Origin of the sequence: Rubrivivax albus, from assembly GCF_004016515.1 — a bacterium.
GTDB lineage: Bacteria > Pseudomonadota > Gammaproteobacteria > Burkholderiales > Burkholderiaceae_C > Rubrivivax > Rubrivivax albus.
This window is the reverse complement of sequence record NZ_SACT01000009.1, coordinates 53,975-110,530: the sequence shown is the minus strand read 5'-3', so window position 1 is coordinate 110,530 and position 56,556 is coordinate 53,975. Positions and strand designations below refer to the sequence as shown.

Sequence of the window (56,556 nt, the reverse complement as noted above, 5' to 3'; positions counted from 1 at the left end):
GTGCTGCGACCTGCTGGTGATGGCCGAGGACGCGAAGATCGGCTACATGCCCACCCGCGTGTGGGGCTGCCCGACCACCGCCATGTGGACCTACCGCCTGGGCCCTGCCCGCGCCAAGCAGCTGATGTTCACCGGCGACCTGATCGACGGGTGCACCGCCGCGGACTGGGGCCTGGCCAATCTGGCGGTGCCGGCCGCCGACCTCGAGGCCGAGACTCTGAAGCTGGCCGCGCGCATCGCCGGCGTGCCGCGCTCGCACCTCGCCATGCACAAGCTGGTGGTCAACCAGGCCCTGCTGACCATGGGGCTGGAGCAGACGCAGATGTTCGCCACGCTGTTCGACGGGGTGACGCGCCACAACCCGGAAGGCCTCTGGTTCCGGCGCTTCGCCCAGGCCAGCGGCTTCAAGGCCGCGGTCGAGTGGCGCGACAGCGGCCGGCCTATCCCCGAAGGCGACGACGCACGGGCGCGGATTGCCGAACTGGAGGCGCAGCTGGGTCTGCGTCAGGCCTCCGGACCGGCGGGCAAAGGCTGAGGTCGGCCAGGTCGGCCACGCTGCCGATGACCAGCAACGCCGGGCTGACCAGTTCGTCGGCCTCGACCGTGGCGCACAGTGTGCCGAGCGTGCAGCGCCGGGCCGTCTGCCGAGGCGTGTGCGCCGCGCTGACCACGGCCGCCGGCGTGTCGACGGCCAGGCCACCCTCCGTCAAGGACTGGACCACGGCGTCGGCCCTCGCCACGCCCATGTAGACCACCAGGGTCAATCCGCTGCGCGCCAGCGCCGCCCAGTCCGGGCCGTTGCCGTCGTCCTTCAGGTGGCCGGTGACCAGGGCCACGCCCGGTGCGTGGCGACGGTCCGTGACCGGGATGCCCACCGCCGCTGGCCCGGCGATGCCGGCGGTCAGGCCGGAAACCACCTCGACCTCGAGGCCGGCCGCAAGCAGCGCATCGACCTCCTCGCCGCCGCGGCCGAAGACGAACGGGTCGCCGCCCTTGAGCCGAACGACGCGCTCGCCGCGCCTGGCCTCGGCGATCAGCAGCCGCTCGATGAAGGCCTGCGGCGTGGAGCGGCAGCCACCGCGCTTGCCCACCGGGATCACCCGCGCGCTGCGGCGCAGGTAGCGCAGCACGCCGGGATCGACGAGGTCGTCCACCAGCGCCACGGTGGCCCGGCGCAGGGCCTTGACGGCTTTCACGGTCAGCAGGTCCGGGTCGCCGGGGCCGGCGCCGATCAGGGTCACGGTGTGGAGCGTGACCGTCATGCCGCCTCCGCCTCAAGCGTGGGCGTTGGCGGCGTGCGCCGCACCAGGGCCTGCAGCGCCGGCACGCAGGACCCGCACTGCGTGCCGCAGCCCAGCGCCTGCTGCACCGTGGCCAGGCGGGCGGCCTCGTTGCCGTGGCAGGCCTGAAGCGCGTCGACGATGCGGTCCTCGCGCACGTCCAGGCAGTTGCAGACCTGTGGCGCGCGGGGTGCGGCCGTGGTCGGGGGTCGCGCGCTGCCGCTCAACACACCACGGGCCAGGCCGTCCGCCGGCACGCGGCCCTGCAGCAGCGGCAGCGCCCAGGTGGCAGCCCCGTCGTCACCCGCCAGCAGCAGCCCGGCCAGCGTGACCGGCGCACCGGCAGCCAGGCGCACGAGCCGCCGCTGACCGCGGCGCGGGTCGCTGTAGCGCAGCACCTCCGGCACATCGAGCCCGAGCAGGGACTCGACGCGCGCCAGCACCTCGTCGGCCACCGACGCGGACGCGGCGGCATGCAGCAGCACACCCACCGGCTCGCCGTGGCCCTCGCGCCCGAACAGCGTCGCCTGGGCATAGCCGAAGTCGGGCAGGTGCCGCGACAGCGCCGCGCGCGCCGCCACCGCGGCCTCGGCCGGCAGCCAGGCGGCGGCCGTGAGCCGCCAGGGCAGCTTCGCCGGCTCCACCCGCACCGCCACGTGCTTGAGTTCCGGCTGCTTGGACTGCGGGCAGCGCGCCGGGCTGGCCAGGGCGTTGACCCCGGTCAGCGGCCGGCCGTCGGCGGTCTGGCCACCGACGAACTCTTCGCCCCAGTGCATGGGCACGCTGGCCTGGGCTGGGCGCACGGTGGCGCTGGGCTGCACCGGCAGCACCGCCTCGCCGTGGCGCGAGCGCACGCGCACCAGGTCGCCGGCGCGCCAGCCGCGGCGGTCGAGTTCCTGCGGGTGCATGGCCAGCGCAGGTGCCGGCGCGTGGTCGTTCAGGCGGCCGAGCAGGCCGGTACGGCTCATGCCGTGCCACTGGTCGCGCAGCCGGCCGGTGGTCAGGGCCACCGGGAACCGGGCATCGCGCGGCTGGGCCACGTCCTGCCAGGCCGGTGCGGCAAAGCGGGCCCGGCCATCGGGTGTCGGAAACCGGCCGTCCCCGTACAGGCGTGCCAGGCCGTCGGCCGCCCCCGCGGGCAGCGGCCACTGGCGCGGTGCGGCGTCCAGCATCGCCCAGTTCAGCCCGCCGATGTCCAGGTCGCGGCCCACGGTCGTCGCCCGGTGTTCATGCCACACCTGTTCGGCGGACTCGAAGGCGAACAGGCTGGCGCCGTCGGCACGGCGCGGGTCCAGCCGTGCTTCCAGCCGGCGGCCGACGTCGCGGGCGATCTGCCAGTCCGGACGAGCCTCACCCGCCGGTGGCACGGCGGCGCGCACGCGCGAGATGCGGCGTTCGCTGTTGGTCACCGTGCCTTCCTTCTCGCCCCAGGTGGCCGCGGGCAGCAGCAGGTCGGCCCGGCGCGCGGTGGCCGTGTCGGCGAAGGCCTCCTGCACGATCACGAACTCGGCGCGCGCCAGCGCCCGGCGGACCATGGCCTGGTCGGGCAGGCTCTGCGCCGGGTTGGTGCAGGCGATCCAGAGCAGCTTCACCGCACCGTCGGCGGCGGCCTCGAACATCTCCACCGCGGTGCGGCCGGGCGCGGCAGGCACCGGCGGCACGCCCCACAGCGCCGCCAGTTCGGCACGGTCGGCGTCGCTGGCCAGGCTGCGGTGGCCGGGCAGCAGGTTGGCCATGGCCCCCACCTCGCGCCCGCCCATCGCGTTGGGCTGGCCGGTCAGGCTGAAGGGGGCGGCCCCGGGCTTGCCGATCTGGCCGGTGGCCAGGTGCAGGTTGATCAGCGCGGCGTTCTTGTCGGTGCCGTGACTGCTCTGGTTCAGGCCCTGGCAGTAAAGGCTCAGCGTGGGCGTGTTCGCACCGAACCAGCGCGCTGCCTGCACGACGTCGGCCTCGGGAAGGCCGCACAGCGCCGCCACGTGCTTGGGCGTGAACTCGCGCACGCGGTCACGCAGCGCGTCGAAGCCGGTGGTGTGGGCTGCGATGAAGGCGGCATCGGTCAGCCCCTCCCACAACAGCAGGTGCAGCAGGCCGTGGAACAGCGCCACGTCGGTGCCGGGCAGCAGCGGCAGGTGCAGGTCGGCGACGGCGGCGGTCTCGGTGCGGCGCGGGTCGGCGACGATCCACTTCTGCGCCGGGTTGGCGCGCTTGGCATCCTCCAGCCGGCGCATCATGATCGGGTGGGCCCAGGCGGTGTTGCTGCCGGCAATGAAGACGGTGTTCGCGTGCGCGAGATCGTCGTAGCAGGCCGGCGGCGCATCCGCGCCCAGGGTGGCCTTGTAGCCGGCCACGGCGCTGCTCATGCACAGGCGGGAGTTGCTGTCGATCTGGTTGCTGCCCAGCAGGCCGCGCACCAGCTTGTTGAAGACGAAGTAGTCCTCGGTGAGCAGCTGGCCCGAGACGTAGACGCCCACCGCGTCGGCGCCGTGGGCCTGCACCACGCCGGCGATGCGGTCGGCGGCCAGGTTCAGCGCCCCGTCCCAGGCCAGTGGCACCGGGTCGGCATCGCGTTGCAGGCGCTGCATCGGCTGCAGCAGCCGGGCCTGGCGGGTGATCTCGGGCGCGGCCGTCAGGTGCAGCGTGGCGCCCTTGCTGCACAGGCGCCCGAAGTTCGCCGGGTGCTCCGGGTCGCCGCGCACGCCGGTGATGCGTGCACCATCGCTCTCGATGACGACGCCGCAGCCGACGCCGCAGTAGGGGCAGGTGCTGCGGGTGTCCATGGCCTCAGGCCGTGACCGGATCGACGGCGCGCGTTGCCAGCTCGGCGGCGTCCAGGTGCACGACGCCCGCCTCCACCTTCACCGCAAAGCGCGCGGCGCAGCCCACGTCCGGCGCCCGCGCCTCGCCGCTGCCGAGCTCGATGGTCCAGTTGTGCAGCGGGCAGGCCACGCTGTGGCCGAACACGATGCCCTGCGATAGTGGCCCGCCCTTGTGCGGGCAACGGTCCAGCAGGGCAAAGACATGGTCGTCGTCGGCGCGGAACACGGCCACCTCGGCGCCGCGTTCGCGCGCCACGCGGCGGGCGCCGAGCACGGGGATCTCGTCGACGCGGCAGATCGCCATCCAGTCGGCCATCACGCGGCCTCCACGGGTTGCTGAGCAGACAGCGTGTCGAACTGCCGCAGGTCCACCTGTGCCTGGGCGTGCTCGAACCAGGGGTCGGGCTCACCGTCGAGGCTGAACTGCAGGCGCTCCCACAGCGCGCGGCGGCTGGCGGCGTCGTCCAGCACCGCCTTCTTGCAGTGGTCAAGCCCCACACGGGCCACGTAGTGGCAGGTGCGCTCCAGGTACCAGCCCTCCTCGCGGTAGAGCTGCAGGAAGGCGCCGCTGACCTCCAGCACCTCTTCGGCCGTCTTCACCTTGCAGAAGAACTGGGCGACCTCGGTCTTGATGCCGCCGTTGCCGGCCACGTAGATCTCCCAGCCGCTGTCCACGCCGATCACGCCCACGTCCTTGATGCCGGACTCGGCGCAGTTGCGCGGGCAGCCACTGACGGCCAGCTTGACCTTGTGCGGCGCGTACATGCGCCACAGTGCCCGCTCGAGGTCCTTGCCCATCTGAGTGCTGTCCTGGGTGCCGAAGCGGCACCACTCGCTGCCCACGCAGGTCTTCACCGTGCGCAGCGCCTTGGCGTAGGCATGGCCGCTGGGCATGCCGATGTCGCGCCAGACACCGGGCAGGTCTTCCTTCCTCACGCCCAGCAGGTCGATGCGCTGGCCACCGGTGACCTTGACCGTGGGGATCCTGTACTTGTCCACCGCGTCGGCGATGCGGCGCAGCTCATCGGCCGTGGTCTCGCCGCCCCACATGCGCGGGATCACGCTGTAGGTGCCGTCCTTCTGGATGTTGGCGTGGCTGCGTTCGTTGATGAAGCGGCTCTGCGGGTCGTCCTTCGCTTCCTTGGGCCAGGTGCTGATCAGGTAGTAGTTGATGGCCGGGCGACAGGTGGCGCAGCCGTTGGGTGTGCGCCAGGCCAGCGCGGCGTAGACCTCGGGGATGCTGGTCAGGTGCTGTTGGCGGATCGCGTCGCGCACGTCCTGGTGGCCGTGGTCGGTGCAGCCGCACAGGGCCTTCTTCGACGGTGCGGCGCTGTAGTCGCCGCCGGCGGTGAGCATGAGGATCTGCTCGACCAGCCCGGTGCAGCTGCCGCAGCTGCCGCTGGCCTTGGTGTGCCGGCGCACCTCGTCCAGCGTGAACAGGCCCTTGTCCTGGATGGCCTTGCAGATGGTGCCCTTGGTGACGCCGTTGCAGCCGCAGACCTCGTCGGCATCGGCCATGGCCGCGGCCTTGTTCTGGCCCTGGTGGCCGGTGTCGCCGAGGTTGCTCTCGCCGAACATCAGGTGGTCGCGGATGTCGGCGATCGAGCGCCCTTCGCGGATCAGCTTGAAATACCAGCTGCCGTCCACCGTGTCGCCGTAGAGGCAGGCGCCGACCAGCTTGTCGTCCTTCACCACCAGCTTCTTGTAGACGCCGCCGACGGGGTCGGACAGCAGGATCTGCTCGGTGCCCTCCCCGCCCATGAAGTTACCGGCCGAGAACAGGTCGATGCCGGTGACCTTGAGCTTGGTCGAGACCTGGCTGCCGGTGTAGCGGCCGATGCCCATCTGCGCCAGGTGGTTGGCGCAGACCTTGGCCTGCTCGAACAGCGGCGCCACCAGGCCATACGCCACCCCGCGGTGGGCGGCGCACTCGCCCACGGCGTAGATGCGCGGGTCGGTCACGGTCTGCAGCGTGTCGGTGACAACGATGCCGCGGTCGCAGTGCAGGCCGATGGTCTGCGCCAGCGCGGTGTTCGGGCGGATGCCGGCGGCCATGACGACCAGTTCGGCCGGGATCTCGGTGCCGTCCTTGAAGCGGACCGCCTTGACCCGGCCGTCCTCCCCGCCCAGCAGGCCCTCGGTCTGCGCGCCGATCATGAACTTCAGCCCGCGCTGCTCCAGCGACGCCTGCAGCAGCTTGCCTGCCGTCTCGTCCAGCTGGCGCTCCATCAGCCACGGCATGATGTGCACCACGGTGACGTCCATGCCACGCTTGGCCAGGCCGTTGGCCGCTTCCAGCCCGAGCAGGCCGCCACCGATGACCACAGCGTGCCGGTGCCTGACGGCCGCGTCGATCATCGCCTGCGTGTCGGCGATGTCGCGGTAGCCGATCACGCCGCCCAGGTCGGTGCCCGGAACGGGCAGGATGAAGGGGTTGGAGCCGGTGGCGATCAGCAGGCGGTCGTAGGGAAAGGCGTGGCCGGCGTCGGTGTGCACCACGCGGGCGCGTCGATCCACGCCGGTGACCCACTGACCGATGTGCAGCGCGATGCCGTGCTCCGCATACCACTCGCGCGGGTTCAGCACGATCTGGTCCAGCGTCTGCTCGCCGGCCAGCACCGGCGACAACAGGATGCGGTTGTAGTTGGGGTGCGGCTCGGCGCCGATGATGGTGATCTCGTAGAGGTCGGGCTGCAGCTTGAGCAGTTCCTCCACCGTGCGCACGCCGGCCATGCCGTTGCCGACGACGACCAGTTTCATCTTCTGCATGGCAGGGCTCTCAGTGCTGGTGTCCGCAGGACGCGAGGAAGCCGATCAGCTCCTCGCGCAGCTCGTAGTAGCGCGGGTGGGCGAGCAGCGCCTCGCGGCTGCGTGGGCGCTCCAGCGGCACGGCCATGACCTGGCCGATCTTCGCGCGCGGGCCGTTGGTCATCATCACCACGCGGTCGGCCAGCAGGATGGCCTCGTCCACGTCGTGCGTGACCATGATGGCGGTGACGCGGTTCTTCGCCCACACGTCCATCAGCACTTCCTGCAGCTCCCAGCGCGTCAGCGCATCCAGCATGCCGAAGGGCTCGTCCAGCAGCAGCAGCTTGGGCTGCAGCGCGAAGGCGCGCGCAATGCCCACGCGCTGCTTCATGCCGTTGGAGAGCTCGCTGGCCTTCTTGTGCATCGCGTCGGCCAGGCCCACGCGCTGCAGGTGGTGGGCCACGGCATCGCGCCGCTCGGCCGCGGGCACGTGCGGGAACACGCGCGCCACACCCAGCATCACGTTGTCGAAGGCGGTCAGCCAGGGCACGAGGCTGGGGCTCTGGAAGACCAGGCCACGGTCGGGGCCGGCGTCCCTGACCTCCCGGCCGCCGAGCACGATCACGCCCTCGGTCACGTCGGTCAGGCCGGCGATCATCGACAGCACCGTGCTCTTGCCGCAGCCGCTGTGGCCGATCAGCGAGACGAACTCGCCCTTGGCCATGCGCAGGTCGAAGCCGTCGACCACGGTCTGCGGGCCGGCCGGCGTGGGGTAGACCTTGATGACCCGGGAGAAGTCGACGAAGCGCTCATCGCCGATGCGCGCGGTGGCATCCGGCCGGGCCAGCGGCGACGGCTCGGGCGTCAACGCCTCGGCGTCGATGCGCTCGGCCAGCGCCGCGTGCTTCAGGCCCAGCAGGCGGGCCATCGACGGCGTCGCCTTGGGCACCGCCACGTCGGCCGGCGTCATGGATGGCAGGCTGATCACCTGCCCGCCTCCGGCGCCCTGACGGGCGTGCGCCATGTCCAGCAGCGTCTGCGTGACTTCCGCGCGCAGCGCCTGGAAGCGGCGATCGTGGTTCATCGCGCCGCGGTCACGCGGCCGCGGCAGGTCCACGGTGAAGGCCGGGGCAAGCGTGGCCCCGCGGCCACCGGGCTCCGGCAGCGTCAGCGGGATCACGCGGTCGGCCATCATCAGCGCCTCGTCCACGTCGTTGGTGATCAGCAGCACCGTCTTGCGGTTGGCCGGATCGGCGCCCCAGATGCGGGTGATCTCGTCCTGCAGCTGCGCGCGGGTCAGCGCGTCGAGCGCCGACAGCGGTTCGTCCAGCAGCAGCACGTCGGGGTCGGTGGCCAGCGCGCGCGCCACACTCACGCGCTGGCGCATGCCGCCGGAGAGCTGTGCCGGCTTCTTGTCGATCGCCGCCGACAGGCCGACCAGCTTGACGTAGTGCTTCACCTGCGCCGCGCGTTCGGCCGCCGACGCGCCGGCCATCACGCGGTCCACGGCCAGCGCCACGTTCTCGCCGACCGTCAGCCACGGCATCGGCGAGTAGCTCTGGAACACGATGCCGCGGTCCGGACCGGGCCCGGTGATCGGCCGCCCGGCCTTGAGCACCTCGCCCCGGTCGGCGGCGGCCAGGCCGGCCAGCAGGTTGACCAGCGTGGTCTTGCCGCTGCCGGAGAAGCCCACCACGGCGACGAACTCGCCGCGCGCGATGGACAGGTTCACGTCCTGCAGCACGGTGTGCGCCGCGTAGGACTTCCACGCACCGCGCAGTTCCAGCGCCGACGGCGCGGGCACGGCGGCCAGGGTCGGGCCGCTGTCGGCCCGGGGCTTGAGCACGGCACTCATCGCGGGGGCTCCCATCTCAGCGGCGCGAGGCCAGGGTCTGCAGGCCCTGCATCGCCCGGTCCAGCCCGAAGCCGATCAGGCCGATGGTGAACACCGCCACCATGATGCGGCCCAGCGAATCGCTGCTGCCGTTCTGGAACTCGTCCCAGACGAACTTGCCCAGGCCCGGGTTCTGAGCCAGCATCTCCGCGGCGATCAGCACCATCCAGCCCACGCCCAGGCTCAGGCGCATGCCGGTGAAGATGAAGGGCAGCGCCGAGGGCAGGATGATCTTGCGCACCCGCGTGGCCAGCGGCAGCTGCAGCACGCGGCCGACGTTGACCAGGTCCTTGTCGACGCTGGTCACGCCCACGGCGGTGTTGATCAGCGTCGGCCACAGTGAGCACAGCGTGACGGTGATGGCCGAGATCAGGAAACTCTTCTCGAACATCGGCGTGCCGGTGGTCACGTACAGGGCGCTGACCACCAGGGTGACGATCGGCAGCCACGCCAGCGGCGACACCGGCCGGAAGATCTGCACTAGCGGGTTGATGGCCGCCTGCACCAGCTTGGACGCGCCGGCCGCGATGCCCAGCGGCACCGCCACCACCGTGCCCAGCAGGAAGCCGGTGAACACGGTCAGCAGGCTGGTGACGATCTGGTCCAGGTAGGTGGCCTTGCCGGTGTACTTGAAGTTGCGCGGCTCGTAGCTCGGGTCCTCGGCCAGGCGCTCGGCGTTGCGCTTGTCCTGTCGCTCGTAGAACGCCACGGCACGGTCGCGCTCGTCCAGGTGCGCCTGCCACAGGCCCCAGGCCTGCTCGGCCACCTGCACCGGGCCCGGGATGGCGCCCAAGCTGGTCTGGATGCGCGGCGCCACGCCGGCCCACAGGGCCAGGAACAGCAGCACCGCCATCACCGGCACGCCCAGGCCCTGCCACAGCGCCTTCGGGTCCGCCCATTGCTTCAACACGGCTTGCATGGCGGGCTCCCCCTCAGACCTTGTCCGCGGCCTTCAGGCCGATCTTGAACTTGTTGAGGTAGTCATTGGGCTTGCGGCCGTCGTAGACCACGCCGTCGATGAACCCGTCCTGCACACCCTTGTAGCCGTCGGTCGTGGGGAAGTCGGTGGCCTTGGCCTTGCCTTCGGCGATCAGCGCCTGCGCTGCCTTCAGGTAGATCGCAGGCTGGTAGACCTTCTTCGCCGTGTCGTGGTACCAGGCGTCGGGCTTGCTCTCGCCGATCTGGCCCCAGCGGCGCATCTGCGTCAGGTACCAGATGGCGTCGCTGTAGAAGGGGTAGGTGGCGAAATTGCGGAAGAAGACGTTGAAGTCCGGCGCCGGCCGCTTGTCGCCCTTCTCGAACTCGAAGGTGCCGGTCATGCTGTTGGCGATCACGGCCTCGTCGGCACCCACGTAGGCCGGCCTGGAGAGGATCTTCACCGCCTCGATGCGGTTCTTCATGCTGGCGTCCAGCCACATGCACGCGCGGATCATGGCCTTGACCACGGCCACGTGCGTGTTGGGGTTGGCGTCGCTCCAGCCGCGGGTGACGCCGAAGACCTTCTCCGGGTTGTTCTTCCAGATCTGGTGGTCGGTGACCACCGGCACGCCGATGCCCTTGAACACGGCCTGCTGGTTCCAGGGCTCGCCCACGCAGTAGCCGTGGATGGTGCCGGCCTCCATCGTCGCGGGCATCTGCGGCGGCGGCGTCACGCTCAGCAGCACGTCGGCCTTCTGCGTACCGGTGACGTCGCTCTCGGTGTAGTAGCCGGGGTTCAGGCCGCCGGCGGCCAGCCAGTAGCGCAGCTCGTAGTTGTGCGTGCTGACCGGGAAGACCATGCCCATCTTGAAGGGCTTGCCCTGGCTCTTCCACACGTCCACCACCTTCTTCAGCGCGTCGGCCTTGATCGGGTGCACCGGCTTGCCACCTTCCATCGGCAGGTGCGGCTTCATCGCCGCCCACACGGCGTTGCTGACGGTGATGGCGTTGCCGTTGAGGTCCATGCTGAAGGCGGTGATCACGTCGGCCTTGGTGCCGAAACCGATGCTCGCGCCCAGCGGCTGGCCGGCCAGCATGTGCGCGCCATCGAGCTGGCCGTCGATCACGCGGTCGAGCAACACCTTCCAGTTGGCCTGTGCCTCCAGCGTGACGTTCAGGCCCTCGTCCTCGAAGTAGCCCTTCTCGTAGGCGATGACCAGCGGCGCGCAGTCGGTCAGCTTGATGAAGCCGAACTTGAGCTGCTCCTTCTCCGGGCGCGCCTTCTGGGCGCGGGCCAGGGGCCAGGCCGCGGTGCCGGCCAGCGCGGCGGCGCCCGCCAGCAGGCGACGGCGACGGGTGTCGGTGCGGGGGGTCTTCGAGGTCGAGGTCATGTCGCTCTCCTGCATCAAGAAAGGGGGGGTTCGGGGATCTCAGGCCGCTTCGATGGACTGCGGCTGGCGGATGGCAAAGCTGTCGGCATAGGCGCGCGGGTCGCGGCCGTCCCAGGTCAGGCCGTCGATCAGGCGGCTGCTGCGCAATTCGCCTTCGGGCAATGGCACGCCGACACCAGCCGCGGCATCCCGGTACAGCGCCACGCGCTGCACGCGGCGGGCGATGGCCTCGTATTCCGGGTGGTCAGCCAGCAGGCCCCAGCGCTTGTGCTGGGTCATGAACCATATGCCATCGGACAACCAGGGGTAGTTCACGGCGCCGTCGGCGTGGAAGCGCATCGGCAGCGGCTCACCTTCACCCAGCAGACTGCCGGCGATGGCGTCGCGCCGCGCCGCCAGCCAGGCGTCGCCCGCGAGGATCTCGGCGGCGGCCAGGCGGTTGGCCTCGCTGGCCTCGAGCCACCGGCTGGCCTCCAGCACGGCGCGCACGACGGCTACCGCGGTGTCCGGCTGGGCGTCGGCCCAGGCGGCACGGCCGGCCAGCACCTTGTCCGGGTGCTCCGGCCAGATCGCCGACGACGACAGCAGCGGCACCGACACGTCCTCCAGCAGGCCGATGCGGTTCCAGGGCGCGCCCACGGAGACGCCGTCGACCTGGCCGCTGCGCATGGCCTCCACCATCTGCGCCGGCGGCAGCACCACGCTGCGGATGTCGCGCATCGGGTGCACACCGGCCGAGGCCAGCGCGTAGTACAGCCACATCGCGTGCGTGCCGGTCGGAAAAGTCTGCGCGAAGACATGCGTGCGCGGCGCGGCGCGCAGGCGGGCGGCCAGCGTGTTCAGGTCGGCCACGCCCTGCCCGGTCAGGCGCCGGCTGAGGCTGATGCCCTGGCCATTGCGGTTGAGCGTCATCAGCACCGCCATCGACTCGCGCGGGCCGCCGATGCCCAGCTGCACGCCGAAGACCATGCCGTACAGGGCCTGGGCCAGGTCCAGCGCGCCGCCGAGCAGCTTGTCGCGCAGGCCGGCCCAGCTGGACTCGCGCGAGAGCAGCAGCTGCACGCCGTGCCGGCGGTCGAAGCCGAGCACCGAGGCCATCACCAGTGGCGCGCTGTCCACCAGCGGCATGAAGCCGACGCGGACGGGGCTCGGGGTCAGGGTCATGAAGGCTCCGCAGAACGGCCAAAAAAAGAAGGCGCCCGACCGCCGAACCCCATCGGGGGTCGACCGTCGGACGCCTTTGTCCGGTGCGGGTGACACGCCGTTGTGCTGCCCGCGCCGTATGCGTTGCACGACGCGTGCCAGGCCGGATTCCCGGGTTCAGCGGGGTTGTCGCACCTTCCCGCAGCGTGGATCGCCGGCCGCCGACCTCGGGCGCATCAGGATGGTGCGGCGCAACATCCTTGGCGGTGCACGGCAGGTCAGCCGGGCGGCGCCAGCAGGTCGGCCGCCGCGATCACCTGGTCGGCCACCTGCTCGAGCTTGCTGCCCCGGTCCATGGCCAGTTTGCGCAGCAGCTTGTAGGCCTCGTCCTCGCCGATGCCGCGTGTGCGCATCAGGATGCCCTTGGCGCGCTCCACCTGCTTGCGCGCGCCCAGCGCCGCCTGCGCTTCCAGCAGCTGGCGCCGCAGCAGTGCCTCCTGCTCGAAGCGGGCGATGGCCACGCGCAGCACCGGCGCGATGCGGCGCGCCTGCAGCCCGGCCACCACGTAGGCACTGACCCCGGCGGCCATCGCGCGGCGCATCGGGTCGTCGGCCTCGTCCTCGGCAAACACGACCACCGGCCGCGGCAATTGCGCCGACAGTGTGGCCAGGTGCTCCAGCGTGTCGCGGCTGGGGCTGTCTGCATCGACGATCACGACGTCGGGCCGCAGCCGGAGCACGGCGTCGTGCAGGGCCACGGCGGAATCGACCACCCCCACCACCACGTGCCCCTGTTGCGCCAGTTCGTCCTGGATCTGGCCGACACGGTGGGCGCCGTCGTCGACGAGCAGGACCCGCAGTGCGGCGGGCTCGGCGGAGTTGGGCAGGGTCACGGATGCTGCAGTGCAAAAAACATGCCCCTGCCCTGGCACCGAAGTGCCGGAGCCTGCCTGGTCCCGGTTCAGTCGTCGCTGTTCGGGTCCAGTTCCGGGAACAGCACGCTGGTGAAGCCCAGCTTCGTCAGGTCGGTCATGCGCGTGGGGTACAGCCGGCCGATCAGGTGGTCGCACTCGTGCTGCACCACGCGCGCATGGAAGCCCTCGGCTTCCCGCTCGATGCGCTGCCCGGTCACGTCAAACCCGGCGTAGCGGATGCGCGCATGGCGCGGCACGACGCCGCGCAGGCCGGGCACCGACAGGCAGCCTTCCCAACCGTCCTCCATCGCGGCGTCCAGTGGCGTGATCACCGGGTTCAGCAGCACCGTCTTGGGCACCGCCGGGGCGTCCGGGTAGCGCGCGTTGCGCTCGAAGCCGAAGATCACCAGCTGCAGGTCCACGCCGATCTGCGGCGCCGCCAGGCCGGCACCATTGGCCGCCGCCATGGTGTCGAACATGTCGGCCACCAGGGCATGCAGTCCGGCGGTGTCGAAGGTGGTGACGGGGGGCGCCACACGCAGCAGGCGCGGGTCACCCATCTTCAGGATCTCTCGAACGGCCATGGGCGGGTTTTCCTTTTCAATCAGAAGCTGAGCCAGACGGCGGCGATCGCCAGCGTGGCCAGGGTCACCGGCACGCCCGTGCGCGCGTGCCGCCACCAGTCGATGTGCACGCCCTGCCGGCGCGCCGCATCGACGACGATGATGTTGGCGATCGAACCGACGATCAGAAGGTTGCCCGCCAGCGTGCTCACGAGCGCCAGTGTCAGCCCGGCGGCATGCGGCGACTGGCCTTCGACCACCGGCAGCAGCAGCATCACCGCCGGCACGTTGGACACGAGGTTCGACAGCAGCAGCGTGACGCCGAACAGCGGGCCGGGCTCGCCCAGGTGCAGGCCCTGGGCCTGCAGCCAGGCCACCGTCTGCGCCGTGACACCGGTGTGGGCCAGCGCGTGGTTGACCACGAACAGGCCGATGAAGAGGACCAGCAGTTCCCAGTCGATCAGGCCCATGACCTGGCTGGAATGGAAACGCTGACTGAGTAGCAGCACGCCGGCGCCCAACAGCGCCGCCACGTCGCGCGGCCAGTCGGTGGCGAGGAACACCAGCACCAGCGCCGCCACCACGATCAGGCCCTTGGCCGTCTGCCAGCGGTCGAACGGGGGCGCTTCGTCATCGCCAGGCGCCGGCAGCGACCTTGGCACCGGCCGTGCCGACCGGTGCAGCATCACCCACAGCAGGCCAAGGCTGGCAGCCACCGGCCATGCCGTGTCACGCAGGAAGGCGGTGAAGTCGAGCGCCAGCACCTCGCCGATCAGCATGTTCTGCGGGTTGCCGATCAGCGTGGCGGCCGAACCGATATTGCTGGCGCAGGCCAGCGCCAGCAGGAAGGGCACCGGGTCGAGGCGGCGGCCCAGGCACGCATGCACCAGCACTGGCGCCATGGCCAGGCAGACGATGTCGTTGGAGAACACCGCCGACAGCGCACCGGCCGCCACGATCACCACCCCCAGCAGCATCGGCGGTGCCAGCGGCAGCGCGACGATGCGCCGGGTCAGCGCGGCGTAGAAGCCACCGAGTCGCATCTGCGCCGAAATGACCATGAAGCTGAACAGCAGCAGGATCGTCGGCAGGTGCACGCTGGCAGCCGCCTGCTCGAGGCTCAGTTCGCCGACGGCCACGATGGCGATGGCGCCCAGCAGGGCGACGCCGGTGCGGTCCAGCCGCAGCCTGGGCAGGCCGCCAAGCAGCATGCCCAGGTAGACCACGCCGAAGATGGCCACCACGGCCAGCGTCCGCGCGTCGGACGGGAGCAGCGGTGCAGCGGGCATGACCGCATTATCCCGGCGACCCCGGCACCGTCCGTCGCTGTGCGCGGCGTGTCGCACAGCCATACTCGCCCTGCTGTGAACACCACCATCCCGCCCCGCGCCGTCGTCCTGCTGCTCGTGCTCACCCTGGTCTGGGGCACGAACTGGCCACTCTTCCCGCTGGCGACGCGCGAGGTCTCGGTCTGGACCTTCCGCGCTGTGGCGGTGGCGGTGGCCGGTGCGGCGCTGCTGGCGGTGGCGGCGGCCCGCGGGCAGTCGCTGCGCATCCCGGCAGCACACTGGGGCACGGTGGTGGCGGCCACGCTGACCTACCTGGTGGTGTGGAACGTGGCCAGCACCTATGCGGCCATCTGGATCCCGTCGGGCCAGGCCGCGATCCTCGGCTTCACGATGCCGCTGTGGGCCGCGCTGCTGGGTTGGGCGGTGTTCGGCCAGCGGCTGCCGGCCCGGCTGCTGTGGGCGCTGGCCCTCGGTGCGGCGGCGGTCGGCCTGCTGATGTGGCGCGGCCTGAACGCCTACACGCAGGCGCCGGCCGGCTTTGCCCTCGGTCTGCTGGCCGGCGTGGGCTGGGCCGTGGGTACGCTGATCCTCAAGCGCCGGCCCGTGCCGGTGCCGGCCCTGGTGCTCACCGGCTGGCAGCTGCTGCTGGCCGCGCTGCCCATCGGAATCGGCGCCCTGCTGCTGGGTGACGGCCCCTGGTTCTGGCCCTCGGCGGGCAGCGTGGCCGTCATCGCCTGGATCGCGCTGGTGCCCATGGCGATCGGCAACGCGGCCTGGTTCTCCATCGTGGGCATGCTGCCGGCGCAGCTGGCGGGGCTGTCGTCCATTGGCGTGCCGATGGTGGCCATGGTGGCTGGCGCCCTCGTGCACGGTGAACCGCTGGGACCGCTGCAATGGGCTGCGATGGCCTCCAGCGCGGCAGCGCTGTGGCTTTGCTTCCGGCAGCGCTGACCGGCCGGTACCATCGCCCCTGAACCAGAAGACCCCGGGGGAGGCGCCGTCGCCATGAAGCTGCTGTTCAAGTTCAACCTGATCTACGCGCTGGTGATGGCCCTGGGCGTGGCCGTCAGCGGCTGGATCAGCCGCGGTTTCCTGCAGCAGCAGGCGGTGGACGAGGTGCTCAACAACGCCCGGCTGATGATGGAGCAGGCGCTGGCCGTGCGCGCCTACACCTCAGGCCAGATCACCCCGCTGCTGGCGCCGCACATGGAGTCGGAATTCCTGCCGCAGTCGGTGCCCAGCTTCTCGGCCACCGAAGTGCTGGGCAAGCTGCGCACCAACCACCCGGAGTTCGGCTACAAGGAAGCCACGCTCAACCCCACCAACCCGCGTGACCGGGCCAATGGCTGGGAGGTAGACATCGTGCAGGCCTTCCGCAACGAGGCCGAGTTGAAGGAGCACGTGGGCCAGCGTGACACGCCCACCGGCCGTTCGCTTTACGTGGCCCGGCCGCTGCGCATCAGCGACGCCGCCTGTCTGCGCTGCCACAGCAGTGTGGAGGCGGCGCCGCGCAGCATGGTGGCCAAGTACGGCCCGGCCAACGGCTTCGGCTGGCAGATGAACGAGGTGGTGGGCGCGCAGATCGTCTCGGTGCCGATGGACGTGCCGCTTCAGCGGGCCGACAACTCGTTCCGGCTCTTCGTCGGTTCGCTGATCGGCGTCTTCCTGGTGCTGGGCGTGGTGCTCAACCTGATGATCTGGTGGGTGGTCGTGCGTCCGGTCACGCGCCTGTCGGCCCTGGCCGACCGTGTCAGCCAAGGCGAGCTCGACGCACCTGAATTCACCACCGGCAGCCGCGACGAGATCGGCACCCTGGCCCAGTCCTTCTCGCGAATGCGCACCAGCGTCGTGCAGGCGATGAAGATGCTCGAAACCTGAACGGCCGAGCGCTGCCTCGCACGCCGCCTCCGATGGACCACCCCGAACGCCTCGGCAAGTACCGCATCACCGGCGTGCTCGGCGAGGGCGCGATGGGCGTGGTCTACCGCGGCTTCGACCCCGACATCCGGCGTCTGGTGGCGCTGAAGACCATCCGCCGCCAGCCGGGCGATGCCGGCGGCAGCGCCTTCGAGAGCGCCGCGCGCTTCCGCAACGAGGCCCAGGCCGCGGGGCGGCTGCAGCACCCGGGCATCGTCTCCGTCTACGACTTCGGCGACGACGGCCGTGTGGCCTACATCGCGATGGAGTTCGTCGACGGGCGCACGCTGGCGTATTTCCTGGGCTCGCGCCTGCGGCTGGGCGATGCCGACATCGCCAGCATCGCCGGCCAGGTGCTCGACGCCCTGGCCCACGCCCACGAGCACGGCGTCTGGCACCGCGACGTGAAGCCGTCGAACGTGATGATCACGCCGCAGGGCCGGGCCAAGATCGCCGACTTCGGCATCGCCCGCTTCGAGAATTCCGGCCTGACGATGGCGCAGACGGTGCTGGGCACCCCGATGTACATGGCGCCGGAACAGTTCACCGGCCGCGTCATCGACCACCGCGTGGACCTCTACGCCGCCGGCGTGCTGCTGTACCAGCTGGCTGCCGGCCGGCCGCCTTTCGTCGGCTCGCCCGAGGTGTTGAGCTACAAGGTGGTGCACGAGGTGCCGCCGCCGCCCTCCAGCCTGGAAGGCGCGCGCTCGGCACGCTTCGACGCCGTGCTGGCGCGCGCGCTGGCCAAGGACCCGGCGCAGCGCTTCATCAACGCGGCGGCTTTCCGCGACGCCCTGGCCGACGCACTGGGCCACGCGATCCCGGGCGCCGTGTCGCCCGGCGCGCTGCCGGCGCTGGGTGATGCCTACGCGCCCACCGAGCGCATCCCCACCGGTGTGCAGGCGGCGCCGCCCCCCACCGGTTCCGGCCTGACCGGCACCGGGCTGACCGGCGAACCGCCCACCCACTTCGAGCCGGAGCAGATTGCCGCGGTGGAAGCCGCGCTGGCGCGCCACGTGGGTCCGCTGGCCAAGGTGATGGTGCGCCGCACGGCGCGCCAGTGCCCGGACGTGCCGTCGCTGGTGGCGGCGCTGGCCGCGCAGATCACCAGCGCCGCGGCGCGCGAGGCCTTCCTGGGCAGCCCGGTGGCGCGCGGGCCGGGCACCGGTGGCAGCCTGGGCATGCGCGGCTCGACGGGATCGGCGGCTGGCGGCCAGCGCACCGGCAGCATCGGCACCGCGATGACGCCGCCCATCGGCCTGGGCACGCTGCCGGTCAGCGACGCCTGGCTGGCGCAGGCGCGCCAGCTGCTGGTGACCCATGTGGGGCCGATTGCCGGCGTCATGGTGAAGCGCGCCGCCGAGCGCACCCGCGACCGCACGGCACTGATCCGGGACTTCGCGGCCGCCGTGCCGGAGGCACAGCGCGCGGCGCTGGTGGCGGAACTGGAGAAGCTCGGCTAGGCCGTCAGGCGTTGGCGCCGGGGAACGGCCCGCCGGCCAGCAGTGCCTGCAGGCCCGCCTCGTCGATCACCGGCACGCCGAGTTCGCGCGCCTTGTCGAGCTTGCTGCCAGCCTCCGCGCCGGCGACCACGGCACTGGTCTTCTTCGACACCGAGCCGGCCACCTTGGCACCGGCCGCCTCCAGCAGCGCCTTGGCCTCGTCACGGCTGAGCGTGGGCAGGGTGCCAGTGAGCACGATGGTGCGGCCGGCCAGCGGCTTGGGCGTGGTGTCGGCCTCGCCATCGTGCTCGGCCCAGTGCACGCCGGCGGCCCGCAGCTGCTCGACGATCTCGCGGTGGTGGGGCTGCTCGAAGAACTGCCGCACGCTCTGCGCCACGATGGGCCCGACGTCGGGCACCTCGAGCAGCTGCTCGAGCGTGGCGTCCATGATCCGGTCCAGGGCCCCGAAGTGCCGTGCCAGGTCCTTGGCCGTGGTCTCGCCGACCTGGCGGATGCCCAGCGCATAGAGGAAGCGCGCCAGCGTCGTCGCCTTGCTCTTGGTCAGCGCCGCGACCAGGTTGGCCGCGCTCTTGTCGGCCATGCGCTCCAGCGCCGCCAGCTTGGCCACACCCAGCGTGTACAGCTCGGGCAGCGTGCGCACCAGGCCACCGTCGACCAGCTGGTCCACCAGTTTGTCGCCCAGGCCCTCGACGTCCATCGCCCGCCGGCCCGCGAAGTGCAGCAGGGCCTGCTTGCGCTGCGCGGCACAGAACAGGCCGCCGGTGCAGCGGTGGTCGATGCCGCCCTTCTCGCGCCGGACCGGGCTGCCGCACACGGGGCAGGCGCGCGGCATCCGGAAGTTGGGCACGTAGGCGAGCCGGGGCTGCGGTACGCGGCCCACCACCTCGGGGATCACGTCGCCGGCGCGACGCACGATCACCGTGTCGCCCACGCGCACGCCCTTGCGGCGCAGTTCGAACAGGTTGTGCAGCGTGGCGTTGCTGACCGTGGTGCCACCCACGAACACCGGCTGCAGCTTGGCCACCGGTGTGAGCTTGCCGGTGCGGCCGACCTGGATCTCGATGTCGCGCAGCAGCGTCATCTGCTCCTGCGCCGGGTACTTGTGCGCCACCGCCCAGCGCGGCTCGCGGGTGACGAAGCCCAGCCGCTTCTGCAGCGCGATGTCATCGACCTTGTAGACCACGCCGTCGATGTCGAATGGCAGCGCATCGCGCTTCGCCGCGATCTCGGCGTGGAAGGCCACCAGGCCTGCCGCCCCCTGCACCACCCGGCGGTCGGCACACACGGGCAGCCCGAACGCGGCGATGGCGTCCAGCGTGCCGCTGTGCGTGGCCGGTTGCGCCCAGCCGGTGGTCTCCCCCAGGCCGTAGGCGAAGAAGCTCAGCGTCTTGTCGGCCATCGCCCGCGGGTCGAGCTGACGGATGGCCCCGGCGGCGGTGTTGCGCGGGTTGATGAAGGTCTTGCCGCCCTTCTCGCGCTGGCGCTCGTTCAGCCGCTCGAAGTGGTCGCGGCGCATGTAGACCTCGCCGCGGATCTCGATCACCGGCGGCAGGCTGGCCTGTGCGCCCTGCAGACGCAGCGGGACCTGGCCGATGGTGCGCACGTTGTGGGTCACGTCCTCACCGGTCTCACCGTCGCCGCGGGTGGCGGCCTGCACCAGCACACCCTGCTCGTAGCGCAGGTTGACCGCCAGGCCGTCGAACTTCAGTTCGCAGGCATAGGCCAACGGGGGAGCGTCGGCCGCCACGCCGAGCTCGCGGCGCACCCGGGCGTCGAAGGCCTCTGCACCCGCCGCGGTGGTGTCGGTCTCGGTGCGGATCGACAGCATCGGCACCGCATGGCGCACCGGTGTCAGGCCATCGAGCACCTGGCCGAGCACGCGCTGCGTGGGCGAGTCGGCCGTCAGCAGGTCGGGGTGGGCCGCCTCGATCGCCTGCAGTTCCTGGAACAGCCGGTCGTACTCGGCGTCCGGGATCTCCGGGGCGTCGAGCACGTAGTAGCGGTGCGCGTGGTGGTGCAGCTGCGCGCGCAGTTCCGCCGCGCGGCGGGCCGGATCGGTGTCGGGTTCGGAGGCGGTGGAGACCATGGTCGGCCGGAAGTCTACGGCCGCACCATGCGGAAGCGGTCGAACACCACCCCCTGGTACGGCTCGGTCACCACCCGGTCAAGGCGGAAGCCCGCGCGCTCGAACACGGGCCGGGAGATGGGTGTGGCCCAAGCCTGGAACTGATCGCGGTTCGGCGTGCGCATCGCATGCGCCAGCAACGCGGTGCCGAGCCCCTGCCTTGTGGCGTCGGGCCGCACGTAGAGTGAGCGCACCTCGCCGTCGCCATCGGCCCCGCAGAAGCCCAAGGGGTCGGCCTCACCGGCCACCCAGGTGGTGGCGCCCAGGACGTAGTCGCGGAAGGCTGGCGTGTCGGCACCGAAGCTGACCCACGCCGCCACCTGCTGCGGCGTGTAGACCTGCGGCCCCAGCGTGCGCGCGCACTGCGCATACAACGCCGCCAGCCTCGGCACGTCCGCCGCGGTGGCGCGGCGAAAGACCGGGGCCACCATCAGCTGAACAGGCGCCGCGCGGCTGCGCTGCCCGCGGCCAGGTCCCGCGCCTCCAGCTGCGCGTAGAGCTGCTCCAGTTCCTTGCCGATGACGGCGAAGGCGTGCACGGTGATGGGTTCGCCGTAGTCGTCGACCACGGTGGCGGCCAGGTCGTCGGCCAGCTTGCGGGCGGCGTTGTGCCAGGCCGGAAACGGCTCCAGCGCCGGTGCCGTCTGTGGCACATCCAGGCTGAGCTGACATTCGCGGACCGCGGCGCGCTGCGGGTCGTCCTCCAGCGCTGCCTGTGGGTCGAAGGTCAGCGCCAGCATCGGCGGGTCGCCGTCGTACGGCGATGGCAGCACCATGCGCCCCGGGACAGCGCCGGAGACGAAGCCGTGCCGCGCCGCGCACTGCTGGATGAAGCCCACCGACCAAGCCACGGCATCGCTGCGCAGCGTCAGCGCCAGCTGGGCGTCTCGCGGGCTGGCGAAGGCATCGAGTTCGCGGGCACGGGCCACCACGTCGAGCATGTCGGGCACTTCGGGCATGGCGCCCACCGCATCGGCGAAGGCCTGCACCTTGTGCACGAACTCGGAGTACTCGATCTCGTTGAGCGGCCCGCTGCGGCTGGCCAGCTGCACACCAGCCTGCAGCTCGGCGTACCGGTGCCCGGGCAGCAGCGGCTGCCATTCACCCGTGGCCGCATCCAGGCCCTCGATGTAGAAGGGCTTGCTGCCTGCGCGACGCGTGGTGGGTGCGTGCTGCATCAGGAAGTCGCCGCTGACAGGGGATTCCAGCGTCATCGTCACCAGGGCGTCGATCAGTGCATCGAGCCGTGGCGCGCGGCGCACCAAGCTGCGGCTTTCGTGCAGCCCGGCCGGGATGGTGTCGGGCCCGGTGTCGCGCTCGGGCCCCTCGGCGCCGGCGGCTGGCAAGTCGATGCCGGGCTCGATACGCTCGTTGAGCGTCGGCGGGGTGGGCACGCCGGGCGGCGGGCCGCGCCGCCCCGGCCGCTCGCCCCGTGCCATCCACCAGCCCTGCAGCGCGATGGCGGACAGCACCACGGCCGCCAGGGCAAGCAGGGGCCAGGTGAGGTCCATGCGCGGCCCGGCTTCTACAGTTCCGCCATCGACACCGCGGACTCCATGTCCACGGCCACGATGCGGCTGACGCCCTGTTCCTGCATGGTCACGCCGATGAGCTGTTCGGCCATCTCCATGGCGATCTTGTTGTGGCTGATGAACAGGAACTGCGTGCCCCGGGACATCTCCGCCACCAGCTTCGAATAGCGTTCGGTGTTGGCGTCGTCCAGCGGCGCGTCCACTTCGTCGAGCAGGCAGAAAGGCGCCGGGTTGAGCTGGAAGATGGCGAACACCAGCGCGATGGCGGTCAGCGCCTTCTCGCCACCGGAGAGCAGGTGGATGGTGCTGTTCTTCTTGCCCGGCGGCTGCGCCATCACCTGCACCCCGGCGTCCAGGATCTCGTCGCCCGTCATCACCAGCTTGGCGTTGCCACCGCCGAACAGGCTGGGGAACATGCGGCCGAAGCCTTCGTTGACCTGGTCGAAGGTGGTCTGCAGCAGCTCGCGCGTTTCCAGGTCGATCTTGTGGATCGCGTCCTCCAGGGTCTGGATGGCGTCCTGCAGGTCGGCGTTCTGGGCGTCGAGGAAGGTCTTGCGCTCGCGCGAGGCCGTCAGCTCGTCCAGCGCCGCCAGGTTGACCGCACCCAGGGCATTGATCTCCCGCTGGATGCGGTCGATCTCGGTCTGCAGCCCCCAGAGCTTGACCTGGCCGTCCTCGATGCTCTGCGCCAGCGCGGCCATGTCGACCTCGGCGGCCGTGAGCTGTTCCAGGTACTGCGCGCCGCCCAGCTGCGCGGCCTGGTGCTCCAGCTGCAGCTTGCCGATCTTCTCGCGCAGCGGGTCCAGGCTGCGCTCGAACTGCAGGCGCTGCTCGTCGGCCTGGCGCAGCTTGGCGTTCAGGTCGTCGTAGGTGCTGCGCGCGGCCGCCAGCACCTGCTCGCGTTCGAGCTTCAGGGCCAGCGCCTCCTGCAGCCCGGCCTGGGCGGCGGCGTCGTCGAAGCCCGCCAGTTCCTGCGCCACCGCCTCACGGGTCTGCTCGGCCTGCGCGATCTGCTGCTGTGCGGTCTCGATGCCACGCTGCAGTTCGCCGCGCCGTGCCGACAGCTGCCGCGCCTGGAACTGCGACTCCTGCGCCTGCCGCTCCAGCGCACGCAGCTGCTCGCGGGCATCGGCCAGCTGGCGCTCGGCGGCGATGACGGCGTCTTCGAGCTCGGCATGGCGCTCCTGCGCCGTGCCCAGCTGGATGTCCAACTCCTCGAATCGGCCTTCGCCAGTGAGGCGCTTCTCCTGGATCTCCTCCAGCTGCGCATCGAGCTCGCCCAGCTCGTCGCCCAACTGGGCGCGGCGGCTGTTGGCGGCGTCGGCCTGCTGCGTCAGGCGCAGCAGCTCCACCTGCAGCTGGTGGGCGCGGGTCTGGGCCTCGGCGGCTTCGCGGCGCGCCGTGGCCAGGCGACCGGCGGCGTCGCTGTAGGCGGCCTCCAGGCGCACGGACGCGGCCTTGGCCTCGTCGGCGATCAGCGCCTGTGCGCGCTGCCGGCGGTCCAGGTTCTCGATCTCCTGGGCGCGGGCCAGCATGCCGGCCTGTTCGGAATCCGGGGCGTAGAAGGCCACCGCGAACTGCGACACGGCGTGACCGTCCTTCACGACGATGACCTCGCCGTGCGTGAGCTGATCGCGCTGCGCCAGCGCTTCGTCGAGGCTGCTGGCGGTGTAGACGCCTTCCAGCCAGTCGTTGAGCAGTGCCGAAAGACCGGCGTCGTTCAGCCGCAGCAGGTCCGACAGGCGCGGCAGCGTGCGGTGGGTGTTCTGGATGGCCGCGCTGGGCGCGCTGTAGAAGGCCAGCTTGGCCGGCGGGGCGTCGGCGGCGAAGGCGCGCACCATGTCGAGCTTGCCGACGGACAGGGCGTTGAGCCGCTCGCGCAGCGCACTTTCCAGCGCCGTTTCCCAGCCGGGTTCGATGTGCAGGCGTGTCCACAGGCCCTGCAGGCCGTCCAGCCCGTGCCGGGCCAGCCAGGGCTTGAGCTTGCCCTCGGTCTGCACCTTCTCCTGCAGTGCGCGCAGCGCCTCGAGCCGGGCGCTGATGTCGGCCAGCTGTCCCGCTTCGCGCTGCACCCCGCCGGCCGCCTCGCGGCGCTGTTCGTCGAGCTGGGGCAACTGCTCCTGCAGTTCCTGCAGTCGGGCGTCCGCGGTCTGGAAGACCTCGTCGGCCTCGGCGCTCTGCCCGGTCATGCTGTCCAGCCTGGCCGCGTCCGGCACCACCAGGGCCTGGCGTTCACCGGCCAGGCGTTCGCGCCGGGTCTGCAACGCCCGCGTCTGCTCGTCCAGACTGCGGCTCTCGGCCGCCAGCAGCTGGATCTGCTGCTGCACCTGGGTCACGCTGCCCCGCTGTTCGTTGGCCTTTCCCTGGGCCGCGCGCACGCGCTCCTCCGCCGCCGGCAGCTGCGCCGCCTGCTCCTCGGCCTGCGCCGCCTGCAGCTCGGCCTGCTCCTCGGCCTCGGCGATTTGCGCGGCGATGTCCTCCAGCTCGGCCTCGGCCGCGGCCCGGCGCTCGGCCCACTGCTCGCCCTGGGCGTCCAGCGCCGCGAGCCGCTGCTGGGCCCGCTCACGCCCTTCGACCACGTAGCGGATGCGCTCCTCCAGCCGGCTCACGTCCAGCTGCGCCTCGGCCAGCTCGCCCTGGCGCTGGTGCAGCGCGTCGCTGGCGGCGTAGTGGGCCTGGCGCACCGTCTCCAGGTCCGCTTCCACGTGGCGCAGCTCGGCCAGCCGGGCTTCCAGTGCGTTGGTGGCTTCGGCCACGGCCTGGGCCACCCGCTGTTCCTCGCCCGCGGCATCGCGGTGCTTCAGGAACCACAGCTGGTGCAGCTTCAGTGTGCCCTGTTCCTGCAGCGTGCGGTACTGCTGCGCCACCTCGGCCTGGCGCTCGAGCTTGTCGAGGTTGGCGTTGAGCTCGCGCAGGATGTCTTCCACCCGCGTGAGGTTCTCGCGCGTGTCCTTGAGCCGGTGCTCGGTCTCGCGGCGGCGCTCCTTGTACTTGGAGACGCCGGCGGCCTCCTCGAGGAAGAGGCGCAGCTCCTCGGGGCGGCTCTCGATGATGCGGCTGATCGTGCCCTGGCCGATGATCGCGTAGGCACGCGGGCCCAGGCCGGTGCCCAGGAAGACGTCCTGCACGTCGCGGCGGCGCACCGGCTGGTTGTTGATGTAGTAGCTGCTGGTGCCATCGCGCGTGAGCACACGCTTGACGGCGATCTCGGTGAACTGGTTCCAGGGTCCGCCGGCACGCGCGTCGCTGTTGTCGAACACCAGTTCCACGCTGGCACGCCCTGCCGGCTTGCGGTGGCCCGAGCCGTTGAAGATCACGTCCTGCATCGATTCGCCGCGCAGCTCGCTGGCCTTGCTCTCGCCCAGCACCCAGCGCACCGCGTCCATGATGTTGGACTTGCCGCAGCCGTTGGGGCCGACGACGCCCACGCGCTGCCCGGGCAGCTGGAAGGTGGTGGGCTCGGCGAAGGACTTGAAGCCGGAGAGCTTGATCTGGTTCAGGCGCATCGGCCGGTGCGGGGAGAGTGCCGCAAGTGCTTGTCGTGCAAGGAAAAAGCGCTCCGCAACGGAGCGCCGACGCGGCCGGATGATAGCATCGCGCCCCCCCGCCGCCCGTGCCTCGTCGGGCACCACGACACGCATTCTTACCATGCACAAGCCCTGCCATCGCCCTGCCCTCGAGACCCCGGTGCCGGCCTTGTCGGGCACGCTGCGCAGGTCCTTGTTCGGTCGCGGTGACATCTGCGCCTTGGCAGCCGCCAGGTGCCGCAGCGTCGTCGACGCGCTCACCCCCAAGGTCAACCTCCAAGGCGTCGAGGCTTGACCGCTCCCCTGGAGTCCCCGCGCACCCACTGGCCGGCCGTGACGGCCGTGATGGCCGGCGGGCTGGCCATCGCGCTGAACGTCGGCAAGGTGCCGGTGGCCCTGCCCACGCTGCGCAGCGAGCTCGACCTGAGCCTGGTGCAGGCCGGCTGGGTGGCCTCGATGCTGGTCTTCCTGGCCTTCCTGGGCGCCACCTTCACCGGCATGTGGGTGGGCCGGCTGGGCGCGCTGCGCATGGTCCTGGGCGGGCTGGTGATCTGTGCCGGGGCGTCGCTGATCGCACCGCTGGCGCCTGGTTGGTGGCCCTTGATCGGCTCGCGGCTGCTCGAAGGCCTGGGGTTCATGGTGGTGGCGGTGGCCAGCCCGGCGCTGGTCACGGCGGCCACGTCACCGGGCGACCGGCGCTTCGCCCTGGGGCTCTGGAGCACCTACATGCCGGCCGGCGCCAGCATGGCCATGCTCGCGTCCCCTTGGCTGCTGCCGCGGACCGGCTGGACCGGCCTGTGGTTCCTGGCCGCCGCCGGCCTGCTGCTGGCAGCCGCGGCTGTGGCGGGCCAGCGCCGGCACTATGCTGCAGCGGCCCCGGGCCACGCCGCCAACGGCGGCGGGCTGTGGGCCACCGCACGCGGCGCCCTGGCCCAGCCCCTGCCCTGGCTGCTGGCGCTGAGCTTCGGCGTCTGGGCCATGCAGCACTTCGCGCTCATCGTCTGGATGCCCACCTACCTGCAGGAGCAGCGCGGTGCCGGCGCCGGCGCCACGGCCGTTCTGACCGGTCTGATGCTGCTGGCCTGCGTGCCGGGCAACCTGCTGGGCGGCTGGCTGGTGCAGCAGGAGATCCCGCGCGGGCGGCTGCTGCTGGCGGCACAGCTGTGCACCGGCGCTGGTGCGCTGGTCTACAGCACCGAGGCCCTGCCCGACCCCCTGCGCTACGCGGCGGCGGTGTTCGTGTCCTTCGCCGGCGGCGTGATCCCGGCGGCGGTGATGGCCTCGTCAACGGTGCTGGCGCGCTCGCCGCAGCAGATCGGCACCCTGCAGGGTCTGTACATGCAGGGCGCGCAGCTGGGCCAGGTGGTGGGCACGCCCCTGATCGCAGCCGTGGTGGCCAGCAGCGGACAGTGGTCCAGCGCGCTCGCGGTGACGGCCAGCGCCGCGGCCGCCGGCGTGCTGATGGCGCTGGCGGCCGGGCGCCTGGAGGCACGCATGCAGGGGCACCCCGGGTGACCCGCCCGGCCTACCAGAAGTACGCCGTCGACGTGCGCCCGAGCGCCATCGACGGCCAGGGGGCGTTCGCCGCCGAGCCGGTGCCGGCGCGGCGCAAGATCGGCGAGATCCGCGGCGAGGCCATCAGCGTTGACGAGGCCCGCATCCGCGCCACACGCAGCGAGCGCATCATGATCGTGGAGCTCTCGCCGCGGCGGGCCATCGACTTCACGCGCTCGGCCGACCCGATGCGCTACACCAACCACAGCTGCGACCCGAACGCACGGCTGGACATCCGCAACGGGCGCGTCGAGTTCTACGCGCTGCGTGACATCGCCCTGGACGAGGAGATCACAGTGGACTACGGGGAGACTCACCACGAAGGGCGCCTGCGCTGCCGCTGCGGCGCCACCAACTGCGCCGGCCGGCTGTAGGCCTCCTGGGGCGACGAGGCGGTCGTGTCGTTTCACGTCCAGCATCAATCGCCGTGAACAGCGGAAAGCGCCGGGGCTGGCTAATAATTTCGCCGAGAGTGCTCAAGCTGGACGCCAAAACGGCCGATGGTCACCGCAGTGATCCCCCGGATCCAGACCCGTGAAACTCGTCCCCTTCTCCAAGGAATACCTCCGGCTCGACGTGTCGCTGCCCTTCCCGCTGCGGGATGGCAGCGGCAACCTGCTGCTCGCCGCGAACCAGATGATCGCGAGTGAGTCGCAGCTGGCGTCGCTGAACAAGCTGAACCTGTTCACCGGCGAGCAGGAAGCGACGGACTGGCGCCGGCGTGTGGCCGAGAAGGTCAACGGCCTGGTGATCGGCGGCGCCGACCTGAACACCATCGCCCAGGCGCTGCCCGACCAGCAGAGCACCTCATCGACGCGCGAGGACAACGAGGTCCCGTTCGCGGTGGAGTTGGACACGCTGCTGCTGCAGCTGGACGCCACGCTGCGCCAGGCAACGCCGGGCAGCGGCTGGCTCGAGCGATTTGCGCCGCCGAGCCAGGCGCTTCAGCAGCTGACGCGCCGCCGGTTCGACAGTGTGGTCTACACCATGGTCCAGCACGCCAGCACCATGCTGGAGCGCTACAGCACGCACCATGCCGTGCTGGTGGCCAGCGTGGCCGCCGAGGCGGCCCGGCTGATGCAATGGACAGCCGCAGAGGTGGACAGTCTCTTCTCGGCCGGCCTGTCGATGAACGTGGCGATGACGCGGGAGCAGGACATGCTCCTGATGCAGTCGGGACCGCTGACACCGGCGCAGCGTGACCTGGTGCGTGAGCACGCCGTGCGTGGCGCGATGATGCTGCAAGCCGCCGGCGTGAAGGACCTGGTCTGGCTGGACGCGGTGGCCCGCCATCATTTGAGCGAACCGAACGTGCCGCTGGCGGAGCGCAGCACCGGCCAGCGGCTGGCGGCATTGATCCGGCGGGTGGACATCTTCGGCGCCAAGCTGAGCCGGCGTGCAGCCCGCTCGCCGATGTCGCCCATCCAGGCAGCCAGGGAGGCCTGTCTTGGCCCGGACGGCAAGCCCGACGAGATCGGCGGTGCACTGCTCCGCGCCGTGGGCCTCTATCCGCCCGGGAGCTTCGTGCAGTTGGAGAGCGGCGAACTCGGTGTCGTGATCGCACGTGGCCGACGGGCCAACCTGCCCATCGTGGCTTCGCTGGTCGGGCGCAGCGGCCTGCCCTTGGGCGAACCCGCGGTGCGAGACACGGTCGACAAGCGCCATGCGGTCAAGGGTGCCGTGCTGCCCGACGCGGTCAAGGTGCTGCCACCGCACACGCGCCTGCTCGAGATCATCCGGCTCAAGGAACAGTACCGCGCCTCGGAGCAGGATCTCCTGGACGCTTGAGCCTATGCCCGGGCCGCTCCGGCCTGCGTGTGCATCGACCGATCGCGCCGACCGCGGCAGGCCACCCGACGGCGAGACCTGCGTGGTGCCCCGCAGGGCGTGGACAGACGCGATCAGGCCCGGATTTCCGCCGCATATCGGCGGATCGTACTGAAGAGAACTGCCGAAGAATCCAACTCAACGTGCACCCATCCCTGGCGGCACGTGGACCGGAAAGCTTGGCCGACAGGCACGTTCGCCGGGAGTCGCAGATTCTTGTGGAGTGCTCAACATGCCGCAGACGATCAACACAAACCTCGCTTCGCTGAACGCGCAGCGCAACCTCAATTCCTCGCAGTCGTCGCTGATGACGTCGATGCAGCGCCTGTCCTCGGGCCTGCGCGTCAACAGCGCCAAGGACGATGCCGCCGGCCTCGCGATCGCCGAACGCATGAACGCCCAGGTCCGCGGCATGAACGTCGCGGTGCGCAATGCCAACGACGGCATCTCTCTGGCCCAGACGGCCGAAGGGGCGCTGGGCAAGGTGGGTGACGCGCTGCAGCGCATGCGTGAACTCGCGCTGCAGTCGCGCAACGCCACCAACTCCAACAGCGACAAGGATTCGCTGAACAAGGAGTACACCGAGCTGGCCAAGGAGATCCAGCGCGTGCTGGGTGGGACCACCTTCAACGGCAAGGCGATCCTCAGCGGGGAGGCGGGCACCCAGACCTTCCAGGTGGGTGCGAACGTCACGACCAACGACTCGATCGACATCGCCACCACCGACATGGCCGCGGCCAGCTCGATCATCACGGTGGCCGGCACCGGCGGCACCGCACCGACGCTGGGCATCGGTTCCGCCGCATCGTCGACGGACCTGCAGACCGTGGTCCAGAACATCGACTCAGCGCTCGACCTGATCAACAGCGAGCGTGCGACCCTCGGCGCCGCGCAGAGCCGCTTCGAGGCCGTGATCTCCAACCTGCAGATCTCCGCCGAGAACCAGGCCGCGGCACGCAGCCGCATCATGGACGCCGACTTCGCGGCGGAGACCGCCAACCTGAGCCGGGCGCAGATCCTGCAACAGGCCGGCAACGCCATGGTCGCCCAGGCCAACCAGCTCCCCCAGCAGGTCCTGCAGCTGCTGCAGGGGTGAGGCTGGACGTGGATCAGTCCCTGCGGACTGATTCACGCCTGCCGAACCTGACGAGCTCTGCGGGGCCCGCGTCCGAACCGGTCCAGGATCAGTCGCTTCGGACCAGCTTCCGCCGCCGAGCCTGGCACCGATGTCATGCCGAGCAACGTCCAGGCACATCGCGATCACCAAACCTCACATGCGCGCCGCCACTGCCCGAGGGAAGCATCGATAGCTCCCCGGGTGGGGCGGCGCGCACCCTTTCGGGGCTGGCCGGTCCGGCCCTCAAGTCCACGGGCCAGATGCCGATAGGCGCCTGAAGACCCGGCAACAGCCGAAAAGGACTCGCCATGGCCACCATCACCTCCACCGGCATCGGCAGCGGCCTGGACGTCAACAGCATCGTCACTCAGCTGATGGCGCTGGAGAGCCGACCGCTGAACATCCTGCAGCAGGCCAAGAGCGGCCTGGACACCAAGCTGTCGGCCATCGGCACGTTGCAGAGCCGCATGTCGGCCCTGCGGGACGCCTCCAATACGCTGACGTCGGTAAGCCTGTGGAATCAGACCGTGGCCAACAGCGCCAACGCCGCGGCGCTCAAGGTGAGCACCAGTGCTGGCGCTGCCGCCGGCCGGTATGCCGTGCAGGTGGACAAGCTGGCCAGCACGCAGACACTGGCGAGCACGGCCTTCTCGGGGCCGGGCGCCGTGATCGGCGAAGGTTCGCTGACGATCGAACTCGGCAGCTGGACAGGTGAACCCGCCCCTACCGGATTCACCGCCAAGAGCGGCGCGGCACCGGTCGTGGTGACGATAGGTCCTGACGACACCAGCCTCGAGAAGATCCGCGACAAGATCAACCAGTCCGAAGCTGGTGTGACAGCCACGCTGATCAACGACGCCAGCGGCACCCGGTTGTCCCTTCGTTCGAAGGAGACGGGCGCGGAGAACGCATTCCGGATCACGGCCAGCGAGACCGTTGACGATGGGAATCCAGCCACCGGACTCTCGGCCTTCGCCTACACCGCGATGGCCGCATCGCCGATGACCCGCAGCCAGACGGCAATCAACGCCGAGGCCACGATCAACGGCATCCCGATCACCTCCGCCAGCAACACGCTCGAGGGCGTGGCCGATGGCCTGACACTGACACTGTCGCAGGTCACGACGTCCGAAGTGGAGGTCAACGTGGCGCCGGACACGGCGGCGATCCAGAAGAGCATCGAGACCTTCGTCAGTGCGTTCAACGACGTGGCCAACTACATCCGCGACCAGACCAAGTACAACCCGGATACCAAGGTGGGTGGCACGCTGCAGGGCGATCGGCTGGTGGTCTCGTTGCAGGCCCAGCTTCGTGCCATCGTCAACCAGGGCAGCGAGGCTTCGGACACCTTCGAACGCCTGACGGACATCGGCATCTCCTTCACCAGCACCGGCACGCTGAGCATCAACAGCAGCAGGCTCACCGACGCACTGGGCAACCTGCCGGAGCTGCGCAAGGTGCTGGCTGCGGATGGCACCGACACGGCCAGTTCGGGCTTCATCGACCGGTTCAAGGACTTTGCCAGCTCGGTCCTGGGCGCCGAGGGCGCGTTCGAGAACCGCACCGCGAGCCTGAAGGGTCAGATCAGCCTGAATCAGAAGAGCCAGGAGAGCATGGAGCGTCGGCTGACGCAGACCGAGGAGCGCCTGCGCCGGCAGTACCAGGCCCTGGATACGGCCATGTCCAGCCTCAGCGGCACGGCGGACTATCTGACCCAGCAGCTCACGCTGATCGCCAACACGTCGAGCAGAGGTTGATCCAGGTCTCAACCCGATGGATCGCCCGACTCAAGCACGGGCAGGCGGCGACCGATAAGGCATACATACCCGCACGCTGATCCACACCGACATGTTCAGTCCCCAGCTCTCCACCCGACCCGGCCGCCCGAACCCGTTTGCCAACGCGTACCGCCAGATCGGGCACCAGACGGCCGTGGCCACCGCCACGCCGCATCGCCTGATCGAAATGCTGTTCGAAGGACTGATGGACGCACTGGCCCAGGCCAGGGGCGCCATCCGCGCCGGCCAGGTGGAGGCCAAGGGCCGTGCTCTGGGTCGGGCAGCCCGGATCGTCGACGAGGGCCTGCGCGCGGCGCTGGACCTCCGTGGCGGCGGTGCCCTGGCAGCCGACCTGCACGCGCTCTACGGCTACTTGTCGATGCGGCTGACCAGCGCGAACCTGCACAGCGACGAGCAGGCCATCGAGGAGTGCCAGCGCCTGCTGGCCCCGTTGAAGGATGCCTGGCACGAGATCGGCCCGAAGGTCGATGGCCATGCCCGTTGAGCCCCGGACGACAGGACAGATCATGGATACCCGACTGTTGAGCTACTACGAAGCCATCGAACAGGCCAGCGCCGACATGCTCAGTGCCGCCAAGGCCGGCGACTGGGACCAGGTGGTCAAGCTAGAGGGCGCCTGCGTCTTGCTGATCAGCCAACTGAAGCATGCAGCCCGCAACTCGCCACTGGACGCCGAAGCGGCCAAGGCCAAGTCGCGCATCATGCAGCGCATCCTCATCAACGACGCGGAAATCCGTCATCTGGCCGAGCCCTGGCTACAGGATCTCGACGACATGATGGCCGGCAAGCGCCAAACCCTGCACTGACCACCGAACGTTGCCTGAAATGTTCCTGGACACGCAACCGGCCCCGCTGCCCGCCGAGGGCGGGCGCGACGCCTGGCAGGAGTTCCGCGTCGCCCACCCCGGCGAGATCCTGGCCTACCTGCGCCAGCTGCGCGACGGCGCGGTGCCGGTGCAGCTGAGCAGTCCCGACGCGCACGCACTGTCGGTGTCGCTGTGGTCGATCGACGAGCGAGCCGGCAACCTGAGCTTCAGTATCGACGCCGACCGGCCACAGCTGCCGGCGATGATCGAATCCGATGAACTCGTGGGCGTGGCCTATCTGGACAGCGTCAAGCTGCAGTTCGACCTGGAACGACCGTTGATCGTCCGCGGACGCTCGGGGGCAGTGCTGCAAACGGCGTGGCCGCAGGAGATGTACCGCTTCCAGCGTCGCCAGAGCTACCGCGTGCGAACGCTCGAACGCCACGCCCCCACAGCACACCTGCGCCATCCCGCGATGCCCGACATGCTGCTGCCGTTGCGCGTGCTGGATGTCAGCGCAGGCGGGTGCGCCCTGTTCGTCGGCGACGACGTGCCCCCGCTGAAGCCCGGCACGCGACTGGGCGCGGTGCGCATCGATCTCGATGCCGACACCCGCTTCGATACCGGCCTGAGCCTGCAGCACGTCACGGCCATCCACCCCGGACAGCGCGGCATTCGGATCGGCTGCGAGTGGACCGACCTCGGCCCCGCGGCTGCCCGTGCACTGCAGCGCTACATCGACCAGACGCAGAAGCACCGGCGGATGCTGTCTCTGGACTGATGGCATGCCCAGGTCAGGCTTCACCCTGATAGAGCTGGCGATCGTGCTGGTCGTCACCGGCCTGCTCGTCACTTTCGCCTGGCCTGCGATGGAGACGCGACTGACCGCATCACGCCGTGCCGACGCCACCCTGGCCCTGGAACGTGTGCAGCTGGCCCAGGAACGCCATCGAGCCCTGCACGGGCTCTACAGTGCAGACGCCTCCGCGCTGGGCGTGTCTTTGCGCAGTCCCGAAGGGCTCTACGCTCTGAGCCTGGACACCGGCGTACCCGACGGCTACGCCGTTGTCGCCCGCCCCATTGACGGCAGCCCGCAGCAGGCCGACGCCGAGTGTGCCGAGATCACCCTGCAGGTGGTGCAGGGCTTCGCCACGCCAGGCCCGTCACGCCGCTGCTGGAACCGCTGAGGCCGTGGACCGCCCCATGGGCCGAACACCGCAGCGCTGCTCCCGGGGCCTGACGCTGATCGAGATCACGATCGCACTGGCGGTCCTCGCCATCCTGGCCACGATGGCCATGCCGACTCTCGGCGAGCGCCTGGCCCGCCAGCGGCTGGCGTCACTGGCCGAGACGCTGGCCATGGACCTCAACGAAGCGCGGCTGGAAGCCGTGCAATCGGGCCAGCCCTTGCACGTGGTGTTTTCCGGCGACGCCGGCTGGTGCTACGCCGTGGCCAGCACGGCCGGCTGCGCCTGCGGCACGCCGCAGCCTTGCCAGCTCAAGACCGAACGCGCCGCCGACTGGCCAGGCGTGACCCTGGTTTCGGCCAGCAACGTGATGCTCGAGCCGGTCGGCACGCCCGATCTGGGTGTCCAGGTGAGCCTGCGCGGGGTCGACGGGCAGCATGAAGTCCAGGTCAGCCTGTCTCTGCTGGGCCGCGCGCGCATCTGCACGACGACGCAGCTGGCCGGTCAGGCCCCTTGCTGAACCGCCCGTCCCGGCCCTGACATGGCCCGCGGGCTCAGACCTGCATGTTCATGATCTCGCTGTAGGCCTGCACCAGGCGGTTGCGCACACCCACCGCGGCGGTGAACCCCAGCTTGGCCTTCTCGCCCGCGATCATCACCTGTTCCAGAGACACCGTCGGATCTTCCATCGCGAAGGCCTTGCGCATGCCGCTGACCTCGTTCTGCGCGTCGCTGACCGAACGCAGCGCCTGCGCCATGGCATCGCGGAAGTTGGCCCCTTCCACGGCGGGGGCGGCCTTGGCCAGCGGCTGACCGTCGGGACGCAGCCCGGCACGGGCCACGGCCTGGTTGAAGTCGAACGGTTTGAGCTTGAGGTCCATGCGAGGTCTTTCGGGGCAGCGACCGGCCCTTCGCGGGCTCTGGCATGGACGGCACTGTAGCCACCCCCCTCGGCAGCGATGGATGGAACTGAAGTCCGAACCCGGCCTTTTTGGTGCCAACGATGCGGGGCGCCTGACCGAACAATGCGGCATCGCTGGACGCCTGCCGTCCGCGCAACGCCTCGAACACATGGACAACGCCGCTGTCGCTCCTGCCGCCCCGATGCTCGTGCCAGCCCAGCCGGGCTTCGCCGCGCGCCTGGCTTCGATGCCTGCCCGCAGCAAGATGAACCTGGGCATCGGGCTGGCAGCCCTGTTGGCGGTGATCGTGGCGCTGTCGATGAACGTGCGTGACGGTGAGTACCGCCCGCTGTTCCCCAGCCTCAGCGAGAAGGACGGCGGCCAGGTGATCGAAAAGCTGCAGCAGCTTGGTGTGCCGTACCGCATCGGTGAAGGGGCCAGCATGATCCTGGTGCCGGCCGACAAGGTCTACGAACTGCGCATGAAGCTCGGCGCCGCAGGCCTGCCCAAAGGCGGCGAAAGCGGCTACGACGCTCTGGACAAGGTGTCCCCTTTTGGCCGTACGCAGCGCCTGGAATCGATCAGCCTGCAACGCGCCCGCGAAGGCGAGCTGGTGCGCACGATCACGACGCTGGACTCCGTGGCCGCCGCGCGCGTGCACCTGGGCATACCCAATCAGAACGGCTTCTTCCGTGAACAGGAAAAGGCGACCGCGTCCGTCGCACTGACGCTGCACCCGGGCCGCACGCTGGACCGCGCGCAGATCGCCGGCATCGTGCACCTGGTGTCGCGCAGCGTGCCGGACCTGAAGCCCAGTGAGGTGAGCATCATCGACAGCACAGGTGCGCTGCTCAACCCGCAGGAGAACGCCAACGGCCTGGACTCCGTGCAACTGGACTACCGCCGCAACATCGAGAGCGTGGCCGTGCAGCGCGTGCTGGAACTGCTGGAACCGGTGGTCGGCCGAGGCAACCTGCGCGCCACGGTGTCTGCCGACGTGGACTTCTCGCAGGTGGAGTCGACCGCCGAGGAGTACCGGCCCAACACCGGCACCGCGCCGGCCGCCATCCGCGCCACGCGCAGCGAGGAATCGTCACAGCCCGGCGCCGCCGTTCCGGCCGGCGTGCCCGGCGCGCAGAGCAACCAACCCCAGGCAACGCCGGCCGCGCCGATCACGGGTGCAGCCGCGCCGTTGCAGGCGGCGCTGACCAGCACGACGGGTGGCAACGGCCGCCGCGAGGCCGAGACCCGCTACGAGGTCGACAAGACCGTGCGGGTCACGCGTGGCGCCACGGGCACGGTGCGCCGGCTGAACGCCGCCGTCGTGGTCAACCACCGCACGGTCACCGACGCCAAGGGCAAGACCACCACGACGCCACTGGCCCCCGAAGAGATCGAGAAGCTCACGGCGCTCGTACAGCAGGGCATCGGCTTCGATGCCGAGCGGGGCGACAAGGTGCAGGTCATCAACGTACCCTTCCACACCGAGGCGCCGGCGCCGGAGGCAGAACTGCCGCTGTGGGAACAACCATGGGTGCAGGACCTTCTGCGCAGCGGCGCGACCCCGGTAGCGCTGGTTCTGGTGGCACTGATCGCGCTGTTCGGTTTCATTCGACCGGCACTCAAGGCCGCAACGACCCCATTGCCGCCGGCGCCTGGCAGCCAGGTCGACGCCGTGGTCGCAGACGAGGAGGAACTGCCGCCAATGGAGGCCGCACCTCCACAGCTCGAGGCACCACAGGCCAACGAGAAGCTCGAGGCCGCCCGCCGGCTGGCCAAGGAGAACCCGGCGGCAGTGGCCAACATCATGCGCAGCTGGGTCAACCCCGAAGCCGCAGCCTGACCGGGCGACAGCATGGCAAGCAGCAACCTGGACGAGCAAGGCCTGGAGGACGCGGCGATCCTGCTGATGTCGCTGGGCGAGGAGGAGGCAGCCGAGGTCTTCAAGCACCTGGGGCCGAAGGAGGTGCAGCGCCTGGGCGAGACCATCGCGCGAATGAAGTCGGTGCCGCGCGAGCGCTTCTCGAAGGTGCTGGACAAGTTCGACACCGTGGCCCAGGACCAGAACATGCTGGTCAGCGACACCGACGAGTACGTCAAGTCGGTCTTGCGCAAGGCACTGGGCGACGACAAGGCCAACCTCCTGATCGACCGCATCCTGCAGGGCAGCGACGTCACCGGCATCGAGAGCCTGAAGTGGATGGACGCACAGAGCGTGGCCGAACTGCTGCGCAACGAGCACCCGCAGATCGTGGCGGCCATCGTCGTGCACCTGGAGGTGGACCAGGCGTCGGACGTTCTCAAGCTGATGACCGAACGCCAGCGCAACGAGGTGCTGGTGCGCATTGCCACGCTCGACGGCATCCAGCCGATGGCGTTGAAGGATCTCAACGACGTGATGAGCAAGGTGCTCGCCGGCGGCGACCGGATGAAGAAGGCCAACCTGGGCGGCGTCAAGGCCGCCGCGGAGATCCTGAACCTGCTGGGCAGCGCGATCGAAACCTCTGTGCTGGACTTCGTGCGCGAGAGCGACAACGACCTGGCGCAGAAGATCATGGACAACATGTTCGTCTTCGACGACCTGGTCAACCTGGACGACAAGGGCATCCAGGCGCTGATGAAGGAAGTGCAGTCCGAGTCGCTGGTGATCGCGCTCAAGGGCGCCACGCCGGAACTGCGGGAGAAGATCCTGAAGAACATGTCCACCCGCGCCGCCGAGACGCTGCGCGAGGACCTGGAGTCGCGCGGTCCGGTCAAGCTGTCCGAAGTCGAATCGGAACAGAAGGAAATGCTGAAGATCGTCCGCCGTCTCGCCGACGAAGGCCAGATCGTGATGGGAGGCGGCGGTGATGAGCAGTACGTCTGACCGCAGCCGGATCCGCAACGTGCCGCCGCCGCCGGGCAGCAAGGCCGGCAACGCCTACACGCGCTTCATTCCCCGCGAGGAACTGCAGGACTTTGCTGCCTGGGCGCCAGACTCCTTCGGGGACCGGATCGGTCCTCATCCGGCAATGCACCCGCAGGCCGAGGCGCCGGAGCCACAGGCCCCGCCCGTCGATCCACAGGCGGAGCTTGCCGCGGCCCGGCAGGCCGGCTACGAGGACGGCTACCGTGACGGCCTGGTGGCGCTGGAAGGATTCAAGCAGAGCTTCGCCGCCCAGGCCACCGCCCAGGTGGGCGCCCTGGTGCAGGGCATGGATGCCGCCTTCGACGCCCTGGAGGCGCAGCTGGCCGACGCCGTGGCCGCCACCGCCGTGCAACTGGCGCGGCAGGTGCTGCGGCATGAGCTCAGCGTGCAGCCCGAACTGGTGGCCCGGGTGGCTGGCGAGGCCGTCGGTGCCGTGCTGCTGTCGGCCCGCCAGATTGCCGTGCACGTGCACCCGCAGGATCTGCCGCTGGTCGCCGAAGGTGCAGGGGAACTGCTGCAGGCCCGTGGAGCGCGCCTGGTGGCTGAAGCCTCGATCCGGCGCGGCGGTTGCCGCATCGAATCCGACCTCGGCGCCGTCGATGCCCGCATCGAATCGCGCTGGGCTCAGGCCGCTGGCGCACTGGGCAGCACGGAACCCTGGTCGTCTGTGACCGGCAGCGAGGAGCCCGACGCATGACATCCGTGGTGGAACGCCGCAGCCGCTGGCAGCGCTACCTGGCCGATCTGCAGACCTTCGCCGCCTTGCCCCAGCCACTGGAGACCGAGGGTTCGCTGGTGCGCGTGACCGGGCTCGTGCTCGAGGCGGCCGGCGTGCGCGTCCCGGTGGGCTCGGTGTGCGAGGTCTTCAGCGAGGGGCAGCCCCCGGTGCTGGCCGAAGTCGTGGGGTTCAACGGCGATCGTGCCTTCCTGATGCCCACGGGCGAGGTGCATGGCCTGGCCAGCGGTGCCCGCGTCGTACCACGCCCTGCCCCCAACCTGCCGCCGCGCTTCGGCCAGGAGAACCACCCCTGGCGACGCAGCGAGGATCGCGGCCTGCACCTGCCCATGGGTGTCGGGTTGCTCGGCCGCGTCGTCGACGCCCACGGCGTGCCGATGGACCGTGGCGGGCCCCTGGCGGGCACCGCCGAGCTCCCCATGGTGCGCCGCCCCATCAACGCCATGGACCGCGACCCGGTACGCCAGCCGCTGGACACCGGCGTACGCGCCATCAATGCGCTGCTCACCGTCGGCCGCGGCCAACGCCTGGGTCTGTTCGCCGGCACCGGCGTGGGCAAGTCTGTCCTGTTGGGCATGATGGCCCGCTACACCGCGGCCGACGTCATCGTCGTCGGCCTGATCGGCGAACGCGGACGCGAGGTCAAGGAATTCATCGAGGACATCCTCGGCGACGAGGGTCGCGCCCGCAGCGTGGTCGTCGCCGCCCCGGCCGACGCGCCTCCCTTGGTGCGCCTGCAAGGCGCCACCTATGCCACCGCCATCGCCGAGCACTTCCGCGATCAAGGTCGCCACGTGCTGCTGCTGATGGACAGTCTGACCCGCTACGCGATGGCCCAGCGCGAGATCGCACTGGCCATCGGCGAGCCACCAGCCACCAAGGGCTATCCACCCAGCGTGTTCGCCAAGCTGCCGGCACTGGTGGAGCGCAGTGGCAACGGCCTCCAAGGCAATGGCTCGATCACCGCCTTCTACACGGTGCTGACCGAGGGCGACGACCCGCAGGACCCGATCGCCGACGCGGCACGCGGCATCCTGGACGGTCATATCGTCCTGTCGCGCGAACTGGCGGAGGCAGGCCACTTCCCGGCCATTGACGTCGAGAAGTCGATCTCGCGCGTGATGGGCTCCGTGGCTGACCGCGGACACGTGGCGGCCGCCCGCCGTGCCCGACAGATGCTGGCCCGGTACAACAAGGCCCGCGACCTGATCCAACTGGGTGCCTACACCCCGGGCCACGATGCCGAGCTCGACCTGGCCGTGAAGCTGCACCCACCGCTGACCGCGATGCTGCAGCAGGACATGCACGACCGCGCCACGCTGCCGGCCAGCCTGAAGCAGCTGGCAACGTTGGTGCCGAACGCCTGAGGGCCTGACCGATGACGCCGGCTTCGCTGCAATCGCTGAAGACGCTGCTCGAACACGCCGAGGGCGAGCGCGATGCTGCCCAGGCGGCACTGCGCGAGGCCGAGGCACTGGCCAGGCGCCATGCCGACCAGGCCAGCGAACTGCAGTCGTACCGTGCCCAGTTCCAGGCCCGCTGGACTGCGCAGTTCCGCCAGCCGACGGTGCCGGCCCTGCTGCAATGTCACCACGGGTTCTCGCAGCGCCTGGACCAGGCCATCGCGCAGCAGGACGCCCAATGCCGCCAGCAGGGGCAGCGCGTGGCACGAGCGCGCGAACAGCTCAGGCGCTGCGAACAGCGCGTGGCCGCCGTGCGCAAGCTGATCGAACGCCGCCTGGCGGCGCAACAGCGGCTGGCGCAGCGGCGCGATCAGAAGCAGACCGACGAGGCCGCCCAGCGCGCCGCCTGGGCGCGCGCCATTTCGGCCGACATCACCTGAACCCGGTTCTCGCCATGCATGTTGCCGCCACGACTCCCGCCCAGACCATCTCGCCTTCGGCCACGCCGCAGCAGCCCGGCTCGGACGAGACCGACGCTTTCTCGCGCGCGCTTCAGGCGGCACGCCGGGCCGCCCCCGGCCAGGACCGTGACAGACCCGACATCAACGGCCGTAGCGTGCAGGCGGCCCCGCAGAAGTCCGGCCATCACATGATCCGCAAGGCCAGCGCACCGGGTGGGAGCCCGGGCGAGGACGCCTTGTCGGCACCGGACACGGCGGCCGACCCAGTCGTGGCCGACCGGCCCGTCGACCGTCCCGACCGGGTCACGGCGGACGTTGCCCTTGCGGACTTGAACCAGGCCTCGGATCAGCAGCTCTCACCGGCCCAGCCGCAGGCCTGGCTACCGCCCGGCCTGCGTCCCGAGCTCGGCCGTGCGGCGACGCCCGCCGAACCTGTCGACCAGGCGCCGGAAGACGACAGTGACGTTGCCCTGGTGGCCGGGGCCGACGATCGGCCGCGCCCTGGACGCGGCGGCGGCGCCTCATGGGCAGCCGCCCGTGGCGCCGACGGTGACCACGCCGGTGTCGCCCGCGGCAAGCTCGACGAACTGGCCGAAAGCGACACCACTGGTGCCGCGGAAGCGCCTCTGTCCGCGCCGGGCGCTGGCTTCGGGCAGGCGTTTCGACAAGCTGTCGGAGACGCCGCCCCGGCCGTCTCCGGCGCAACGGCGATGCATCCTGCAACGGGCGCACCAGCGGCCACGCCCGACGTGGCCGACGCCCCTGAGGGGGTCGCCTTGCCTGAACGGGAGATTCGTGCGCCGCTGCACAGCCCGGCCTTCCCGCCTGCGCTCGGTGCCCAGCTCACCCTGCTGGTCAAGGAAGGTGTCACCGAGGCGCGGTTGCACCTGAACCCGGCGGAGATGGGTCCGATCGCGGTGCAGATCCAGATCGAAGGCCACCACGCCCGGGTGGAGATGGTCGCCGAACACGCGTCCACGCGCCAGGCTCTCGAGCAGTCCATGCCTTCGCTGGCCAGCGCCCTGCGCGACAGCGGGCTCACACTGACCGGCGGAGGCGTGTTCGAGCACTCGACGCGTCAGGACCAGCAAAGCGACACGCCAGCCAACGCTCGGGCCTCATGGCGCGCGGATGGTGAGGGTCAAGGCGACCCCGACGGTGGCGCCGAACTGCTGACACGCCTGCCCGCCAGCCCACGGGGCGTGGTGGACGTCTACGCCTGACGCAACGACCGGCCCGCCCGGGCCGGCCCCTCGTGCCCGCCGGCTGGCCGGAAATCGTGCCGCTTATCCCGGCATCAGTTCGGGCTCGCCTTCGAATAATGACCTGCAGGTTTCGAAGGAGTCCGCATGTCCGCTGCTGCCGCCACCGCCGATGCTCCGGCGCCCAAGGGCAAGAAGAAGCTGCTGATCATCATCATCGCCGCCGTGGTCGTGCTGGCGCTCGCCGGCGTGGGTGCAGTGCTGATGCTCAAGAAGAGTCCAGCCGAGCACGAGGATGCCGACGACGGACACGCCAAGCCGGCCGTCGCCAAGGCGCGCGACCCCAAAGCGGCCCCCGTGTTCGCGCCGCTCGAGCCCTTCACGGTGAACCTCGCCGACAAGGAAGCCGAGCGATACGCGCAGGTAGGCATCACGCTGGAACTGGTGGACAGCAGCACCGAAGGTGCGCTGAAGACCTTCATGCCGGCGGTGCGCAACAACATCCTCATGCTGCTGGCCCACAAGACCTCGGCCGAACTGATGGAGCGCGACGGCAAGGAGAAACTGGCCCGTGAAGTGGCCCGCGAGGCCGCGCGCGGCCTGGGCATCGAGTTGGAGGACGAGGAAGACGAGGAGGAGGACACCTCCTCCAAGCGCAAGAAGCGCAAGCGGGCGCCGGCGCAGGAGCTGCCGATCACGGCCGTGTACTTCTCGACCTTCATCATCCAGTAAGCACCGCCGGGCACGGGCATGAACCAGCAGATCCTGTCGCAGGACGAAGTCGACGCGCTGCTCCAGGGCATCACCGGCGAAAGCCAGAAGCTCGAGCAGGAAGAGGCGCCGTCCGGCGGCATCCGCGACTACGACCTGGCCAGCCAGGAGCGCATCGTCCGTGGTCGCATGCCGACCATGGAGGTGATCAACGAGCGCTTCGCCCGCAACATCCGCATCGGCCTGTTCAACTTCATCCGCAAGTCGCCCGAGGTGGCCATCGGTGGCATCAAGGTGCAGAAGTACAGCGCCTTCCTTCGCGAGATCGTGGTGCCGACCAACTTCAACATCATGTCGGTCAAGCCGCTGCGCGGCAGCGGCCTGATCGTCTGCGACCCCAACCTGGTGTTCGCGGTGATCGACTCGCTGTTCGGCGGTGCTGGCAAGTACCACACGCGCATCGAGGGCCGCGACTTCTCGCCCACCGAACAGCGCGTGATCCTGCGCCTGGTGGAGGTCATCACTGCCGAGTACCGCAAGGCCTGGACGGGGGTCTACCCGCTGGACCTGGAGTACCAGCGCTCGGAGATGCAGCCGCAGTTCGCCAACATCGCCACGCCCAGCGAGATCGTCGTGGCCACCAGCTTCACGCTGGAGGTGGGCGACACCACCGGCACGGTGCACTTCTGCATCCCGTACTCGACGCTGGAGCCGATCCGCGACGTGCTGTATTCGACCATCCAGGGCGATTCGGCCGAGCCGGACCGCCGCTGGGTCAAGCTGCTGCAGAGCCAGATCCAGTCCGCCGAAGTGGAACTGGTGGCCGAACTGGCGCACGCGCCGGCCACGGTGGAGCAGCTGCTGAGCTTCAAGCCTGGCGACTTCATCGAGCTCGACCTCGAGCCGGTGGTGCAGGCCAAGGTGGACGGCGTGCCGATCTTCGATGCCCATTACGGCACGTCGAACGGCCGCTACGCGATCAAGATCGATCAATTGCTGACCACCGGCTCGCCGGTGGGCTGGCTGGGGGACGAAAGCCGTGGCTGATCCGCAGGAAATGAGCGAAGAGGACAAGATGGCGGCCGAATGGGCCGCGGCACTGTCCGAGAGCAAGGGCAGCAGCGATGTGGCCAGCGAGGTCGCCGCGCCGGCCGAGAGCGTAGCCCCGGCGTCGTTCGCCAACTTCGCGCCCACCGGCACCAACCCGGCGGCCGGCAACGACATCAACATGATCCTGGACATCCCGGTGCAGCTGACGGTCGAGCTCGGCCGCACCCGGATCCCGATCAAGCACATCCTGCAGCTGGCCCAGGGTTCGGTGGTCGAGCTCGACGCGTTGGCGGGCGAGCCGATGGACGTTCTGGTCAACGGTTTTCTCATCGCCCAGGGCGAGGTCGTCGTCGTCAACGACAAGTTCGGCATCCGGTTGACCGACATCGTCACCCCGAGCGAACGCATGCGCAGGCTGTCCAAGGCATGAACACCTCGAGTCTGACCCCGCTGCTCTGGCTCGTCGGCGTCATTGCGCTGATCCCGCTGGTTCTGTGGATGATCCGCCGCAGCCCGATGGGCGCACAGTTCGCCAGCGGGCCGGTGCGCCCTGTGGGTACGCTGCCGCTGTCGAACGCGCAGCGTCTGGTGACGGTGGAGGTCGGCCAAGGCGATGATCGCCTTTGGCTGGTGCTGGGCGTCACGCCCAACAGCATCACCACGCTGCACACGATGGTGCCGCAGGCCGGCAGCACGCCGCCAGGCACGGCCGGCGGCACGCCGCAGGCCACCTTCGCCCAGTTGCTGGGCCGCCTGCAGGGTCGGGGGACCGATGCGCGCTGAACCCCTGGCGCGCGTGGTGATGACCACGCTGGCGCGGTTCTGGCGGCCGGCCCTCGCCTTGTCGGTGTTGTCGGCCGTTTCCGCAGCGGCTTTAGCGCAGGGCACGCCCACCGGGGGCAACCTGCCGCTGGTGATCGGCCAGGGTCCGCAGGGCAACAGCTACTCGGTGCCGATCCAGACGCTGCTGTTCTTCACCGCGCTGTCCTTCATCCCGGCCCTGGTGCTGATGATGACCGGCTTCACGCGCATCGTGATCGTGCTGTCGCTGCTGCGCCAGGCGCTGGGCACACCAGCCGCCCCACCCAACCAGGTGCTGATCGGCCTGAGCCTGTTCCTGACCTTCTTCGTGATGTCGCCGACCTTCGACCGCGTCTACGAGCAGGCCTACGCGCCGTTCGCCGCCAACCAGATCGCCTTCGACGAGGCGCTGTCGCGCGGCGAGGTGCCGATGCGCGAGTTCATGCTCAAGCAGACGCGCCAGGCCGACGTGCAACTGTTCGCCAACATGGCCAGGCTGCCAGCCGGCGTGAAGGGCGAAGACGTGCCGATGCGGGTGCTGGTGCCCGCGTTCGTGACCAGCGAGCTCAAGAGCGCCTTCCAGATCGGCTTCCTGGTCTTCATCCCGTTCCTGATCATCGACATGGTGGTGGCCAGCGTGCTGATGAGCCTGGGCATGATGATGCTGTCGCCAGTGCTCGTGGCCCTGCCCTTCAAGCTCATGCTGTTCGTGCTGGCGGACGGCTGGAACCTGCTGCTGGGGTCGCTGGTGGCCTCGTTCGCCACCTGAGGCCAAGGTCATGGATTCACAACAGGTCTTCACCCTCGGCCAGCAGGGCCTGATGATGCTGCTGACGGTGTCGGCACCCATCCTGTTGACCGTGCTCGTGGTGGGCCTGGTGGTCAGCATCTTCCAGGCCGCCACGCAGATCAGCGAAGCCACGCTCAGCTTCGTGCCCAAGATCGTGGCCGCGGTCGCGGTGCTGGCGCTGCTGGGCCCGTGGATGCTGACCACGCTGGTGGAGTACCTGCGCGAGATGCTGCAGGCCATTCCCGGCGCCGTCGGCTGACGACCCGACCTGGTCGCGCGATGGTCGAGGTCACCGAGGCCCAGCTGCTGGCGTGGATCACGCCGCTGCTGTGGCCCTTCATCCGCGTCCTGGCGATGTTCTCTTCGCTGCCGGTGCTGGGCACGCGCACGGTGCCGATGCGCGTGCGCGTCGCGCTGGCTGCGCTGGTGGCCTTGGCGGCGCAGGCCTCGCTGCCCGACATGCCAGTGGTGCCGCTGGACTCGCCACTGGCCTTCGCCATCGTCGCGCAGCAGGTGGTCATCGGCCTGGCCGTAGGCTTCTCGGTGCGCATCGTCTTCGCCGCCATCGAATACGCCGGGGAGATGACGGGCCTGCAGATGGGCCTGAACTTCGCGGGCTTCTTCGACCCGGTGAGCGCCAGTTCCGGCACCGCCACCGGACGCTTCTACGGCACCATGGTGGCCTGGCTGTTCGTCGTCATCAACGGCCACCTGCTGGTGCTGGCGGCGCTGCTGCAGAGCTTCACCGCCTTCCCGGTGGGCCCGGAGCCGTTTTCGTTCCTGCGCGAGACGATGCCGCATCGCTGGGGCGCAGAGATCTTCCTCACCGGCCTGTGGATCGCGATCCCGCTGATCGCGATGCTGCTGTTCGTGAACCTGGTGCTCGGCATGATCTCGCGCGTGGCGGCGCAGATCCACATCTTCGCCGTCGGCTTCCCGATCACCGTGGGCGTCGGCCTGATCGGCATGTTGCTGACGCTGCCGATGCTGGAGCAACCCTTCACGATGGCGCTGGAACGGCTGCTCTCCGCCTTCCGCTGAGCACAGCCTGTAACTCCACTACAAATTGCAGCCACTTCTCGCGTAACTTCACTACTCGGTTACACCCTCCCCCGTCGATAGGTGATGCCCCAAGCCGGGGCCCATCGCGGGGCGGCTATAGTTCGCGCCTTCACGGCGCCGTCAGAGTGCCGTCAGTGAAGCGCAGCGGCGCACATCTTGCTTGGATGGGCGCCGACTGGAGGAAGTGAGTGGATTACGCCCAGCAACAGAGAAACCCCGGCAAGCACACGGTAGGACTCGGCATCGTTATCGCGTTGCACGTGCTCCTCGGATGGGCGATCGTCAGCGGCCTGGCCCGCAAGGTCGTCGACGTGATCAAGGCGCCGATCGAGACCAAGATCATCGAAGAGGTGCAGCCGCCGCCGCCGCCGCCGCCGGAGAACCTGCCCCCGCCGCCGAAGTTCGCGCCGCCGCCGCCGTCGTTCGTGCCCCCGCCCGAGGTGGTAGTGAACAACCCGCCGCCGGCACCGGCCATCACGGTCACTCGGGAGGCGCCGCCGCCGGCACCGGTCACGATCGGCCCGCCGCCGGCACCGCCCGCACCGCCCGCACCGGTGGCCGCGCCAGCACCGCCCGCCCCGCCGGCGCGCACGTCGCCGGTTATCGACTTCAACACCCTGCGGCCGGAATATCCGTCGGCCGCGGCGCGTGCCCAGATCGAGGGCGAGACCACGATCAGCTACACGATGGACGTGCGCGGCTGCATCCGCGACGTGCAGGTCGTGAAGCCCGCAGGCTTGAGCCGCGAGCATCGCGCGCTGGATCGTGCGGTCGTCTCTGCCGTGGACGGCAAGTGCGCCGGCAAGCCCGGCACCGTCGACGGCAAGCCGCAGACGACCACCGGCACGGTGGTGTACGTCTGGAAGCTCGAGTGACGCGTCACCTCGCGCTGCACCCCAACGATCGCCACCCGCGAAACCCCTGAATGTCTGATTGCGCGCCGACACCCCCAGGCGCATCCCCTGTCGGAGAAAACATGTCCAAGAGCCTGTCCCTGCGTGCCGCCGTCGGCGCTGCACTGATCGTCACCGCTGCCGTCTTTGCCCTTCAGCCCGCGCCGGCCTTGGCGCAGGCCGCGTCCGAGCCGGCACCCGCCGCGGCGCCGGCCGCCGAGCCGACCGCGGCCCCCGCCGCGCCGGCGCCGCTGGAGGCGGTGGTCGAGAAGACCTCGGTCGAGAACCCCTTCGGCCTGGCGGGCATGTGGGCCGCATCGGACCAGGTCAAGCGCGGCACGCTGGTGATCCTGGCCATCATGTCGGTCTGGAGCTGGTACGTGCTGTTCGTCAAGTTCTTCGAGACCCGCGGCATGCTCAAGAGCGGCCGTGAAGGCAGCGAGAAGTTCTGGAAGGCCACCAGCGTGAAGGCTGGCGTCGCCGAACTGAAGGAAGGCTCGGCACTGCACTACATCGCCTCGCAGGGCGTGAAGGCCGCCGACCACCACGAAGGCACGATGGTCGAGGCGATCGACAAGCACACCTGGATCGGCATGTCCATCGAGCGTGCGCTGGGCAACGTGCAGAGCCGCCTGTCCGACGGCATGTCGCTGCTGGCCACGGTGGGCTCCACTGCCCCGTTCGTCGGCCTGTTCGGCACCACCTGGGGCATCTACAACGCGCTGGTCGAGATCGGCCTGAGCGGCCAGGCCTCGATCGACAAGGTGGCCGGCCCCGTTGGCGCCGCGCTGATCCTGACCGCCGTCGGCCTGGCCGTCGCGGTGCCCGCGGTGATGGGCTACAACTGGATGGTGCGCCGCAACAAGACCGTGCTGGACGAGACCCGCGCCTTCTCGGGTGACCTGCTGAACGTGCTGCTGTCCGGCAAGCGCTGATCAGGCCGTCACTGGCCCGCATCGGCAACGACCGGAGGACCCTCTCATGGCCATGCAGATAGGCGGCGGCGAAGGCGCCGCCGAGGAGCAGCTCAACAACACCATCAACACGACACCGATGGTGGACGTGATGCTGGTGCTGCTGATCATCTTCATGATCACCATCCCGGTGGTCACGCAGTCGATCAAGCTCGAGCTGCCCAAGGAAACCAACATCCCGACGCAGACCAAGCCGGAGAACATCGTCATTGCGGTCAACCTCGACGGCGATGTGTTCTGGAACATGCAACGCGTGCCCGACATCGAGACGCTGGTCGACCGGCTCAAGCTCGAGGCCGTCAAGGAGCCGCAGCCCGAGGTGCACATCCGCGGCGACCTCGCCTCACGCTACGAGTCCATCGGGCGCGTGGTGGTGGCCTGCCAGCGCGCCGGCATCGCCAAGGTCGGCTTCATCACCGAGCCGCCGGCCGGCGCACAGTAACAGGAGACCCCGATGGCAATGAACGTAGGTTCCGGCGGCGGCGAGAGCGACGTGATGGTGGAGATCAACACCACGCCGCTGATTGACGTGATGCTGGTGCTGCTGATCATGTTCATCATCACGATCCCGATCCAGACCCACGCGGTCAAGCTGAACATGCCGATCGGCACGCCGCCGCCGTCCACCCGCGAGCCGGTGATCGTGCGCATCGACGTCGACTTCGACGGCCAGATCGGCTGGAACGGCGAGATCGTGCCCGACCGCGCCACGCTGGAGGCCAAGCTGGCCCAGGTGGCCGCCGAGCCGGACCAGCCCGAGGTGCACCTGCGACCCAACAAGCTCGTTGAGTACAAGACGGTCGCGATGATCATGGCCTCGGCCCAGCGGCTGGGGGTCACCAAGATCGGCCTGGTGGGCAACGAACAGTTCATGAACTGAACTTCGCTGCCCGGCGAGGGGTCGGCCCGTCACCCGGACCGACCCCGTTTGCTTTTCTTTGCACAAGGAAGATTCACCGATGAAGACGCTGCGCCACCTCGCCGTTGCCCTGATCGCCGCCGGCTGCCTGACCGCCGCCAACGCACAGGGCCTGCGACCCGAGATCGGCAAGCCCCTGCAGCAGGCCGGCGAACTGATCAAGGCCGGCAACGGCCGCGCGGCGCTGGCCAAGGTGCGCGAGGCCGAGGCCGTGGGCAACCGCACCGCCGCCGAGCAGCTGACGATCGACCGCATGAAGGCCGCCGCCGCCCAGCGGGCCGGCGACAACGCCACTGCGGTGCAGGCGCTCAATGCCGTGTTCGGCAAGACCTCGGGCAGCGAGCAGGCGCAGGCCGCCGAACAGCTGGCATTCGCCTACTCGCAGCTTCGGGACTGGGGCAACGCGAAGCAGTGGACCGACAAGGCCCAGCAACTGGGCCGCGACACGCCGGCGCTGCGGCAACTGGAGCAGTACCTGCTGTCGCAGTCCGGTGACTACAACGCCATCGCCAAGGATGCCGCGGCGGCGGTCAGTGCAGCCGAGAAGGCCGGGCAGCGCCCGGCAGAGGGCGATCTGCTTCGCCTGGCCGACGCGCAGCAGCGGCTGAACAACACCAGTGGCTACATCCATTCGCTGGAGAAGCTGGTCGCCTACTACCCGAAGAAGGACTACTGGAGCGCCTACCTCGGCCGCCTGACGCGCAAGAGCGGCTTCGGCCAGCGCCTGGGCCTGGACGTGATGCGCCTGCGCCTGGCCACCGACACGCTGGAGACCACCGACGAGTACATGGAGATGGCGCAGCTGGCGCTGCAGGCCCGGCTGCCCGCCGAAGGCCTGAAGATCGTCGACAAGGGCTATGCCAACGGCAAGCTCGGCACCGGGCCTGAAGCCGGCCGGCACCAGCGGCTGAAGGACCTGGCGCTCAAGCGCGACGCCGAGAAGAAGGCCTCGATCGCGGCCGACGAAGCAGCGGCTCAGGGCGAGAAGAGCGGCGATGCGCTGGTCGAAGTGGGCTACGCCTACGTCACGATGGGTCAGGTCGCCAAGGGCATCGGCCTGATCGAGCAGGGCATCGCCAAGGGCGGTCTGAAGAACCCGGAGGATGCCAAGCTCCGCCTTGGCATGGCGCAGATCCAGCAGCCGTCGACCAAGTCCAAGGGCCTGCAGACGCTGCGCTCGCTCAAGGGCAACGACGGCGTGGCGGAGATCGGCCGCCTGTGGACGGTGCTGGCGCGCTGAACCAGGCCCCAGGCGATGGCCCGTCCCCGACGGGCCGACCTCCGGCCCCGTCCGAGGATGGGCGCTCGTTCAGCGGCCGGACGCGCTGAGCAGGTCGCGGCCGATGATCAGGCGCTGGACCTCGGTGGCGCCCTCGTAGATGCGCAGCGCGCGGATCTCGCGGTAGAGCGACTCGACCGCGGTGCCGATCTTGACGCCCAGGCCACCATGCATCTGCAGCGCGCGGTCGATCACGCGCTGAGCGTGTTCGGTGGCCACCATCTTGGCCATCGCGGCCTCGCGGGTGGTGCGCACCCCCTGCACGTCGCGCAGCCAGGCGGCCCGGTAGGTCAGCAGCGCCGCGGCGTCGATGTCCGCCGCCATGTCCCCCAGGGCGGCCTGGGTCAGCTGGAAGTCGGCGAGGCGTTGACCGGCCATCGGGCGTGACTGTGCATACGCCAGCGCCTCGTCCAGCGCGCGGCGGGCAAAGCCCAGCGCCGCGGCCGCTACCGACGACCGGAAGATGTCCAGCGTGCGCATCGCGAGCTTGAAGCCCTCCCCTGCCTGACCGAGCAGACGGTCCTTCGGCACCCGGCAGCCATCGAAGCGCAGGCGCGCCAGCGGGTGCGGCGCCATCACGTCGATGCGCTCGGCGATCTCGAAGCCGGGCGTCCCGGCGTCGACCACGAAGGCCGAGATGCCACGCGTGCCGGGCTGTTCGCCGGTGCGCGCAAAGACACAGTACACATCGGCGATGCCGCCGTTGGAGATCCAGGTCTTCTCGCCGTCGAGCACCCAGACGTCGCCATCGTCGCGCGCCGCGCAGCGCATTGCCGCCACGTCGGACCCGGCTTCGGGTTCACTGAGGGCAAAGGCGGTGATGCAATCGCCCCGGGCGACCCGCGGCAGGATGGCCTGCTGCAGCGTCGAGGAGCCAGCCAGCGTGATCGGGCCGCTGCCCAGGCCCTGCATCGCGAAGGCGAAGTCGGCCAGGCCGTCGTGCCTGGCCAGCGTCTCGCGGCACACCACCAGCGAACGCGAATCGAGTGCGTCGCGCATGCCCCCATGGGCCGCAGGCACGCAGTGGCGCAGAACGCCGGCCTCGCCCAGCGCCGCCACCAGCCGGCGGCAGGTGGCGTCGGCGTCGCCGTGGTCCAGCCCCTGGCACGCCACACCGGCCCATACGTCCAGCGCGCGGGCGAGATCACGGTGCGCGTCGTCGAAGAACGGCAGTTCGAGATGGGCAAGGCGGGTCATCGCTTCTCCTGGTCAGCAGCCCATTGTCGGATTCAATTGCTTTAGTTGTAAAGCATTTGACCGGTCGGACGGGCCCGGGATCCGCGGTGAGAATCGACGCCCATGAGCACCTACCCCTCCTGGGCCGAGGACCTCGGCCATGGCGTACACGCCATCGACACCGGCTTCCATCGCCCGCGCTTCGACGCCGCCTATCTCGTCGTGCAGGACGGTCGCGCCGCCTTCATCGACACCGGCACCAACTTCGCCGTGCAGCGGCTGCTGGCCCTGCTGGAGGCGTTGGGCCTGCCGCTCCAGGCCGTGGACCATGTGATCCCCACCCACGTGCACCTCGACCACGCCGGGGGCGTCGGCGCCCTGATGCAAGCCCTGCCGGCCGCCACGGTCTGGGTTCATCCCCGCGGCGCCCGGCACCTGATCGACCCGACGCAGCTCTATGCCGGCGCGCTGGCGGTCTACGGCCAGGCCGAGATGGACCGGGCCTATGGCCAACTGGTGCCGGTCGCCGCGGAGCGCGTGCGCACGACGGACGACGACGGGGTCATCATGCTGGCGGACCGCCCGCTGGCGGTGGCGCACACGCCGGGGCACGCCCGGCACCACCATTGCATCTGGGACGAGGTGACCCGCGGCTGGTTCACCGGTGACACCTTCGGCCTGAGCTATCGCGAACTCGACACCCCCCGCGGGCCGTGGATCGTGCCCACCTCCACGCCGGTGCAGTTCGAGCCCGACGTGCTGAGGGCTTCGGTGCAGCGGCTCCTGGCCCGGCAGCCGGACTGCATGTACCTGACCCACTACGGTCGTGTCGGTGGCGTGCCCCGGCTCGGTGCGCTGTTCCTGTCGCTGCTGGAAGAAACCGTGCAAAGGGCTCGCGCCTTGGCATCGCGGCCCGACCGGCGACGTGCACTGATGAGCATGTTGGCGGACTTGTATGCCGACAGTCTCAAGTCGGAGGAAAGCTCGCTCGATAAGGAAGAAGTGACGGCGCTGCTGGCGCTCGACATCGACCTCAACGCGCAGGGCATCGAGATTTGGCTGGATCGCCAAGGTTGACGAAAATCAAGACCACGTCGATCGAGGAAAAAACCGCTTAGTTCGGCCGCGCTGGAGGCCGAGATAGGGTCACGTGGTGCCGTGTGGACGCCACGCGGAGTAACCGATGCGCCAGAACCTGCCCGTCACCGACCAGACGTTCCCGTTTCCGCCGGGCGAGACCCTCGTGTCGACCACGGACCTCAAGGGCCGCATCCTCTACTGCAACCCCGCCTTCGTCGCCGTCAGCGGCTACGCGAAGGAGGAACTGCTGGGCCAGCCCCACAACCTGATCCGCCACCCCGACATGCCGGAGGAGGCCTTTCGGGACATGTGGGCCACCATCCAGGCCGGCCTCCCCTGGTGTGCCCCGGTGAAGAACCGGCGAAAGGACGGCAGCTGCTACTGGGTGATGGCCAACGTGACGCCGCTGATGGATGGCGACACACCGACCGGCTACATGTCGGTGCGCACCGAGCCCTCGCCGCAGCAGATCCAGCAGGCGGAGGCGCTGTACGCCACGATGCGCGACGAGGCGGCGCGCGGCAGCCTGACCCATTTGCTGCGAGGCGGTCACCTGCAGGTCAAGACGGTCGGCGGCAGGATTGCCTCAGCGCTGCGGCTGGGCCTGCGCGGCAAGCTGACGCTGTCGGCCGCGGCCATCGGTGGTGCTGCCTTTGCCGCCGGTGAGGCGTCTTCCGCGTTTCTCGGCCTGACCGGCTATGGCGCCGCGACGGCGGCCGCGCTGTCGGCTGGCGTGGCCGGTCTGGTCGGCGGCGCACTGCTGATGCAGGTGTCGGTGTCGCCCCTGCAACGTGTGCTGGACTTCGCCAACCGGCTCGCCGCCGGCGACCTGACGCAGCGGCTGGAATCGACTCGGAGCGACACCATCGGCCACCTCGAGCGGGCCATGAACCAGCTCAGCGTCAACCTCATGGCGGTGGTGCGTGATGCCCGCAACGAGGTGGCGCACATGCGGGACGCCTCGCGCGAGATCGCAGCCGGCAACCAGGATCTGTCGGCCCGCACCGAATCGCAGGCCTCCAGCCTGGAGCAGACCGCCTCGTCGATGGAGGAGATCACGGGCACCGTGCGCAGCAGCGCCGACGCCGCAGGCACGGCGGCGCAGCTCGCACGGCGCACCATCGAGATCACCCAGCGCAGCCACGCGGCCGTGCAGGCGATGACGGAGACGATGCAGGCCATCCAGCAGTCGTCGCAGCGCATCGGCGAGATCATCCAGGTCATCGACGGCATCGCCTTCCAGACCAACATCCTGGCCCTCAACGCTGCGGTGGAAGCTGCGCGGGCCGGCGAACAGGGCCGGGGCTTCGCGGTCGTGGCCGGCGAGGTGCGGGCCCTGGCGCAGCGCACCACCGGTGCCGCCCGCGAGATCAAGCAGCTGATCGCGCACTCCTCGGAAGAGGTGGACAACGGCAGCCGGCGCACCGACACCGCCCGCCAGACCATGGCCGAGGCGCTGGCGATGGTGGAGAAGGTGGGGCAGACCGTGCGCGAGATTGACACCGGCAGCCACGAGCAGCTCGGCGGCATCTCGCAGGTCAACGAAGCCGTGGCCCACATCGACGGCATCACCCAGCAGAACGCCGCGATGGTCGAGCAGATCGCCGCATCGGCCGCCCAGCTGCAGGCGCAGGCCGAGAACCTGGACGAGGCGGTCTCGGTCTTCCGGCTGGCGGGCAGCGCTGGTCGGCCTGCGGCCGATGCGGTGGTGCTGCGTCGGCAGGCACGGCAGGCGCAAGGCGACGTGGTGAACGCCGCCACCTGAGCCCCGCTACACTTTGCCCCGGACAGACCACCACGGCCCGCAGATGCGGGCCGTGCAACTTCGACGGGAGCACAGCACATGCCAGGGGCGATCCGCTTCGGCCTCGACGGCCGGGTGGCCGTGATCACCGGCGCCGCGCAGGGCATCGGCGCCGCCTGCGCGCGCCGCCTGACAGCCGAGGGCGCCGCCGTGGCGCTGTGGGACATGGCAGACGCCGCCGGCCAGGCACTGGCCGAGGAACTGGCGGCCGAGGGCGCCCGCTGCCTCTACCAGCACTGCAACGTGGCCGCGAAGGCCGACGTCGACGCCGCCCTGGCCGCCACGCTGCGGGCCTTCGGGCGCGTCGATGCGCTGGTGAACAACGCCGGCATCTTCAAGGCCGCCGAGTTCCTCGACATCACCGAGGCCGACTGGGACGCCGTGCTCGACGTCAATCTCAAGGGCTCGTTCCTCGTCGGCCAGGCCGTGGCCCGGCAGATGGTGCAGCAGGGCGGAGGCGCCATCGTCAACATGAGCTCGGTCAACGGCACGCTGACCATCCCCACGATCGCCAGCTACAACGCCAGCAAGGGCGCCATCAACCAGCTCACGCGCGTGATGGCGCTGTCGCTGGCCGACATGGGCATCCGCGTCAACGCCGTGGCGCCGGGCACCATCGCTACCGAGCTGGCGAAGAACGCCGTGCTGACCAGTGACGAGGCCCGCACCCGCATCCTCAGCCGTACCCCGTTGAAGCGGCTGGGCGAGCCGTCGGAGATCGCCGACGTGGTCGCCTTCCTGCTGTCCGACGCCGCCAGCTACGTCACCGGTGAGATCGTCACCGTCGACGGCGGCCGCATGACCCTGAACTACACCCTGCCCGTCTGAACTTCGCCCCGTGACCGTATGAGCGTGCTCTTTCCCTCCAGCGGCACTGCCGCCTCCGCCCCGCCCGCCACCGCCGCGGCGGAACCGAACGACCTCAGCTTCGACATCACCGACGCCGACTTCGAGACCACGCTGGTCCAGCGCTCGATGGAGGTGCCGGTGCTGCTGGACTGCTGGGCCCCCTGGTGCGGGCCATGCCGGCAGCTCAAGCCGCTGCTGGAGAAGCTGGTGCAGGCCTACGAGGGCCGCTTCGTGCTGGCCAAGCTCAACACCGACGAGAACCCGCAGCTCGCCGGCATGCTGGGCCTGCGCAGCATCCCGCACGTGCTGCTGTTCAAGGGCGGCCAGCCGGTGGACCAGTTCACCGGCGCGCTGCCGGAGTCGCGCATCCGCGCCTTCCTCGACCCGCACGTGGGCGCGCCCTCTCCCTCCAAGCAGCTGCTCAAGGCCGCCGCCGAGGAGCCGGACCACGCCCGCGCCGTCGAGATGCTCACCGAGGCCCAGGCGCTGGACCCGCAGGAACCGGCCATCACCAAGGCACTGGAAGAGCGACAGGCTGCGCTGAAGGCGCAGCAGGACTTCGAGGCCAATCGCCCGGCCGGCGATCCGGTCGAACTGCGCGCCCGCATCGAGGCCAACCCGAAAGACCACGTGGCGCGCTTCGACCTCGCCGCGATCCTGGCCCATGGCGGCGACTTCGCCGCCGCCTTCGAGCAGCTGCTGGAGATCGTGCTGCGCGACAAGGCCGAACACCGCGAGGCCGCGCGCGTACGCATGGTCGAATGGTTCGGCCTCTGCCCCGAACCTGCCGTGACCGACCGCGCCCAGCGTCGGCTGGCGATGTACCTGAACTGACCCCGGAACGAGAGCCCCATGCGCCTGCTGCACACCATGCTGCGCGTCGGCGACCTGCAACGGTCGATCGACTTCTACACCAATGTCATGGGCATGACCCTGCTGCGCACCAGCGAGAACCCGTCGCAGAAGTACTCGCTGGCCTTCCTGGGCTACGGCCGCAACCCGGAACACGCCGAGCTCGAGCTGACCTACAACTGGGGTGTCGAACAGTACGACATGGGCACGGCCTACGGCCACATCGCCATCGGCGTGCCCGACGCCTATGCCGCCTGCGAGAAGATCAGGGCCAACGGCGGCAACGTCACGCGGGAGCCCGGACCGGTCAAGGGCGGCACCACGGTGATCGCCTTCATCACCGACCCGGACGGCTACAAGGTCGAACTCATCCAGCGCGCCGAGGCCCCGGCCGACGGCGTCGGCCTGCGCTGAAGCTCAACCGCGCGCCAGCGCCGAGGCCTCGCGCGCCAGGCGCGTGATGCGTGCCCAGTCGCCGCTGGCCATCACGTCGGCCGGCGTCAGCCACGAGCCGCCGCAGACCACCACGTTGTCCAACGCCAGGAAGTCCGGCGCCGTCGCGGGTGTGATGCCGCCGGTCGGGCAGAAGCGCACGTCCGGGAAGGGCCCGCCCAGGGCCTTGAGCATCGGGATGCCCCCGGCCGCCGTGGCCGGGAAGAACTTCAGGAAGTCCAGCCCGTCGGCCTGCGCCGCCATGACCTCGCTGGCCGTGGCCACGCCGGGCAGCAGCGGCAGGCCGGCGTCGCGGCAGGCCTGGCCCACCGCGGCGGTATAGCCCGGGCTGACACCGAACACGCAGCCGGCATCGCGCGCGGCGCGCACGTCGGCCGGGCTGCGCAGCGTGCCGGCGCCCACGATGGCTTCCGGCAGCGCCTTGGCTATGGCTTCCATGCAG

At 70.1% G+C, this 56,556-nt stretch carries 55 protein-coding genes (2 of these 55 only partly in view); 37 read left to right on the top strand and 18 right to left on the bottom strand.

Annotated features, from left to right (window positions below):
- Positions 1-535 carry the 3' portion of a crotonase/enoyl-CoA hydratase family protein gene (locus ENE75_RS21260; RefSeq protein ID WP_233259198.1) on the top strand. Its footprint begins 434 nt before the window's first position, so 535 of the gene's 969 nt are visible here — the last part of the coding sequence; its start codon lies off the left edge, out of view; it ends in the stop codon at positions 533-535.
- Here ENE75_RS21260 and cobA read toward each other — a convergent pair.
- From cobA to ENE75_RS21205, 11 genes are all read right to left on the bottom strand, one after another.
- Positions 441-1,262, bottom strand: coding sequence for a uroporphyrinogen-III C-methyltransferase (gene cobA, locus ENE75_RS21255; RefSeq protein ID WP_128200446.1), 822 nt, complete (start codon positions 1,260-1,262; stop codon positions 441-443). The genes ENE75_RS21260 and cobA overlap by 95 nt on opposite strands.
- Complete coding sequence (locus tag ENE75_RS21250; RefSeq protein ID WP_128200444.1) at positions 1,259-4,057, bottom strand: nitrate reductase; 2,799 nt, start codon at positions 4,055-4,057, stop codon at positions 1,259-1,261. The genes cobA and ENE75_RS21250 overlap by 4 nt, the downstream gene beginning before the upstream one ends.
- 4 nt (positions 4,058-4,061) lie before the next feature.
- Positions 4,062-4,412, bottom strand: a complete 351-nt coding sequence (gene nirD / locus ENE75_RS21245) for a nitrite reductase small subunit NirD (protein WP_128200442.1) — start codon at positions 4,410-4,412, stop codon at positions 4,062-4,064.
- Complete coding sequence (gene nirB / locus ENE75_RS21240; RefSeq protein ID WP_128200440.1) at positions 4,412-6,865, bottom strand: nitrite reductase large subunit NirB; 2,454 nt, start codon at positions 6,863-6,865, stop codon at positions 4,412-4,414. Before nirB ends, nirD begins: the two co-directional genes overlap by 1 nt.
- A 10-nt stretch (positions 6,866-6,875) precedes the next feature.
- Entirely contained in the window at positions 6,876-8,699 is a 1,824-nt protein-coding gene (locus ENE75_RS25760) for an ABC transporter ATP-binding protein (protein ID WP_128200438.1), read from the bottom strand.
- Positions 8,700-8,715: 16 nt separating this feature from the next.
- Entirely contained in the window at positions 8,716-9,657 is a 942-nt protein-coding gene (locus tag ENE75_RS21230) for an ABC transporter permease (RefSeq protein WP_128200436.1), read from the bottom strand.
- A gap of 13 nt (positions 9,658-9,670) precedes the next feature.
- Positions 9,671-11,047 carry a CmpA/NrtA family ABC transporter substrate-binding protein gene (locus tag ENE75_RS21225; protein WP_128200434.1) on the bottom strand — a complete coding sequence of 459 codons (1,377 nt, stop codon included), beginning with the start codon at positions 11,045-11,047 and terminating at the stop codon, positions 9,671-9,673.
- 39 nt (positions 11,048-11,086) lie between these two features.
- The gene (locus tag ENE75_RS21220) at positions 11,087-12,211 is read right to left on the bottom strand and encodes a CmpA/NrtA family ABC transporter substrate-binding protein (RefSeq protein WP_128200432.1); all 1,125 of its coding nucleotides are present in this window, start codon (positions 12,209-12,211) and stop codon (positions 11,087-11,089) included.
- Between the two features lie 257 nt (positions 12,212-12,468).
- Positions 12,469-13,083 carry an ANTAR domain-containing response regulator gene (locus ENE75_RS21215; protein WP_199232382.1) on the bottom strand — a complete coding sequence of 205 codons (615 nt, stop codon included), beginning with the start codon at positions 13,081-13,083 and terminating at the stop codon, positions 12,469-12,471.
- 68 nt (positions 13,084-13,151) lie between these two features.
- A complete protein-coding gene (def, locus tag ENE75_RS21210) occupies positions 13,152-13,688 on the bottom strand; it encodes a peptide deformylase (RefSeq protein WP_128200430.1) in 537 nt (178 codons plus the stop codon).
- A gap of 20 nt (positions 13,689-13,708) precedes the next feature.
- Positions 13,709-14,956 (bottom strand): anion transporter, encoded by a 1,248-nt coding sequence (locus ENE75_RS21205; protein ID WP_128200428.1) that lies wholly within the window; start codon positions 14,954-14,956, stop codon positions 13,709-13,711.
- Positions 14,957-15,031: 75 nt separating this feature from the next.
- Between ENE75_RS21205 and ENE75_RS21200 the strand changes: the two genes are divergently transcribed.
- The 3 genes from ENE75_RS21200 to ENE75_RS21190 are packed head-to-tail and all read left to right on the top strand — an operon-like array spanning position 15,032 to position 18,336.
- Complete coding sequence (locus tag ENE75_RS21200; protein ID WP_158289037.1) at positions 15,032-15,907, top strand: DMT family transporter; 876 nt, start codon at positions 15,032-15,034, stop codon at positions 15,905-15,907.
- Between the two features lie 54 nt (positions 15,908-15,961).
- Positions 15,962-16,834 carry a Tll0287-like and HAMP domain-containing protein gene (locus tag ENE75_RS21195; RefSeq protein ID WP_128200425.1) on the top strand — a complete coding sequence of 291 codons (873 nt, stop codon included), beginning with the start codon at positions 15,962-15,964 and terminating at the stop codon, positions 16,832-16,834.
- A gap of 32 nt (positions 16,835-16,866) precedes the next feature.
- Positions 16,867-18,336, top strand: coding sequence for a serine/threonine-protein kinase (locus ENE75_RS21190; protein ID WP_128200423.1), 1,470 nt, complete (start codon positions 16,867-16,869; stop codon positions 18,334-18,336).
- A 4-nt stretch (positions 18,337-18,340) separates the two neighbouring features.
- On the opposite strand, the gene ligA is transcribed toward ENE75_RS21190, so the two are convergent.
- The 4 genes from ligA to smc are packed head-to-tail and all read right to left on the bottom strand — an operon-like array spanning position 18,341 to position 25,498.
- Positions 18,341-20,422, bottom strand: coding sequence for an NAD-dependent DNA ligase LigA (gene ligA, locus ENE75_RS21185; protein ID WP_128200422.1), 2,082 nt, complete (start codon positions 20,420-20,422; stop codon positions 18,341-18,343).
- A 14-nt stretch (positions 20,423-20,436) separates the two neighbouring features.
- Positions 20,437-20,889, bottom strand: a complete 453-nt coding sequence (locus ENE75_RS21180) for a GNAT family N-acetyltransferase (protein ID WP_158289036.1) — start codon at positions 20,887-20,889, stop codon at positions 20,437-20,439.
- Between the two features lie 2 nt (positions 20,890-20,891).
- Positions 20,892-21,971: a cell division protein FtsZ gene (locus tag ENE75_RS21175; protein WP_128200419.1), complete on the bottom strand. Its 1,080-nt coding sequence runs from the start codon at positions 21,969-21,971 to the stop codon at positions 20,892-20,894.
- Between the two features lie 14 nt (positions 21,972-21,985).
- Positions 21,986-25,498 (bottom strand): chromosome segregation protein SMC, encoded by a 3,513-nt coding sequence (gene smc / locus ENE75_RS21170; RefSeq protein ID WP_128200417.1) that lies wholly within the window; start codon positions 25,496-25,498, stop codon positions 21,986-21,988.
- A 312-nt stretch (positions 25,499-25,810) separates the two neighbouring features.
- Here smc and ENE75_RS21165 point away from each other — a divergent pair, with 312 nt between their 5' ends.
- The 10 genes from ENE75_RS21165 (at position 25,811) to ENE75_RS21120 (ending at position 34,329) form a co-directional block, all read left to right on the top strand.
- Entirely contained in the window at positions 25,811-27,034 is a 1,224-nt protein-coding gene (locus ENE75_RS21165; RefSeq protein WP_233259197.1) for an MFS transporter, read from the top strand.
- Entirely contained in the window at positions 27,031-27,447 is a 417-nt protein-coding gene (locus ENE75_RS21160; RefSeq protein ID WP_128200415.1) for an SET domain-containing protein, read from the top strand. Before ENE75_RS21165 ends, ENE75_RS21160 begins: the two co-directional genes overlap by 4 nt.
- Before the next feature lie 160 nt (positions 27,448-27,607).
- A complete protein-coding gene (locus tag ENE75_RS21155; RefSeq protein ID WP_128200413.1) occupies positions 27,608-28,861 on the top strand; it encodes an HD-GYP domain-containing protein in 1,254 nt (417 codons plus the stop codon).
- 271 nt (positions 28,862-29,132) lie between these two features.
- Positions 29,133-29,996, top strand: a complete 864-nt coding sequence (locus tag ENE75_RS21150; RefSeq protein WP_128200411.1) for a flagellin domain-containing protein — start codon at positions 29,133-29,135, stop codon at positions 29,994-29,996.
- Positions 29,997-30,325: 329 nt separating this feature from the next.
- Entirely contained in the window at positions 30,326-31,774 is a 1,449-nt protein-coding gene (gene fliD / locus ENE75_RS21145) for a flagellar filament capping protein FliD (protein WP_128200410.1), read from the top strand.
- Between the two features lie 91 nt (positions 31,775-31,865).
- Entirely contained in the window at positions 31,866-32,300 is a 435-nt protein-coding gene (gene fliS, locus ENE75_RS21140; RefSeq protein ID WP_128200408.1) for a flagellar export chaperone FliS, read from the top strand.
- 22 nt (positions 32,301-32,322) lie between these two features.
- Complete coding sequence (locus ENE75_RS21135; RefSeq protein ID WP_128200406.1) at positions 32,323-32,622, top strand: flagellar protein FliT; 300 nt, start codon at positions 32,323-32,325, stop codon at positions 32,620-32,622.
- Positions 32,623-32,641: 19 nt separating this feature from the next.
- Complete coding sequence (locus ENE75_RS21130; protein ID WP_128200695.1) at positions 32,642-33,403, top strand: flagellar brake protein; 762 nt, start codon at positions 32,642-32,644, stop codon at positions 33,401-33,403.
- A gap of 4 nt (positions 33,404-33,407) precedes the next feature.
- Positions 33,408-33,809: a type IV pilin protein gene (locus ENE75_RS21125; protein ID WP_128200404.1), complete on the top strand. Its 402-nt coding sequence runs from the start codon at positions 33,408-33,410 to the stop codon at positions 33,807-33,809.
- A 16-nt stretch (positions 33,810-33,825) separates the two neighbouring features.
- Positions 33,826-34,329, top strand: a complete 504-nt coding sequence (locus ENE75_RS21120) for a GspH/FimT family pseudopilin (RefSeq protein ID WP_128200402.1) — start codon at positions 33,826-33,828, stop codon at positions 34,327-34,329.
- A 34-nt stretch (positions 34,330-34,363) separates the two neighbouring features.
- Here the strand turns inward: ENE75_RS21120 and fliE are convergent, their stop codons facing one another.
- The gene (gene fliE, locus ENE75_RS21115; protein WP_128200400.1) at positions 34,364-34,690 is read right to left on the bottom strand and encodes a flagellar hook-basal body complex protein FliE; all 327 of its coding nucleotides are present in this window, start codon (positions 34,688-34,690) and stop codon (positions 34,364-34,366) included.
- A gap of 223 nt (positions 34,691-34,913) precedes the next feature.
- Here fliE and fliF point away from each other — a divergent pair, with 223 nt between their 5' ends.
- From fliF to ENE75_RS21025, 18 genes are all read left to right on the top strand, one after another.
- The gene (gene fliF / locus ENE75_RS21110) at positions 34,914-36,554 is read left to right on the top strand and encodes a flagellar basal-body MS-ring/collar protein FliF (RefSeq protein WP_233259196.1); all 1,641 of its coding nucleotides are present in this window, start codon (positions 34,914-34,916) and stop codon (positions 36,552-36,554) included.
- Positions 36,555-36,581: 27 nt separating this feature from the next.
- Positions 36,582-37,577, top strand: coding sequence for a flagellar motor switch protein FliG (gene fliG / locus ENE75_RS21105; protein ID WP_128200693.1), 996 nt, complete (start codon positions 36,582-36,584; stop codon positions 37,575-37,577).
- The gene (locus ENE75_RS21100; RefSeq protein WP_128200396.1) at positions 37,561-38,316 is read left to right on the top strand and encodes a FliH/SctL family protein; all 756 of its coding nucleotides are present in this window, start codon (positions 37,561-37,563) and stop codon (positions 38,314-38,316) included. The genes fliG and ENE75_RS21100 overlap by 17 nt, the downstream gene beginning before the upstream one ends.
- Positions 38,313-39,722, top strand: coding sequence for a flagellar protein export ATPase FliI (gene fliI, locus ENE75_RS21095; protein WP_128200394.1), 1,410 nt, complete (start codon positions 38,313-38,315; stop codon positions 39,720-39,722). The genes ENE75_RS21100 and fliI overlap by 4 nt, the downstream gene beginning before the upstream one ends.
- A gap of 11 nt (positions 39,723-39,733) precedes the next feature.
- Positions 39,734-40,198 carry a flagellar export protein FliJ gene (fliJ, locus tag ENE75_RS21090; protein ID WP_233259195.1) on the top strand — a complete coding sequence of 155 codons (465 nt, stop codon included), beginning with the start codon at positions 39,734-39,736 and terminating at the stop codon, positions 40,196-40,198.
- Between the two features lie 209 nt (positions 40,199-40,407).
- Positions 40,408-41,442: a flagellar hook-length control protein FliK gene (locus ENE75_RS21085; protein WP_158289035.1), complete on the top strand. Its 1,035-nt coding sequence runs from the start codon at positions 40,408-40,410 to the stop codon at positions 41,440-41,442.
- A gap of 126 nt (positions 41,443-41,568) precedes the next feature.
- Positions 41,569-42,153 (top strand): flagellar basal body-associated FliL family protein, encoded by a 585-nt coding sequence (locus ENE75_RS21080; protein ID WP_128200390.1) that lies wholly within the window; start codon positions 41,569-41,571, stop codon positions 42,151-42,153.
- A gap of 18 nt (positions 42,154-42,171) precedes the next feature.
- Positions 42,172-43,179: a flagellar motor switch protein FliM gene (gene fliM, locus ENE75_RS21075; RefSeq protein ID WP_128200388.1), complete on the top strand. Its 1,008-nt coding sequence runs from the start codon at positions 42,172-42,174 to the stop codon at positions 43,177-43,179.
- A gap of 10 nt (positions 43,180-43,189) precedes the next feature.
- On the top strand, positions 43,190-43,612 hold the full coding sequence (fliN, locus tag ENE75_RS21070; RefSeq protein WP_199232381.1) for a flagellar motor switch protein FliN: 423 nt from the start codon (positions 43,190-43,192) through the stop codon (positions 43,610-43,612).
- Positions 43,609-43,965 carry a FliO/MopB family protein gene (locus ENE75_RS21065; protein WP_128200384.1) on the top strand — a complete coding sequence of 119 codons (357 nt, stop codon included), beginning with the start codon at positions 43,609-43,611 and terminating at the stop codon, positions 43,963-43,965. The genes fliN and ENE75_RS21065 overlap by 4 nt, the downstream gene beginning before the upstream one ends.
- Entirely contained in the window at positions 43,955-44,752 is a 798-nt protein-coding gene (gene fliP, locus ENE75_RS21060) for a flagellar type III secretion system pore protein FliP (protein WP_128200382.1), read from the top strand. Before ENE75_RS21065 ends, fliP begins: the two co-directional genes overlap by 11 nt.
- Before the next feature lie 10 nt (positions 44,753-44,762).
- Positions 44,763-45,032, top strand: a complete 270-nt coding sequence (gene fliQ, locus ENE75_RS21055; RefSeq protein ID WP_128200380.1) for a flagellar biosynthesis protein FliQ — start codon at positions 44,763-44,765, stop codon at positions 45,030-45,032.
- Positions 45,033-45,052: 20 nt separating this feature from the next.
- Complete coding sequence (gene fliR, locus ENE75_RS21050; RefSeq protein ID WP_128200378.1) at positions 45,053-45,814, top strand: flagellar biosynthetic protein FliR; 762 nt, start codon at positions 45,053-45,055, stop codon at positions 45,812-45,814.
- A gap of 209 nt (positions 45,815-46,023) precedes the next feature.
- The gene (locus ENE75_RS21045; protein ID WP_199232380.1) at positions 46,024-46,710 is read left to right on the top strand and encodes an energy transducer TonB; all 687 of its coding nucleotides are present in this window, start codon (positions 46,024-46,026) and stop codon (positions 46,708-46,710) included.
- Between the two features lie 101 nt (positions 46,711-46,811).
- A complete protein-coding gene (locus tag ENE75_RS21040; protein WP_128200376.1) occupies positions 46,812-47,663 on the top strand; it encodes a MotA/TolQ/ExbB proton channel family protein in 852 nt (283 codons plus the stop codon).
- Between the two features lie 46 nt (positions 47,664-47,709).
- Entirely contained in the window at positions 47,710-48,144 is a 435-nt protein-coding gene (locus tag ENE75_RS21035; protein WP_128200375.1) for an ExbD/TolR family protein, read from the top strand.
- 12 nt (positions 48,145-48,156) lie between these two features.
- Positions 48,157-48,582: an ExbD/TolR family protein gene (locus tag ENE75_RS21030; RefSeq protein WP_199232379.1), complete on the top strand. Its 426-nt coding sequence runs from the start codon at positions 48,157-48,159 to the stop codon at positions 48,580-48,582.
- A gap of 79 nt (positions 48,583-48,661) precedes the next feature.
- Entirely contained in the window at positions 48,662-49,861 is a 1,200-nt protein-coding gene (locus tag ENE75_RS21025) for a hypothetical protein (RefSeq protein ID WP_128200373.1), read from the top strand.
- Between the two features lie 69 nt (positions 49,862-49,930).
- Here ENE75_RS21025 and ENE75_RS21020 read toward each other — a convergent pair whose 3' ends face one another.
- Complete coding sequence (locus ENE75_RS21020; RefSeq protein WP_128200371.1) at positions 49,931-51,097, bottom strand: acyl-CoA dehydrogenase family protein; 1,167 nt, start codon at positions 51,095-51,097, stop codon at positions 49,931-49,933.
- Between the two features lie 102 nt (positions 51,098-51,199).
- Between ENE75_RS21020 and ENE75_RS21015 the strand changes: the two genes are divergently transcribed.
- The 5 genes from ENE75_RS21015 (at position 51,200) to gloA (ending at position 56,075) form a co-directional block, all read left to right on the top strand.
- Entirely contained in the window at positions 51,200-52,153 is a 954-nt protein-coding gene (locus ENE75_RS21015; RefSeq protein ID WP_128200369.1) for an MBL fold metallo-hydrolase, read from the top strand.
- A 106-nt stretch (positions 52,154-52,259) separates the two neighbouring features.
- Positions 52,260-53,921, top strand: coding sequence for a methyl-accepting chemotaxis protein (locus ENE75_RS21010; RefSeq protein ID WP_128200367.1), 1,662 nt, complete (start codon positions 52,260-52,262; stop codon positions 53,919-53,921).
- A 78-nt stretch (positions 53,922-53,999) separates the two neighbouring features.
- Positions 54,000-54,788: an SDR family NAD(P)-dependent oxidoreductase gene (locus ENE75_RS21005; protein ID WP_128200365.1), complete on the top strand. Its 789-nt coding sequence runs from the start codon at positions 54,000-54,002 to the stop codon at positions 54,786-54,788.
- 18 nt (positions 54,789-54,806) lie between these two features.
- Positions 54,807-55,643 carry a tetratricopeptide repeat protein gene (locus ENE75_RS21000; RefSeq protein WP_128200363.1) on the top strand — a complete coding sequence of 279 codons (837 nt, stop codon included), beginning with the start codon at positions 54,807-54,809 and terminating at the stop codon, positions 55,641-55,643.
- 18 nt (positions 55,644-55,661) lie between these two features.
- Positions 55,662-56,075 (top strand): lactoylglutathione lyase, encoded by a 414-nt coding sequence (gene gloA / locus ENE75_RS20995; RefSeq protein WP_128200361.1) that lies wholly within the window; start codon positions 55,662-55,664, stop codon positions 56,073-56,075.
- A gap of 3 nt (positions 56,076-56,078) precedes the next feature.
- Here gloA and ENE75_RS20990 read toward each other — a convergent pair whose 3' ends face one another.
- Positions 56,079-56,556: the 3' portion of a bifunctional 4-hydroxy-2-oxoglutarate aldolase/2-dehydro-3-deoxy-phosphogluconate aldolase gene (locus tag ENE75_RS20990; protein ID WP_128200359.1), read on the bottom strand. It continues 149 nt past the right edge of the window; only the last 478 of its 627 coding nucleotides appear in the window; the start codon falls outside the window, past its right edge — the gene reads right to left on this strand; its stop codon occupies positions 56,079-56,081.

Coding starts and splice junctions, on each gene's coding strand:
- fliP (WP_128200382.1), top strand. CDS start 43,955: ATGCGCGCTGAACCCCTGGCGCGCGTGGTGATGACCACGCTGGCGCGG.
- ENE75_RS21150 (WP_128200411.1), top strand. CDS start 29,133: ATGCCGCAGACGATCAACACAAACCTCGCTTCGCTGAACGCGCAGCGC.
- ENE75_RS21135 (WP_128200406.1), top strand. CDS start 32,323: ATGGATACCCGACTGTTGAGCTACTACGAAGCCATCGAACAGGCCAGC.
- ENE75_RS21130 (WP_128200695.1), top strand. CDS start 32,642: ATGTTCCTGGACACGCAACCGGCCCCGCTGCCCGCCGAGGGCGGGCGC.
- nirB (WP_128200440.1), bottom strand. CDS start 6,865: ATGCAGAAGATGAAACTGGTCGTCGTCGGCAACGGCATGGCCGGCGTG.
- ENE75_RS21035 (WP_128200375.1), top strand. CDS start 47,710: ATGGCCATGCAGATAGGCGGCGGCGAAGGCGCCGCCGAGGAGCAGCTC.
- ENE75_RS21040 (WP_128200376.1), top strand. CDS start 46,812: ATGTCCAAGAGCCTGTCCCTGCGTGCCGCCGTCGGCGCTGCACTGATC.
- smc (WP_128200417.1), bottom strand. CDS start 25,498: ATGCGCCTGAACCAGATCAAGCTCTCCGGCTTCAAGTCCTTCGCCGAG.
- fliR (WP_128200378.1), top strand. CDS start 45,053: ATGGTCGAGGTCACCGAGGCCCAGCTGCTGGCGTGGATCACGCCGCTG.
- ENE75_RS21100 (WP_128200396.1), top strand. CDS start 37,561: ATGAGCAGTACGTCTGACCGCAGCCGGATCCGCAACGTGCCGCCGCCG.
- cobA (WP_128200446.1), bottom strand. CDS start 1,262: ATGACGGTCACGCTCCACACCGTGACCCTGATCGGCGCCGGCCCCGGC.
- fliM (WP_128200388.1), top strand. CDS start 42,172: ATGAACCAGCAGATCCTGTCGCAGGACGAAGTCGACGCGCTGCTCCAG.
- ENE75_RS21250 (WP_128200444.1), bottom strand. CDS start 4,057: ATGGACACCCGCAGCACCTGCCCCTACTGCGGCGTCGGCTGCGGCGTC.
- fliD (WP_128200410.1), top strand. CDS start 30,326: ATGGCCACCATCACCTCCACCGGCATCGGCAGCGGCCTGGACGTCAAC.
- ENE75_RS21010 (WP_128200367.1), top strand. CDS start 52,260: ATGCGCCAGAACCTGCCCGTCACCGACCAGACGTTCCCGTTTCCGCCG.
- fliN (WP_199232381.1), top strand. CDS start 43,190: ATGAGCGAAGAGGACAAGATGGCGGCCGAATGGGCCGCGGCACTGTCC.
- ENE75_RS21175 (WP_128200419.1), bottom strand. CDS start 21,971: ATGGACCTCACCTGGCCCCTGCTTGCCCTGGCGGCCGTGGTGCTGTCC.
- ENE75_RS21005 (WP_128200365.1), top strand. CDS start 54,000: ATGCCAGGGGCGATCCGCTTCGGCCTCGACGGCCGGGTGGCCGTGATC.
- fliI (WP_128200394.1), top strand. CDS start 38,313: ATGACATCCGTGGTGGAACGCCGCAGCCGCTGGCAGCGCTACCTGGCC.
- ENE75_RS25760 (WP_128200438.1), bottom strand. CDS start 8,699: ATGAGTGCCGTGCTCAAGCCCCGGGCCGACAGCGGCCCGACCCTGGCC.
- ENE75_RS21190 (WP_128200423.1), top strand. CDS start 16,867: ATGGACCACCCCGAACGCCTCGGCAAGTACCGCATCACCGGCGTGCTC.
- ENE75_RS21015 (WP_128200369.1), top strand. CDS start 51,200: ATGAGCACCTACCCCTCCTGGGCCGAGGACCTCGGCCATGGCGTACAC.
- gloA (WP_128200361.1), top strand. CDS start 55,662: ATGCGCCTGCTGCACACCATGCTGCGCGTCGGCGACCTGCAACGGTCG.
- ENE75_RS21085 (WP_158289035.1), top strand. CDS start 40,408: ATGATCCGCAAGGCCAGCGCACCGGGTGGGAGCCCGGGCGAGGACGCC.
- ENE75_RS21205 (WP_128200428.1), bottom strand. CDS start 14,956: ATGCCCGCTGCACCGCTGCTCCCGTCCGACGCGCGGACGCTGGCCGTG.
- ENE75_RS21125 (WP_128200404.1), top strand. CDS start 33,408: ATGCCCAGGTCAGGCTTCACCCTGATAGAGCTGGCGATCGTGCTGGTC.
- ENE75_RS21025 (WP_128200373.1), top strand. CDS start 48,662: ATGAAGACGCTGCGCCACCTCGCCGTTGCCCTGATCGCCGCCGGCTGC.
- ENE75_RS21065 (WP_128200384.1), top strand. CDS start 43,609: ATGAACACCTCGAGTCTGACCCCGCTGCTCTGGCTCGTCGGCGTCATT.
- nirD (WP_128200442.1), bottom strand. CDS start 4,412: ATGGCCGACTGGATGGCGATCTGCCGCGTCGACGAGATCCCCGTGCTC.
- fliJ (WP_233259195.1), top strand. CDS start 39,734: ATGACGCCGGCTTCGCTGCAATCGCTGAAGACGCTGCTCGAACACGCC.
- ENE75_RS21120 (WP_128200402.1), top strand. CDS start 33,826: ATGGGCCGAACACCGCAGCGCTGCTCCCGGGGCCTGACGCTGATCGAG.
- ENE75_RS21225 (WP_128200434.1), bottom strand. CDS start 11,047: ATGACCTCGACCTCGAAGACCCCCCGCACCGACACCCGTCGCCGTCGC.
- fliE (WP_128200400.1), bottom strand. CDS start 34,690: ATGGACCTCAAGCTCAAACCGTTCGACTTCAACCAGGCCGTGGCCCGT.
- ENE75_RS21020 (WP_128200371.1), bottom strand. CDS start 51,097: ATGACCCGCCTTGCCCATCTCGAACTGCCGTTCTTCGACGACGCGCAC.
- fliQ (WP_128200380.1), top strand. CDS start 44,763: ATGGATTCACAACAGGTCTTCACCCTCGGCCAGCAGGGCCTGATGATG.
- fliF (WP_233259196.1), top strand. CDS start 34,914: ATGCTCGTGCCAGCCCAGCCGGGCTTCGCCGCGCGCCTGGCTTCGATG.
- fliS (WP_128200408.1), top strand. CDS start 31,866: ATGTTCAGTCCCCAGCTCTCCACCCGACCCGGCCGCCCGAACCCGTTT.
- def (WP_128200430.1), bottom strand. CDS start 13,688: ATGGCCGTTCGAGAGATCCTGAAGATGGGTGACCCGCGCCTGCTGCGT.
- ligA (WP_128200422.1), bottom strand. CDS start 20,422: ATGGTCTCCACCGCCTCCGAACCCGACACCGATCCGGCCCGCCGCGCG.
- ENE75_RS21220 (WP_128200432.1), bottom strand. CDS start 12,211: ATGACCCTGACCCCGAGCCCCGTCCGCGTCGGCTTCATGCCGCTGGTG.
- ENE75_RS21230 (WP_128200436.1), bottom strand. CDS start 9,657: ATGCAAGCCGTGTTGAAGCAATGGGCGGACCCGAAGGCGCTGTGGCAG.
- ENE75_RS21195 (WP_128200425.1), top strand. CDS start 15,962: ATGAAGCTGCTGTTCAAGTTCAACCTGATCTACGCGCTGGTGATGGCC.
- ENE75_RS21030 (WP_199232379.1), top strand. CDS start 48,157: ATGGCAATGAACGTAGGTTCCGGCGGCGGCGAGAGCGACGTGATGGTG.
- ENE75_RS21000 (WP_128200363.1), top strand. CDS start 54,807: ATGAGCGTGCTCTTTCCCTCCAGCGGCACTGCCGCCTCCGCCCCGCCC.
- ENE75_RS21080 (WP_128200390.1), top strand. CDS start 41,569: ATGTCCGCTGCTGCCGCCACCGCCGATGCTCCGGCGCCCAAGGGCAAG.